56 protein-coding genes, 1 tRNA gene and 1 other RNA gene (1 of these 58 only partly in view) are annotated in these 54,633 nt (G+C 66.6%); 30 read left to right on the top strand and 28 right to left on the bottom strand.

Annotated elements, in window-relative coordinates; translation table 11 throughout:
• Nucleotides 1-139: 139 nt before the first annotated feature.
• From ATE59_RS04185 to rpsD, 3 genes are all read right to left on the bottom strand, one after another.
• Complete coding sequence (locus tag ATE59_RS04185; RefSeq protein WP_058811313.1) at nt 140-1,126, bottom strand: agmatine deiminase family protein; 987 nt, start codon at nt 1,124-1,126, stop codon at nt 140-142.
• A gap of 14 nt (nt 1,127-1,140) precedes the next feature.
• Nucleotides 1,141-2,838, bottom strand: coding sequence for a M28 family metallopeptidase (locus ATE59_RS04190; RefSeq protein ID WP_058811314.1), 1,698 nt, complete (start codon nt 2,836-2,838; stop codon nt 1,141-1,143).
• Between the two features lie 117 nt (nt 2,839-2,955).
• A complete protein-coding gene (gene rpsD / locus ATE59_RS04195) occupies nt 2,956-3,567 on the bottom strand; it encodes a 30S ribosomal protein S4 (RefSeq protein WP_058811315.1) in 612 nt (203 codons plus the stop codon).
• Nucleotides 3,568-3,765: 198 nt separating this feature from the next.
• On the opposite strand from rpsD, the gene ATE59_RS04200 reads away from it, so the two are divergent.
• The gene (locus ATE59_RS04200) at nt 3,766-4,077 is read left to right on the top strand and encodes a chorismate mutase (RefSeq protein WP_058811316.1); all 312 of its coding nucleotides are present in this window, start codon (nt 3,766-3,768) and stop codon (nt 4,075-4,077) included.
• Between the two features lie 7 nt (nt 4,078-4,084).
• Here ATE59_RS04200 and ATE59_RS04205 read toward each other — a convergent pair whose 3' ends face one another.
• From ATE59_RS04205 to rpiB, 6 genes are all read right to left on the bottom strand, one after another.
• A complete protein-coding gene (locus tag ATE59_RS04205; RefSeq protein WP_058811317.1) occupies nt 4,085-4,300 on the bottom strand; it encodes a hypothetical protein in 216 nt (71 codons plus the stop codon).
• Between the two features lie 110 nt (nt 4,301-4,410).
• On the bottom strand, nt 4,411-5,163 hold the full coding sequence (locus ATE59_RS04210; protein ID WP_062902256.1) for an RNA methyltransferase: 753 nt from the start codon (nt 5,161-5,163) through the stop codon (nt 4,411-4,413).
• 2 nt (nt 5,164-5,165) lie between these two features.
• On the bottom strand, nt 5,166-5,630 hold the full coding sequence (nrdR, locus tag ATE59_RS04215) for a transcriptional regulator NrdR (protein ID WP_003044482.1): 465 nt from the start codon (nt 5,628-5,630) through the stop codon (nt 5,166-5,168).
• A 3-nt stretch (nt 5,631-5,633) separates the two neighbouring features.
• Nucleotides 5,634-5,852: a hypothetical protein gene (locus ATE59_RS04220; protein WP_058811319.1), complete on the bottom strand. Its 219-nt coding sequence runs from the start codon at nt 5,850-5,852 to the stop codon at nt 5,634-5,636.
• A 5-nt stretch (nt 5,853-5,857) separates the two neighbouring features.
• A complete protein-coding gene (glyA, locus tag ATE59_RS04225) occupies nt 5,858-7,165 on the bottom strand; it encodes a serine hydroxymethyltransferase (protein WP_003044476.1) in 1,308 nt (435 codons plus the stop codon).
• Nucleotides 7,162-7,614 carry a ribose 5-phosphate isomerase B gene (gene rpiB, locus ATE59_RS04230; RefSeq protein WP_003044473.1) on the bottom strand — a complete coding sequence of 151 codons (453 nt, stop codon included), beginning with the start codon at nt 7,612-7,614 and terminating at the stop codon, nt 7,162-7,164. The genes glyA and rpiB overlap by 4 nt, the downstream gene beginning before the upstream one ends.
• 152 nt (nt 7,615-7,766) lie before the next feature.
• Here rpiB and ATE59_RS17970 point away from each other — a divergent pair, with 152 nt between their 5' ends.
• On the top strand, nt 7,767-7,931 hold the full coding sequence (locus ATE59_RS17970; protein WP_003044469.1) for a hypothetical protein: 165 nt from the start codon (nt 7,767-7,769) through the stop codon (nt 7,929-7,931).
• Between the two features lie 148 nt (nt 7,932-8,079).
• Here the strand turns inward: ATE59_RS17970 and ATE59_RS04235 are convergent, their stop codons facing one another.
• Nucleotides 8,080-8,736, bottom strand: a complete 657-nt coding sequence (locus tag ATE59_RS04235) for an alpha/beta hydrolase (protein WP_003044467.1) — start codon at nt 8,734-8,736, stop codon at nt 8,080-8,082.
• 211 nt (nt 8,737-8,947) lie between these two features.
• On the opposite strand from ATE59_RS04235, the gene ATE59_RS04240 reads away from it, so the two are divergent.
• From ATE59_RS04240 to ATE59_RS04295, 13 genes are all read left to right on the top strand, one after another.
• Entirely contained in the window at nt 8,948-10,033 is a 1,086-nt protein-coding gene (locus tag ATE59_RS04240; protein ID WP_058811828.1) for a cysteine desulfurase family protein, read from the top strand.
• Nucleotides 10,030-10,368 carry a 2Fe-2S iron-sulfur cluster-binding protein gene (locus ATE59_RS04245; protein WP_120694163.1) on the top strand — a complete coding sequence of 113 codons (339 nt, stop codon included), beginning with the start codon at nt 10,030-10,032 and terminating at the stop codon, nt 10,366-10,368. The genes ATE59_RS04240 and ATE59_RS04245 overlap by 4 nt, the downstream gene beginning before the upstream one ends.
• On the top strand, nt 10,368-11,276 hold the full coding sequence (gene bla / locus ATE59_RS04250) for a class A beta-lactamase (protein ID WP_058811321.1): 909 nt from the start codon (nt 10,368-10,370) through the stop codon (nt 11,274-11,276). Before ATE59_RS04245 ends, bla begins: the two co-directional genes overlap by 1 nt.
• A 41-nt stretch (nt 11,277-11,317) precedes the next feature.
• An RNA gene (ffs, locus tag ATE59_RS17470) (signal recognition particle sRNA small type) lies at nt 11,318-11,415 on the top strand.
• An 82-nt stretch (nt 11,416-11,497) separates the two neighbouring features.
• On the top strand, nt 11,498-12,544 hold the full coding sequence (locus tag ATE59_RS04255) for a hypothetical protein (protein WP_156416707.1): 1,047 nt from the start codon (nt 11,498-11,500) through the stop codon (nt 12,542-12,544).
• A 59-nt stretch (nt 12,545-12,603) separates the two neighbouring features.
• Nucleotides 12,604-14,334 (top strand): DNA polymerase III subunit gamma/tau, encoded by a 1,731-nt coding sequence (locus ATE59_RS04260; RefSeq protein WP_443029274.1) that lies wholly within the window; start codon nt 12,604-12,606, stop codon nt 14,332-14,334.
• Nucleotides 14,331-14,666 (top strand): YbaB/EbfC family nucleoid-associated protein, encoded by a 336-nt coding sequence (locus tag ATE59_RS04265; RefSeq protein WP_003044450.1) that lies wholly within the window; start codon nt 14,331-14,333, stop codon nt 14,664-14,666. The genes ATE59_RS04260 and ATE59_RS04265 overlap by 4 nt, the downstream gene beginning before the upstream one ends.
• Nucleotides 14,667-14,913: 247 nt before the next feature.
• Entirely contained in the window at nt 14,914-17,310 is a 2,397-nt protein-coding gene (lon, locus tag ATE59_RS04270; RefSeq protein ID WP_058811323.1) for an endopeptidase La, read from the top strand.
• Nucleotides 17,311-17,481: 171 nt separating this feature from the next.
• Nucleotides 17,482-17,754 (top strand): HU family DNA-binding protein, encoded by a 273-nt coding sequence (locus ATE59_RS04275; RefSeq protein ID WP_003044445.1) that lies wholly within the window; start codon nt 17,482-17,484, stop codon nt 17,752-17,754.
• A gap of 162 nt (nt 17,755-17,916) precedes the next feature.
• Nucleotides 17,917-17,991 (top strand) — tRNA-Val (locus ATE59_RS04280).
• A 97-nt stretch (nt 17,992-18,088) separates the two neighbouring features.
• Nucleotides 18,089-18,403 carry a PepSY domain-containing protein gene (locus tag ATE59_RS04285; protein ID WP_003044443.1) on the top strand — a complete coding sequence of 105 codons (315 nt, stop codon included), beginning with the start codon at nt 18,089-18,091 and terminating at the stop codon, nt 18,401-18,403.
• A gap of 100 nt (nt 18,404-18,503) precedes the next feature.
• Nucleotides 18,504-19,169, top strand: coding sequence for a response regulator transcription factor (locus ATE59_RS04290; RefSeq protein ID WP_003044440.1), 666 nt, complete (start codon nt 18,504-18,506; stop codon nt 19,167-19,169).
• A 104-nt stretch (nt 19,170-19,273) separates the two neighbouring features.
• Nucleotides 19,274-20,578: a sensor histidine kinase gene (locus tag ATE59_RS04295; RefSeq protein ID WP_040590107.1), complete on the top strand. Its 1,305-nt coding sequence runs from the start codon at nt 19,274-19,276 to the stop codon at nt 20,576-20,578.
• 108 nt (nt 20,579-20,686) lie between these two features.
• On the opposite strand, the gene ATE59_RS04300 is transcribed toward ATE59_RS04295, so the two are convergent.
• Nucleotides 20,687-20,866, bottom strand: coding sequence for a PspC domain-containing protein (locus ATE59_RS04300; protein WP_003044434.1), 180 nt, complete (start codon nt 20,864-20,866; stop codon nt 20,687-20,689).
• 61 nt (nt 20,867-20,927) lie between these two features.
• Nucleotides 20,928-21,056 (bottom strand): hypothetical protein, encoded by a 129-nt coding sequence (locus ATE59_RS18320; RefSeq protein WP_255265911.1) that lies wholly within the window; start codon nt 21,054-21,056, stop codon nt 20,928-20,930.
• Nucleotides 21,057-21,306: 250 nt separating this feature from the next.
• On the opposite strand from ATE59_RS18320, the gene recF reads away from it, so the two are divergent.
• From recF to ATE59_RS04315, 3 genes are all read left to right on the top strand, one after another.
• A complete protein-coding gene (gene recF / locus ATE59_RS04305) occupies nt 21,307-22,416 on the top strand; it encodes a DNA replication/repair protein RecF (RefSeq protein WP_058811324.1) in 1,110 nt (369 codons plus the stop codon).
• 141 nt (nt 22,417-22,557) lie between these two features.
• Nucleotides 22,558-24,291, top strand: coding sequence for a class I adenylate-forming enzyme family protein (locus tag ATE59_RS04310; RefSeq protein WP_058811832.1), 1,734 nt, complete (start codon nt 22,558-22,560; stop codon nt 24,289-24,291).
• 124 nt (nt 24,292-24,415) lie between these two features.
• Nucleotides 24,416-25,099, top strand: a complete 684-nt coding sequence (locus tag ATE59_RS04315) for a hypothetical protein (protein ID WP_058811325.1) — start codon at nt 24,416-24,418, stop codon at nt 25,097-25,099.
• Here ATE59_RS04315 and ATE59_RS04320 read toward each other — a convergent pair.
• On the bottom strand, nt 25,081-26,145 hold the full coding sequence (locus tag ATE59_RS04320; RefSeq protein WP_058811326.1) for an endonuclease/exonuclease/phosphatase family protein: 1,065 nt from the start codon (nt 26,143-26,145) through the stop codon (nt 25,081-25,083). The genes ATE59_RS04315 and ATE59_RS04320 overlap by 19 nt on opposite strands.
• 156 nt (nt 26,146-26,301) lie before the next feature.
• On the opposite strand from ATE59_RS04320, the gene ATE59_RS04325 reads away from it, so the two are divergent.
• The 3 genes from ATE59_RS04325 to ATE59_RS04335 are packed head-to-tail and all read left to right on the top strand — an operon-like array spanning nt 26,302 to nt 30,167.
• Nucleotides 26,302-26,823, top strand: a complete 522-nt coding sequence (locus tag ATE59_RS04325; protein ID WP_231737175.1) for an RNA polymerase sigma factor — start codon at nt 26,302-26,304, stop codon at nt 26,821-26,823.
• A gap of 48 nt (nt 26,824-26,871) precedes the next feature.
• Complete coding sequence (locus tag ATE59_RS04330; protein WP_197409130.1) at nt 26,872-27,795, top strand: FecR family protein; 924 nt, start codon at nt 26,872-26,874, stop codon at nt 27,793-27,795.
• A complete protein-coding gene (locus ATE59_RS04335; RefSeq protein ID WP_058811329.1) occupies nt 27,774-30,167 on the top strand; it encodes a TonB-dependent receptor domain-containing protein in 2,394 nt (797 codons plus the stop codon). Before ATE59_RS04330 ends, ATE59_RS04335 begins: the two co-directional genes overlap by 22 nt.
• Here the strand turns inward: ATE59_RS04335 and ATE59_RS17725 are convergent.
• Nucleotides 30,139-30,297, bottom strand: a complete 159-nt coding sequence (locus ATE59_RS17725) for a hypothetical protein (protein WP_156416708.1) — start codon at nt 30,295-30,297, stop codon at nt 30,139-30,141. The two genes, ATE59_RS04335 and ATE59_RS17725, sit on opposite strands and share 29 nt — an antisense overlap.
• Here ATE59_RS17725 and ATE59_RS04340 point away from each other — a divergent pair.
• Nucleotides 30,296-31,096, top strand: a complete 801-nt coding sequence (locus ATE59_RS04340) for a DUF2334 domain-containing protein (RefSeq protein WP_058811330.1) — start codon at nt 30,296-30,298, stop codon at nt 31,094-31,096. The two genes, ATE59_RS17725 and ATE59_RS04340, sit on opposite strands and share 2 nt — an antisense overlap.
• Here ATE59_RS04340 and ATE59_RS04345 read toward each other — a convergent pair.
• From ATE59_RS04345 to ATE59_RS04355, 3 genes are read right to left on the bottom strand one after another with little or no spacing between them, the layout of a single operon-like run.
• The gene (locus ATE59_RS04345; protein ID WP_058811331.1) at nt 31,051-32,232 is read right to left on the bottom strand and encodes a glycosyltransferase; all 1,182 of its coding nucleotides are present in this window, start codon (nt 32,230-32,232) and stop codon (nt 31,051-31,053) included. The genes ATE59_RS04340 and ATE59_RS04345 overlap by 46 nt on opposite strands.
• A 4-nt stretch (nt 32,233-32,236) precedes the next feature.
• Nucleotides 32,237-32,767: a DUF2141 domain-containing protein gene (locus ATE59_RS04350; RefSeq protein ID WP_058811833.1), complete on the bottom strand. Its 531-nt coding sequence runs from the start codon at nt 32,765-32,767 to the stop codon at nt 32,237-32,239.
• Nucleotides 32,764-33,687: a hypothetical protein gene (locus ATE59_RS04355; protein ID WP_231737176.1), complete on the bottom strand. Its 924-nt coding sequence runs from the start codon at nt 33,685-33,687 to the stop codon at nt 32,764-32,766. The genes ATE59_RS04350 and ATE59_RS04355 overlap by 4 nt, the downstream gene beginning before the upstream one ends.
• Before the next feature lie 169 nt (nt 33,688-33,856).
• Between ATE59_RS04355 and ATE59_RS17730 the strand changes: the two genes are divergently transcribed.
• A complete protein-coding gene (locus ATE59_RS17730) occupies nt 33,857-35,071 on the top strand; it encodes a glycosyltransferase (protein WP_058811332.1) in 1,215 nt (404 codons plus the stop codon).
• Here the strand turns inward: ATE59_RS17730 and ATE59_RS17490 are convergent.
• Entirely contained in the window at nt 34,977-35,561 is a 585-nt protein-coding gene (locus ATE59_RS17490; protein ID WP_162928236.1) for a TetR/AcrR family transcriptional regulator, read from the bottom strand. The genes ATE59_RS17730 and ATE59_RS17490 overlap by 95 nt on opposite strands.
• Nucleotides 35,562-35,708: 147 nt before the next feature.
• Here ATE59_RS17490 and ATE59_RS04370 point away from each other — a divergent pair, with 147 nt between their 5' ends.
• From ATE59_RS04370 to ATE59_RS04380, 3 genes are read left to right on the top strand one after another with little or no spacing between them, the layout of a single operon-like run.
• Nucleotides 35,709-36,899, top strand: a complete 1,191-nt coding sequence (locus ATE59_RS04370; RefSeq protein WP_231737177.1) for an efflux RND transporter periplasmic adaptor subunit — start codon at nt 35,709-35,711, stop codon at nt 36,897-36,899.
• Nucleotides 36,896-40,093 carry an efflux RND transporter permease subunit gene (locus ATE59_RS04375; protein WP_058811335.1) on the top strand — a complete coding sequence of 1,066 codons (3,198 nt, stop codon included), beginning with the start codon at nt 36,896-36,898 and terminating at the stop codon, nt 40,091-40,093. The genes ATE59_RS04370 and ATE59_RS04375 overlap by 4 nt, the downstream gene beginning before the upstream one ends.
• Nucleotides 40,090-41,505 carry a TolC family protein gene (locus ATE59_RS04380; RefSeq protein WP_331458654.1) on the top strand — a complete coding sequence of 472 codons (1,416 nt, stop codon included), beginning with the start codon at nt 40,090-40,092 and terminating at the stop codon, nt 41,503-41,505. Before ATE59_RS04375 ends, ATE59_RS04380 begins: the two co-directional genes overlap by 4 nt.
• 74 nt (nt 41,506-41,579) lie before the next feature.
• Here the strand turns inward: ATE59_RS04380 and cydX are convergent, their stop codons facing one another.
• Genes cydX through ATE59_RS04390 form a run of 3 tightly spaced genes read right to left on the bottom strand, consistent with a single transcriptional unit; the run spans nt 41,580 to nt 44,448 of the window.
• Nucleotides 41,580-41,690: a cytochrome bd-I oxidase subunit CydX gene (gene cydX / locus ATE59_RS17495; protein WP_003044383.1), complete on the bottom strand. Its 111-nt coding sequence runs from the start codon at nt 41,688-41,690 to the stop codon at nt 41,580-41,582.
• Between the two features lie 15 nt (nt 41,691-41,705).
• A complete protein-coding gene (gene cydB / locus ATE59_RS04385) occupies nt 41,706-42,854 on the bottom strand; it encodes a cytochrome d ubiquinol oxidase subunit II (protein WP_058811836.1) in 1,149 nt (382 codons plus the stop codon).
• A 13-nt stretch (nt 42,855-42,867) separates the two neighbouring features.
• The gene (locus tag ATE59_RS04390) at nt 42,868-44,448 is read right to left on the bottom strand and encodes a cytochrome ubiquinol oxidase subunit I (protein WP_058811838.1); all 1,581 of its coding nucleotides are present in this window, start codon (nt 44,446-44,448) and stop codon (nt 42,868-42,870) included.
• A gap of 91 nt (nt 44,449-44,539) precedes the next feature.
• Between ATE59_RS04390 and ATE59_RS04395 the strand changes: the two genes are divergently transcribed.
• Nucleotides 44,540-46,186, top strand: coding sequence for an ATP-binding cassette domain-containing protein (locus tag ATE59_RS04395; protein WP_231737178.1), 1,647 nt, complete (start codon nt 44,540-44,542; stop codon nt 46,184-46,186).
• Complete coding sequence (locus tag ATE59_RS04400; protein WP_058811337.1) at nt 46,183-47,778, top strand: amino acid ABC transporter ATP-binding/permease protein; 1,596 nt, start codon at nt 46,183-46,185, stop codon at nt 47,776-47,778. Before ATE59_RS04395 ends, ATE59_RS04400 begins: the two co-directional genes overlap by 4 nt.
• A 14-nt stretch (nt 47,779-47,792) precedes the next feature.
• Here ATE59_RS04400 and ATE59_RS04405 read toward each other — a convergent pair whose 3' ends face one another.
• From ATE59_RS04405 to ATE59_RS04435, 7 genes are all read right to left on the bottom strand, one after another.
• Nucleotides 47,793-48,146 carry an ArsR/SmtB family transcription factor gene (locus ATE59_RS04405; RefSeq protein ID WP_058811338.1) on the bottom strand — a complete coding sequence of 118 codons (354 nt, stop codon included), beginning with the start codon at nt 48,144-48,146 and terminating at the stop codon, nt 47,793-47,795.
• Nucleotides 48,143-48,799, bottom strand: a complete 657-nt coding sequence (locus tag ATE59_RS04410) for a peroxiredoxin (RefSeq protein ID WP_058811339.1) — start codon at nt 48,797-48,799, stop codon at nt 48,143-48,145. The genes ATE59_RS04405 and ATE59_RS04410 overlap by 4 nt, the downstream gene beginning before the upstream one ends.
• A 78-nt stretch (nt 48,800-48,877) precedes the next feature.
• Complete coding sequence (locus ATE59_RS04415) at nt 48,878-49,678, bottom strand: sulfite exporter TauE/SafE family protein (protein ID WP_082657295.1); 801 nt, start codon at nt 49,676-49,678, stop codon at nt 48,878-48,880.
• A gap of 13 nt (nt 49,679-49,691) precedes the next feature.
• On the bottom strand, nt 49,692-50,615 hold the full coding sequence (locus ATE59_RS04420; protein WP_058811340.1) for an MBL fold metallo-hydrolase: 924 nt from the start codon (nt 50,613-50,615) through the stop codon (nt 49,692-49,694).
• A gap of 78 nt (nt 50,616-50,693) precedes the next feature.
• Nucleotides 50,694-51,959 (bottom strand): TolC family protein, encoded by a 1,266-nt coding sequence (locus ATE59_RS04425; RefSeq protein WP_058811341.1) that lies wholly within the window; start codon nt 51,957-51,959, stop codon nt 50,694-50,696.
• Complete coding sequence (locus ATE59_RS04430; RefSeq protein WP_058811342.1) at nt 51,956-52,159, bottom strand: YgaP family membrane protein; 204 nt, start codon at nt 52,157-52,159, stop codon at nt 51,956-51,958. Before ATE59_RS04430 ends, ATE59_RS04425 begins: the two co-directional genes overlap by 4 nt.
• A 14-nt stretch (nt 52,160-52,173) precedes the next feature.
• On the bottom strand, nt 52,174-53,451 hold the full coding sequence (locus tag ATE59_RS04435) for an NAD(P)/FAD-dependent oxidoreductase (RefSeq protein ID WP_003044349.1): 1,278 nt from the start codon (nt 53,449-53,451) through the stop codon (nt 52,174-52,176).
• A 229-nt stretch (nt 53,452-53,680) separates the two neighbouring features.
• On the opposite strand from ATE59_RS04435, the gene ATE59_RS04440 reads away from it, so the two are divergent.
• A complete protein-coding gene (locus ATE59_RS04440) occupies nt 53,681-54,019 on the top strand; it encodes a rhodanese-like domain-containing protein (RefSeq protein ID WP_058811343.1) in 339 nt (112 codons plus the stop codon).
• Between the two features lie 2 nt (nt 54,020-54,021).
• Nucleotides 54,022-54,633 carry the 5' portion of an efflux RND transporter periplasmic adaptor subunit gene (locus tag ATE59_RS04445; RefSeq protein ID WP_058811344.1) on the top strand. It continues 453 nt past the right edge of the window, so 612 of the gene's 1,065 nt are visible here — the first part of the coding sequence; its start codon is at nt 54,022-54,024; its stop codon lies beyond the right edge, outside the window.

A 54,633-nucleotide genomic window follows, 5' to 3' on the forward strand; every position in this document is an offset into this window, starting at 1 on the left:
CTACTGAGCCTTCCGGCTACGGTTCTCACCGCAGCGCTTCTTGCTCGCCGATTTAACTAAGATCCCACGGCTGACGGACAATGTCCGCTAACCACCCCAAAACCGACGCTTGCACCACCATCTGTGCCTACGCGTCGCCTCAGGCCGGCACCTGCTGGCTCGAGCAATGGAAGCTGCCGCCGCCGGCGATGATTCCGCGCGCTGGAACGCCGACGGCGCGGCGATCGGGGAACAGCGCCGCGAGCGCCTCGACCGCCGCAGCATCGTTGGCGACGCCATAGGTCGGGACGACAACAACCGTGTTGCCGATGTAGAAGTTCATATAGCTCGCCGCGACGATCTCGCCGTCCATCTCGACCCGGCCGGGCGAGGGGAGGTCGACGATCTCGATGCCGCCGAACGCCGCGGCGCGCGCGCGCGCATCCTCGTAAATATCGGTGTTGGGATCGTCACTGCCCGCCGCCACCACGGGCAAGGCCAGCCGCCCTTCGCCCACGAAGCGGGCGAGATTGTCGACATGGCCGTCGGTATGGTCGCCGACCAGCCCCTTGCCGAGCCACAGCAGGCGGTCGATGCCGAGCGACTGGTGCAGCCTTACGGCAATGTCCGCGCGCGTCAGAGACGGGTTGCGATTGATGTTGAGCAGGCATTCCTCGGTCGTGACGCAAAGTCCGGTGCCGTCGACGTCGATCCCGCCGCCTTCGAGCACCCAATCCTGCTCATCGACGGGCAGGCCGCTTTCCGCCGCCAGCGCCGCGCCGACTTCCTGATCGCCCGGCATGACGAATTTCTCGCCCCACCAGTTGAAACGAAAGTTGCGCGCGCGCCTTTTCAGGCCCGTTCCCACAATGATCGGCCCCGTGTCGCGCAGCCAGATGTCGCCGAGCGGCTGCACCAGGATGCGCACCCCGGGATCGACGAGAGCCGCCGCAATCTGCGCCTGTCGCTCGTCATTGACGACCAGCCGCACCTCCTCGCCGCGGCCGCCGTCGTGGACAACGTTGGCAAAAGCAGCGACATCGGCACGCGCCGCATCGATTTGCCCCGCCCACTCGTCATCGAGGTGCGGAAAGCCGATCCACACTGCGGCGTGCGGCGCCCATTCGGCGGGCATATGGAGCGTCATGGGCGCCGCCTCGCTTATTTGCCTTCGCGCGATTTGTCGCGCGCGGCGCGGAACTCGTCGCCTTCGTTCCAGTTGGGCCAGCTATCGGTCGATGCGAGCATCCGGCCCGCGGCATAATAGAGGCGGAGATCGGCGAGCATGCCGTCCCAATTCTTTATCGCCGCATATTCGTCGCCGGGCGCGTGGTAGCGGTTCTTCTCATAATCCTCGGCGGCCTTCTTGCCGGCGTCCTTGCCGCCCGCGACCAGATCTTCGCCGGCGCCGAAGTTGAAGAAGGGCACGCCGCGCTTGGCGAAGCTGAAGTGATCCGAGCGATAGTAGAAGCCCTTTTCGGGGGTCGGTTCATCGACAATCGTCACCTTCGCCGCCTTGGCGATCTTTTCCAGATAGGCGTCGAGCTGCGACTTGCCGCGGCCGACGACGACGATGTCCTTCGCGGGCCCATTGGGGTTGAGCGCGTCCATATTCACGCCGCCCACCGTCTGCGCGAGCGGGAACACCGGGTTCGCGGCATAATATTCCGATCCGAGCAGACCCGATTCCTCCGCCGTCACTGCCAGGAAAACGATGCTGCGATCGGGCGCGCCCGCCTTCTGATAGGCCTGCGCCAGCGTCACCAGCGCGGCGGTGCCGGTCGCATTATCGACGGCGCCGTTGCAGATATCGTCGCCGTTCACCGGGGTGCAGCGGCCAAGATGGTCCCAATGCGCGGTGTAGAGCACATATTCGTCGGGCCGCTTCTTGCCGGGCAGAATGCCGATGATGTTATGCGACAGCTTCTTGGAAATCTGATTGTCGAAGCTGAGCGACGCCTTGACGCCGGTGAGCGGAACGGCCTTGAAACCCTTCTTGCCCGCCGCTTCGCGCAGCGCGTCGAAGTCCTGCCCGGCGCTCGCGAACAATTCCTTCGCCTTGTCGAGCTGGATCCAGCCGTTGGCGGCAGTCTGATCGGCGCCGCCATCCTTCTTTTCGGCGAGATATTGGGTGCCGGTGTTGCTGCTTTCCACGACGTTCCAGCCATAAGCGGCGGGTTCGGTGTCGTGGACGATCAGCGCGGCGGCGGCGCCCTGACGCGCCGCTTCTTCATATTTGTAGCTCCAGCGGCCGTAATAGGTCATCGCGCGGCCGTTGAATTCGCCTTTGGCTTCCGGGGTTTGCCAGTCGGGGTCGTTGACGAGGATGACCACCGTCTTGCCCTTCACATCGAGCCCGGCATAATCGTTCCAGCCCTTTTCAGGCGCGTTGATGCCATAGCCGACGAAGACGACGTCGCTGTCCTTGATTTCGGTTTTCGGCTGCACACGATAGCTGAACGCGACATAATCCTTCGCATATTGCAGCGTGACCGGCGCCTTGCCGCCGGTGAAGCGCAGCGGCGTCGCATTCTTTGCGGTGATCTCGACCAGCGGGACTTCCTGCGTCCACTGGCCGTTGTTGCCGGGCTTCAGCCCCGCCGCCGCGAACTGGCTCGTCAGATAGGCGATCGTTTTTTCCTCGCCCTTCGTTCCGGGCGCGCGGCCTTCATAGGCATCCGACGACAATTCCTTGGCCACATCCTGCAAAGTCTGGAGCGACAAGTCGGGGAACTGGACATCGGGCAAGACGGCAACCGCGTCGGCCGCCGTGGCGCCGGTCGTCGGCGCATCGGCGTTGCACCCGGCGACGCCGAGCAGAACCGCAAGAGCTGCGGTGGTTCGGGGGAAGCGAAGCATGGAATTTCCTTGGATTTTCGTGTTCGACGAGGGGGCTTTTGCCAGCCGGGCCGCCCCGATGCAAGAAGGGCGGCCCTTTCGGACCGCCCCCTTGATGTCGCTTCGGTGGAAACCGGATCAGCGCGAATAGAATTCGACGACCAGATTGGGTTCCATCTTCACCGGATAGGGCACTTCGTCGAGCGTCGGCACGCGGACGAAGGTCGCCTTGGTGCCGTCGAGCGCCAGATATTCGGGCAGGTCGCGCTCGGGCAAGCTCTGCGCTTCGGCGACCAGCGCCATTTCCTGCGCCTTCTTGCCGAGGGTGACTTCGTCGCCCGGCTTCACGAGGCGGCTCGCGATGTTGCACTTCACGCCGTTCACATAGACGTGACCGTGGCTGACGAGCTGGCGCGCCGAGAAGATCGTCGGCGCGAGCTTGGCGCGATAGACGAGCGCGTCGAGGCGGCGTTCAAGCAGGCCGATCAGATTCTGGCCGGTGTCGCCCTTCATACGCGCGGCTTCGATATAGTTCTTCTTGAACTGCTTTTCGGTGATGTCGCCGTAATAGCCCTTGAGCTTCTGCTTGGCGCGGAGCTGGATGCCGAAGTCCGACATCTTGCCCTTGCGGCGCTGACCGTGCTGGCCGGGGCCATATTCGCGGCGGTTGACCGGGCTCTTCGGGCGACCCCAGATGTTTTCGCCCATCCGGCGGTCGAGTTTATACTTGGCGCTCTGGCGCTTCGACATTTGCGTCTCCAATTTGCTGTGTGCCGAAGGATTTCGGCGGGTCCCGGATCGCACCACAGGAACGATGTCCTGTGCGACCGCCGCTTCACCGGGGTGCGGGGTCAATTTGCGAAGGCGCGCGGTTAGACGGTAGGCGCGGCCGAGTCAAGTCGTGCCGGACGCTGGACGGCGCGCAAAAAGGCGCTAAAGGCAGCGCGCATGACCTCTGCCAAACTTCCCGACCAATGCGAAACCATGGCCGACGTGCGCGCCGGCGTTGATCAGGTCGACCGCGAGCTCGTCGCGCTGCTGGTGCGCCGGTTCGGCTATATGGACGCAGCGGCGCGGATCAAGACCGAGCGCAGCGCCGTTCGCGACGAGCCGCGCAAGGCGCAGGTGCTCGACAATGTTGCGCGCGAGGCCGAAAGCGCGGGCCTCGACCCGCAGCGTATCCGCGCGGTGTGGAACGAACTGGTCGAACAGTCGATCGCCTATGAGGCCGTCCGCTGGGACCGCCTGCGCGCCGACTGACCGTCGCTCAATTGGTGGCGGCGGTACCGGGCTTGTCGCCATCGGCGTGGGCATCGTCCTTTGGCGGTGCCGATTCGACGACGGTGCGGCAGATGCGCTTCGGCACCGCGCTGCCGGTGCTTTCGACCTTTTCGCAAATCTTCTTCGGCTTGGCCGACTTTGCCGGCGGAGGGGCTTCGGCTCCCGCCGCTGCAAGGGCGAGCGAAAGCATCAGGCTCATCATCTTCAGTCTACTCCCGGGGAGAGCCGCGTCGCAATTCTGCGGCGGCGGGCCAACGATGCTGCACCGCAGCACGATGCGAAGAAATTGTCAATTCCGTTGCGGCGGACGACTTACCGCGCGCGGGGCGTGCGGCCCAATATGGTCACGATCCCGTGCATCATCCGGATGTCGTTGTGCGACCAGCCGGTCTTCGTCAGCGCGGTGCGCAGCGTCCGCAGCGTTGCCTCGGTCCGTTCCTCGGGAAAGAAATAGCCGGCCTTGTCGAGGTCGCGGACGAAATGCTGGATCAACTCCTCTAGCTCGCCGTGCGGGGCGGGGGGATCGAGCGGGACGTCCGGCGGGCTGGCGAGCGCGATGCCTCCCTTGCCCCCGCTCGGGACATGCTTCGACCATTCATAGGCGAGCAGGATCACCGCCTGCGCCAGATTGAGCGATCCGAACTGGGGGTTGATCGGCACCGTGACGATGCTGTGGGCCAACGCGACGTCGTCGGTTTCCAGTCCCGAGCGCTCGGGCCCGAAGATATAGGCCGACCGTCCGGCGCTGGCATGAACCTGACTTGCCGCCTCTTCGGGCGTGAACACGGGCTTGGAAACCCCGCGCTTGCGCACGGTGGTCGCATAGATGGTCTGGCAATCGGCGACCGCATCGGCCAGCGTATTGAATACCTGCGCCTCGGCCAGCACCACGTCGGCCCCCGATGCGGCGGGCCCCGCATCGGGGTTCGGCCAGCCATCGCGCGGCGCGACGAGGCGCAGTTCGGTCAACCCGAAATTGAGCATCGCGCGCGCTGCCTTGCCGATATTCTCGCCAAGTTGGGGGCGCACGAGGACAATGACGGGGGGAGGGGCCAGATCCGTCACGGTCAGCCCTTCTTCGCCGCCTCGGTGATCGATGAGGCGAATTCCTCGAAATCCCGGGCTTCGGTGAAGTCGCGATAGACGCTGGCGAAGCGGATATAGGCGACATTGTCGAAGCCCTTGAGCGCCTCCATCACCATCGCGCCGATCTGCGTCGCCTGAACCTCGTTATCGCCCGAGGTTTCGAGCTGGCGCTGGATGCCCGACACCAGCCGTTCGATCCGCGCGCCATCGATCGGGCGTTTGCGGCACGCGATCTGGACGCTGCGCATCAGCTTTTCGCGGTCGAAGGGTTCGCGGCGGCCGTCGGCCTTGAGGACGGCAACTTCGCGCAACTGAATCCGCTCGAAGGTGGTGAAGCGCGCCCCGCAATCTTCGCACTGACGGCGGCGACGGATGGCGGCGCCGTCCTCGGTCGGGCGGCTATCCTTCACCTGGCTGTCTTCATGTCCGCAATAGGGGCAGCGCATGGGTTAGCGTTTCACCCGGCTATAGAGCGCGATCGCAGCGCCCGCGAACAGGCCGACCGGCCACGTCACGACGGGCAGCACCGCACCCGCGATCGCGCCGACGACGCCGCCCGTGATGACCGGCCGCGTCGAGGGATGGTCGATCCCCTGCTTGCCCATCGCCTTGACCTCTTCGATCGTCAGTTCGACCAGCGTCGGTTCTTCGGGGTGCTGCCGCGCCATCGCCCTTATCCCTGATAGATGGGGAAGCGTTCGCACAGCGCACGGACGCGTCCGCGGACATTCGCTTCAACATCGGCGTCGCCATGCTCGCCCTTGTCGCGCAGTGCTTCGAGCACGTCGGCGACCATGTCGCCGATTTCCTCGAACTCGGCGATCCCGAAGCCGCGCGTCGTGCCCGCGGGCGATCCGACGCGGATGCCGCTGGTCTTGACCGGCGGCAGCGGATCGAAGGGCACGCCATTCTTGTTGCAGGTGATCGCCGAGCGTTCGAGCGCTTCGTCAGCGTCGCGGCCAGTGATGCCGAGCGGGCGCAGGTCAATGAGCGCCAGATGCGTGTCGGTGCCGCCCGCGACGACGTCGGCGCCGCGCGCCTTCAACCGGTTGGCGAGCGCCTGCGCATTGGCGATCGTCGCCTTGGCATAGTCCTTGAACTCGGGGCGCAGCGCCTCGCCAAAGGCGACCGCCTTGGCGGCGATGACGTGCATCAGCGGGCCGCCCTGCAGGCCGGGGAACACCGCCGAGTTGATGCGCTTCGCAATCGCCTCGTCATTGGTCAGGATCATGCCGCCGCGCGGGCCGCGCAGCGTCTTGTGCGTCGTCGTGGTGACGACATGGGCATGTTCCATCGGCGAGGGGTGGGCGCCGCCGGCGACGAGGCCCGCGAAATGCGCCATATCGACCATCAGCAGCGCGCCGACATCATCGGCGATAGCGCGGAAGCGCGCGAAGTCGAGCGTGCGCGGATAGGCCGAGCCGCCCGCGATGATGAGCGCGGGGCGATGTTCCTTCGCCAGTGCCTCGACCTGGTCGAAATCGACCAGATGATCGTCGGCGCGCACGCCATACTGGACGGCGTTGAACCATTTGCCCGACATGGCAGGCGCCGCACCGTGGGTGAGGTGACCGCCGGCGTCGAGGCTCATGCCGAGGATCGTCGCGCCGGGCTTGGTCAGCGCGAGCATAACCGCTCCGTTCGCCTGCGCGCCCGAGTGCGGCTGGACGTTCGCGAAGTTGCAGTCGAAAAGCTGCTTCGCGCGATCGATCGCGAGCTGTTCGACTTCATCCGACGGCGCGCAGCCCTGATAATAGCGACGCCCCGGATAGCCTTCGGCATATTTGTTGGTGAAGACCGACCCCTGCGCCTCGAGCACCGCCTTGGAGACGATGTTTTCCGAAGCGATCAGTTCGATCTGATATTGTTCGCGTTCCAGCTCATGCTTCATCGCCGCGGCGACCGCAGGATCGGTGGCGGCGACGCCGTCGGTGAAATAGCCGGCCGATTTGATGGGCTTGTCGAGCGTGTCGGTGGTCATTGGCTGTTCTCCAGGACGGGCGGATGGGAAAGCTTGTCGACGCGGCGCGCGTGGCGGTCGCCGGCGAAGTCGGTGGTCAGGAAGGCGGTGACGCAGGCCTTGGCCATGTCGATGCCGGTCAGGCGCGCGCCCATCGCGATGACGTTCGCGTCATTATGTTCGCGGGCGAGCTTAGCCGAAAGCGGCTCGGACACCAGCGCGCAGCGGCACGCGGGGTTGCGGTTGACCGAGATCGAAATGCCTATGCCCGATCCGCACAGTGCGACGCCCTTGTCGGCGCTGCCATTGGCGACGGCATCGGCGAGGCGGTAGCCATAATCGGGATAATCGACGCTCTCGGGGCCGTGGGTGCCGAGGTCGGCAACCTCATGCCCTTCGCCGCGCAGCCAGTCGGCAAGCAGCGCCTTCAGGTCGGTGGCGGCATGGTCGGATGCAATGGCGATGCGCACGGGGCGTCTCCCGCTGGGGCCTTGAGGGAATCGGATGAGCGCGCTTTAGGCGAAGCGCCGCGGATTGGCCATAAGCGGCAGCGGCTTTTTCGCCGCTATTTTGTCACAAAGCGGGTTTGACCGGCCGGCCTGCCGCCCGTAGAGCGCCGGGCATGGGCGACACGCTGCTTTCGATCGTCATGCTGGGTGCAATTGCGCTGTTGGTCGGCGCGGTCATGGTGTTTCGCAGCGGCGACCGCCGCCGCGCGCTGCTGATGATCGTCGCGGCGCTGATCATGTTCGCCAATGTCGCGATCTGGCTGGTTCCGGTGAAATGATGTCGGTCCTCCCTGTCGCGCAGCGATGGGGAGGGGGACCGCTCGCGAAGCGAGTGGTGGAGGGGCGGCGGAGTCGCGCTATTTGCCCCTCCGTCAGCCCTTCAGGCTGCCACCTCCCCATGGCTTCGCCACAGGGAGGATTTGAAGCTCAGCGGATCGGTGAATCGGGCGCAAGCCGCATGTCGAGATAATTGTCGAGAGACTTCATCAGCTGATCGAGTTCATGTTCGAAGAAATGATTGGCGCGCGGAATCTCGTCGTGGTGGATGGTGATTCCCTTTTGGGTGCGCAGCTTGTCGACGAGCTTCTGGATCGCGCCCGGCGGGACGATTTCGTCCTGGCCGCCAGCAACGATGATACCCGACGACGGGCAGGGCGCGAGGAAGCTGAAGTCGTACATGTTCGCCGGCGGCGCGACCGACAGGAAGCCGCGGATTTCAGGGCGCCGCATCAGAAGCTGCATACCGATCCAGGCGCCGAAGCTAAAGCCGGCGACCCAGGTCGTCTGCGCCTCGGGGTGGATCGACTGGACCCAGTCGAGCGCCGCGGCCGCATCGGACAATTCGCCGATGCCATTGTCGAACGTGCCCTGGCTGCGGCCGACGCCGCGGAAGTTGAAGCGCAGCACGGCGAAGCCGCGCGCGACAAAGCTCTTGTACATCGCCTGGGTGATGCGGTCGTTCATCGTGCCGCCACCCTGCGGGTGCGGGTGGAGGATCAGCGCAACCGGTGCGCGCGGACGCGGCGGGGGCGAGAAACGACCTTCGATGCGGCCCTCGGGGCCGGGGAAAATGACGTCGGGCATGGAAGCACCTCTTATCTTTTTTGAGCTCCCGGCCGAATCGCCGGTTGGCGGGGTGGCGGAGCGAAGGTGGCGCCTATATAGAAAATAGGTCTCAACTTGCAACTTTTGCGAATCGTTCGCAATAGAAGGCGATTCTTGCTCTCGTTGGTCATCCGACGAGAAAGAGAGAGCGTCGCTCGACACCAACGCGATTAGCGGGCAAATGCCGCAAATGATCTACCTCGATTATCAGGCCACGACCCCGCTCGCTCCCGAAGCGCGCGAGGCGATGCTGCGATGGCTTGGCGATGACGGCGACAGCTTTGCGAACCCCGCGAGCACGCACAAGGCCGGGCGCGCGGCGGCGGCGGCGGTCGAGGTTGCGCGCGATCAGGTGGCGGCGCTGTTGCCGCGCGGAGGGCGCGTCATCTTCACGTCGGGCGCGACCGAGGCGCTGAACTGGGCGCTCTTCTGCGGTGCGCGCGCGATGCCCGGCGGGGTTGCGGGGCTCAGCATCGAACATGCCGCATCGCTCCAGTGCCTCGAGCGGCTGGACGCGGCGATCCTGCCGGTCGATGCGGCGGGGCTGGCGCTGCCGCCCGACGCGGCGCTGATTCCCGCAGGGGGCATCGTCGCGGCGATCCTGGTCAACAACGAGGTCGGGACGATCCAGCCGGTCGCCGATTTCGCGGCGGCGGCGCACGCGAAGAACAGCCTGCTGCTGTGCGACGCGGTACAGGGGTTCGGCCGCATCGCAATTCCCGAAGGGCCCGACCTGATCGCCGTATCGGCGCACAAGATTCACGGGCCCAAGGGGATCGGCGCGCTGTGGATTCGCGACGGCGTCGATCTGCCGCCGCTGATGCTGGGCGGCGCGCAGGAACAGGGGCTGCGATCGGGGACCGTCTCGCCCGCGCTCTGTGCAGGGTTCGGTGCGGCGGCGGCGCTGGCGGCCGACCGCCTGGAGGTTGACGCTGCGCATGTCGAGCGCCTGTGGTCGCTCGCAATGGACATGCTGCCCGAGTGGACGATCAACGGCGCCGAAAGCCAGCGCTATCACGGCAATCTCAATATCCGGCGCGAAGGGGTCAACGGGCTGCGGCTGATGTCCGATGCGCGCGGCGTCGCCTTTTCGTTGGGCAGCGCCTGTGGCAGCGGATCGGGCAAGGTCAGCCATGTGCTACGCGCGATGGGCATGAGCGAAGCCGACGCGCGCGCCTCCATCCGTCTCGGTTGGGGGCGCTATACGTCCGAACAGGCGTTGCGCGACGGGCTGAATGCCATCAAGGATGCGGTCCGCTTGCAGGGAGGGAATTGATGCGCGTCACCTTCATCCATGCCGATGGCAAGGGGCGCACCGAAGTCGTCGCGGAACCGGGTTCGATCCTGCTCGACGTGGCGCAGGCGCATATGATGCCGCTGGAAGGCACGTGCGAGGGGCAGATGGCCTGTTCGACCTGCCACGTCATCGTCGCGAAGGAGGATTTCGGCCGCCTGCCGCCCGCCAGCGAGATGGAGGAGGATATGCTCGATCTTGCCGCCGGGGTGCGCCGGACCAGCCGCCTGTCGTGCCAGATCGTACTGACTGAGGATCTCGACGGTCTGACCGTTCATATCCCGTCCGAAAGCCGCAACATGCAGGGGCCGCGCTGATGCGTCGCCGGCGCGCCGCGGGCCTTGCCCTGACGCTCGCCGCCGTCGTCACGCTGGCCGGGTGCGCGTCGTCGCCTGCCGCGACCAACAGCGCCCGCGACAGCGCGCAGGCGAGCGTCGCGAACCGGATCGCGGCACTGGAGAAGAAAAGCGGCGGTCGGCTGGGCGTTGCCGTTACCGACCAGTTCGGGAAGCTGATCGTCGGCCACCGCGCCGACGAGCGTTTTGCGATGTGCTCGACCTTCAAGCTGCTGCTCGCGGCACAAACGCTGACCGCGGCGAAGAATGGCGTGTCGCTGCGCACGCCGCTGCCCTTCACGCGCGCCGATCTGCTGCCGTACTCGCCGGGCGCCGAGCGCCTGCTCGATGCGGAGGGGAAGGGCGAATATCGTATCGGCTTCGCCGCCGAGGACGCCGTGGTGCTCAGCGACAATCTCGCTGCCAATCTGCTGCTCGATCATTTCGGCGGGCCGACCGCCTTCACCGATCATGTGCAGGCGACCGGCGATCTGGTGACGCGGCTCGACCGGGTGGAGCCCGAACTCAACGCCAATATTCCGGGCGATCCGCGCGATACCACCAGCCCTGCGGCGATGGCGAAGAGCGCCGCCGCCTATATCTTCGGCGACAAGCTCGACCCCGCCTATCGCACGATGCTGCGCGACTGGCTGGTCAAGAGCGAGACCGGGCTTGCGCGCATCCGCGCCGGCCTGCCCCGAACCTGGCACGTCGGCGACAAGACCGGGACGTGCGGCACCGCCTATAATGACGTGGCGTTCGTCGAGGAGCCGGGCGGCGACAAATATATGATCGCCGTCTATCTCGACCGCCCCGCGCTGAAGGGCGATGCCGCCAATGCGATCATCGCCGATGTTGCGCGCGCGGTGGCGGGCGACCGCACCGAATAGCCGCGCCGCTTGCAATTCGCGCCCGCCGCCGCCATATGCGCGCCGGGAGTCGGGCGGACGCAGTCTTCGCCAACCCGGTCAGGTCCGGAAGGAAGCAGCCGCAACGAATTCGCTGCGGGTCGTTCCGGCTCCCACCCATTTCCACCATTTTCGACCGAGCGGCGGCTTGACCGCCCGCAATTGCCAGCACACCCTGCGCGTCGCAGCAGGGGAGGATGGGCATGAGATATTTTGTTTCGGCCGGACTGGGCATGGCGGTCATGCTTGGCATGGGGGCGGTGCAGACCTCGACGGCGTATGAGATCAAACCGAAACAGCCCAATCATGAACGGCTGACCGCGCTGGCCGAGCGGTGCCTTGCTGCCGCCGCCGGTGCCTTGCCCAGCCATTGCCCGCTGCCCCGCACCGCGGCCGAGTTCGCGGCGACCGACATTGGCGGGTCGGTCTATGCCGATGCCGTCCGCTGGCCGGACGATCCGACGCGCCAGATCAGCGCGACGGGCCTGGGCAAGATTGCGGTCAACCTGGGCGCCGAACGCTGCAAGAAGCATGTCGGGCCGGGCAAGCCCTTTGGCGGCCTGATGTGCAACAGCCATTATGGCGCGCTGCAATTCCTGCACGCCATGCGCCCGACCGCGGGCGAGGCGCCATCCGAAACTCGCGCCAAGATTCTCGGCTGGACGCGCGCCGCCTTTTCCATCGCAACAGGGCAGGGCGTCGATGCGACGACGGGCTATTGCGCCTATTTCCGAAGCCAATCTCCGGCGCTTGCGGAGGCATTTGCGCCGCCCGGCTTTCCCTATTGCGACGACCGGACCAAAGGCGGGAAAAGCTATAAGGCGTGGCGCGTGCATACGCTGTTCACGCTCGAATGCCGCAATCCCGTCGCGTCAACCAAATGCAGCGAATTGACCGGCGACGCGGCCGCCGATCTGGCACGCAAGCGCGCGGCCGGGGCTTTGCTGCATCTGATCCAGGACAGTTTCTCGCAAAGCCATACGGCGCGGGGCGGCGCTTTTCCCGCCGGCCCCTACAGCGCTCGCGTCGTGTGCCTGCCGGTGCGCGAATATTATGATTATGCCCAGAATAGCGGCGTCCATCCGGCGGCCGACAAGGCGCCGACCTTCGACCTTGCCGGCTGCGCCGACGGGCCGGTGGCCGATCCGATCACCGCGTCGGCGCAGATGCTCTGGCTGATCGAGCAGCGCGCGAATCCCGATGCGGCGGTAAAGCTGATGGCGGAGGCGGTTCTGGGCGCGGCGACCTGACGCGTAGCGGCGCGCGCATACCCTTCGACAATCGGCGCGGCGCATCCTAAAGACCGGCTATGGACGATTCCGCCGACGACACTCCGATGCTGGGCATGGACTTGCCAGAGGCGGCGCCCGCGCCGGCCTCGAACGGGCCTTACCGCGTCCTTGCCCGCAAATATCGGCCGCAGACCTTTGCCGAGCTGATCGGGCAGGATGCGATGGTCCGCACGCTCGGCAATGCGATCGCGCGCGACCGGCTGGCGCATGCCTTTCTGATGACCGGGGTGCGCGGGGTCGGCAAGACGTCGACCGCGCGGCTGATCGCCAAGGCGCTCAACTGCATCGGACCCGACGGGCAGGGCGGACCAACGATCGATCCGTGCGGCGTGTGCGAACCGTGCCGCGCGATAACCGAGGGGCGCCATATCGACGTGATCGAGATGGACGCCGCGTCGAACACCGGCGTCGACGATGTGCGCGAGATTATCGAGGCGGTGCGCTATGCTGCGGTGTCGGCGCGCTACAAGATCTATATCATCGACGAAGTGCATATGTTGTCGCGTAACGCGTTCAATGCGCTGCTGAAAACGCTGGAAGAACCGCCGCCGCACGTCAAATTCCTGTTCGCGACGACCGAGGTGAACAAGGTGCCGGTGACGGTGCTGTCGCGCTGTCAGCGGTTCGACCTGCGGCGCATCACCCCCGACATGCTGTTCGCGCATTTCAGTTCGATCCTGCAGAAAGAAGGGGTCGAGGCCGAGGCGCCTGCCATCTGGCTGATCGCCAATGCCGCTGAAGGATCGGTGCGCGACGGGCTCTCGATCCTCGACCAGGCGATCGCCCACGCCGATCTGGAGGCCGATGGTGCGGGCGGCGGGCGGATTTCGGCCGATCAGGTCCGCACGATGCTGGGCCTGTCGGATCGCACGGCGATCGCGCAACTGATGGCGACCGTGCTCGGCGGCGATGCGGGCGCCGCGATCGACCTTGCGCGCGCCCAATATGCGCTGGGGATCGAGCCGGTCGCGATGGTGCGCGGGTTGATGGACCTGACGCACGCGGTGACGCTGGCCAAGGTGGCGCGCCACGACGATCCGGCGCTGGTCGCCGCCGACCGCGAACGCATCGGCGATTGGGCCCAGAAGCTGGGCTTCGCGCCGCTCAACCGGCTGTGGCAATTGCTGCTCAAGGGGCATGACGAGGTGCTGCGCGCGAACAATCCGCTCGAGCATCTGGAAATGCTGTTGCTGCGCGTGATCTATGCTGCGTCGCTGCCCGATCCGGGCGAACTGGCGAAGCTGCTCGAATCGGGCGGCGTTCCGGCGATGCCGCTTGCAGCGCCGCAGCCTGCGCCCGGCGGCGATATGCCCGGCGCGTCGGTTGCGGTCGACACGCCGCCGCCGGTCGAGGCGGTGGAAGCACCGCCCCCTGCGGCGCTGACCATCGCGCAGATTCACCAGCTGCTCGAATCGACCGGCAATCACCGGCTTGCGGTCGACCTTTACGATCATCTGCGGCTGATCGCGCTCGAACCGGGGACGCTGACGTTCGCGCCCGTGCCGGCGCTCGGCGAAGGCTTTGCCCGCGACATGGCCGACGCATTGCTTGCGGCAACGGGAAATCGCTGGTCGGTGCGCGCGGGCGAGGGTGAAGGCCGGCCCAGCCTGGCGCAAATGCGCGCCGCGAAACTGGCCGATAATGATGCGCGAATCCGCGAACTGCCCGTGGTAAAGGCCGTTTTGGCGGCATTTCCCGACGCAAGACTTGTCGAGGATGGCGACAATCGCCATAAGTCCGCCCCATGAAATCGATCGAAGAAATGATGAAGGCGGCGCAGGAAGCGGCTGCCACGGTGCAGGCCCAGATGCAGGAGGCGCAGGCCAAGCTCGACAATGTCGAGGTCGAGGGCGTTTCGGGCGGCGGTCTGGTCAGGATTACGGCGACCGCCAAGGGCCGGATCAAGGCGATTGCGATCGACGACAGCCTGATGGTTCCCGCCGAAAAGCAGATGCTCGAAGACCTGCTTGCCGCTGCGTTCAATGACGCGCGCGAAAAGGCCGATCAGGCGAGCAACGAGGAAATGGGCAAGATGACCAGCGGCCTGCCGCTGCCGCCCGGGTTCAAGCTGCCGTTTTGATGCGGATCCCGCTGTCCCGTTCGTCCTGAGGAGGGGCTGAGCGTAGTCGAAGACTCCTCTCGAAGGACTAGTGCGGCGCCAGCATCCTTCGAGACGCCATTTCGGCAAGCTCAATGGCTCCTCAGGACAAACGGAAGTGGAGCGTTCATGCCCACCGTCATTGAATGCGCGCCAAGTTACGCCATATTAGCGATAACCACCCTATTAAAAGGGCGGCGCGCGGTCTTGCGCCCGCTCAGGAGCCCTGATGAACCAGTCTTTTCCCCTTCTGCCCCTGCGGGACATTGTCGTTTTTCCGCACATGATCGTGCCGCTGTTCGTCGGCCGCGATCGCTCGGTCGCCGCGCTCGAAGCGGCGATGGAAGCCGATAAGGAAATTTTCCTCGTCGCCCAGCTCGATCCGGGCGAGGACGATCCTGTCCGCGACGATCTGTACGATACCGGCGTGATCGCGACGGTTCTGCAATTGCTCAAACTACCCGACGGCACCGTCCGCGTGCTGGTCGAAGGCAAGCAGCGCGCCAAGCTTCAGTCGCTCGACGATGACGGCAAGGCCGTGATGGCAACGGTCGAGCCGATCGCTGATGCCGTCGACGACAGTGTCGATACCGCGGCGCTGATGCGCTCGGTCGTCGACCAGTTCGAAAGCTATGCCAAGCTCAACAAGAAGATGCCAGCCGAAACCGCGGTGCAGTTGTCGCAGATCGACGATTCGTCGCGCCTCGCCGACTCGGTTGCTGGCAACCTCAACATCAAGGTCGCCGACAAGCAGGCGCTGCTTGTCGAGAATGCGCCCGCGAAGCGGCTCGAAATGGTGTTTGCCTTCATGGAAGGCGAACTCGGCGTGCTGCAGGTCGAAAAGAAGATCCGCGGCCGCGTGAAGCGCCAGATGGAAAAGAGCCAGCGCGAATATTATCTCAACGAGCAATTGAAGGCGATCCAGCGCGAACTCGGCAACGACAATGGCGAGGGCGGCGACGATCTGGCTGAACTGCAGGCCAAGATTGACGGCCTGAAGATGTCGAAGGAAGCCAAGGCCAAGGCGAACGCCGAGCTCAAGAAGCTGCGTGCGATGGCGCCGATGTCGGCCGAGGCGACGGTGGTGCGCAACTATCTCGACACGCTGATCGGCTTGCCGTGGGGCAAGAAGTCGAAGCTGAAAAAGGACATTGCGAAGGCGCAGGACGTCCTCGACGCCGATCATTTTGCGCTCGAAAAGGTCAAGGACCGGATCGTCGAATATCTGGCGGTCCAGGCACGCACCAACAAGCTGAAGGGGCCGATCCTGTGCCTCGTCGGTCCTCCGGGCGTCGGCAAGACCTCGCTCGGCCGCAGCATCGCCAAGGCCACGGGCCGCGAATTCGTGCGCCAGTCGCTCGGCGGCGTGCGCGACGAGGCCGAAATCCGCGGCCACCGCCGCACCTATATCGGCTCGCTGCCGGGCAAGATCGTGACCAACCTCAAAAAGGCCGGCACGATGAACCCGCTGTTCCTGCTCGACGAGATCGACAAGCTGGGTCAGGATTTCCGCGGCGATCCGGCATCGGCGCTGCTCGAGGTGCTCGACCCCGAACAGAATGCGAAGTTCCAGGACCATTATCTGGAGGTCGACGTCGACCTTTCGGACATCATGTTCGTGACCACCGCCAACTCGCTCAACCTGCCGCAACCGCTGCTCGATCGCATGGAGATCATCCGGCTCGAAGGCTATACCGAGGATGAGAAGGTCGAGATCGCCAAGCGCCATCTGATCGCCAAGCAGGTCGAGGCGCACGGGCTGAAGGCCGGCGAGTTCGAGCTGACCGACGAAGGTCTGCGCGACCTGATCCGCTATTATACCCGCGAAGCCGGCGTCCGGACGCTCGAGCGCGAGATTGCGCGTCTGGCGCGCAAGGCGCTGCGCAAGATCCTCGAAGGGAAGGCGGAAAGCGTCGTGGTGAGGCCCGAAAACCTCTCCGAATTTGCGGGCGTGCGCAAATTTCGCCACGGCGTTTCGGACCGCGAGGATCAGGTGGGCGCGGTTACCGGCCTTGCCTGGACCGAGGTCGGCGGCGAACTGTTGACGATCGAAGCCGTCACTGCGGCGGGCAAGGGGCAAGTACGCACCACCGGCAAGCTGGGCGAGGTGATGACCGAGTCGGTGCAGGCCGCGCTGTCCTTCGTCAAGGCGCGGGCGCCCGCCTATGGCATCAAGCCCAGCCTGTTCGCGCGCAAGGACATCCACATCCACCTGCCCGAAGGCGCGGTGCCCAAGGACGGGCCCTCGGCCGGCGTGGGCATGGTCACGGCGATGGTGTCGACGCTGACCGGCATCGCGGTGCGCAAGGACGTTGCGATGACCGGCGAGGTTACGCTGCGTGGCCGCGTGCTGGCGATCGGGGGCCTCAAGGAAAAGCTGCTTGCGGCTCTGAGGGGCGGCATCACGACCGTTTTCATTCCCGAAGAGAATGAAAAGGACCTGGTCGAGATTCCGGCGAACATTACCGCGGCGCTGAAGATCATTCCGGTGAGTCATGTCGATCAGGTGCTCGCCGAGGCGCTGGTCAGCCCTGTCGAGCCGATCGAATGGACCGAAGCCGACGAATTGGCCGCTTCACCGCCGATTTCGGCGGGTGGAGACCCCGAATCGGCGATTCGGCACTGACCGGACCGCCGACGGGGCTTCCGCAAGGGCCTTTTCATCGCAAAATCGGCATTTTGGCCGGTTTCGCGCCGCTTTTTGCTTTGACAAGGCGGGGCGAAACATCGTTAGTGGCGCGCCATGGCTTCGGGCCATGAGAATCATTCAACAACCACACACAGGGGTTCCTTAGGCATGAACAAACAAGACCTGATCGCCGCCGTCGCTGACTCGAGCGGCCTCACCAAGGGCGATGCGAGCAAGGCTGTCGAAGCTGTGTTCGATTCGATCACCGGCGCGCTGAAGAAGGGCGGCGAAGTCCGTCTCGTCGGCTTCGGCACCTTCGCGGTCAGCAAGCGCAAGGCGTCGACCGGCCGTAACCCGCGCACCGGCGAAACGATGACCATCGCGGCGTCGAACCAGCCGAAGTTCAAGGCCGGCAAGGCCCTCAAGGACGCCGTCAACTAATCGCTGGCGCTTCTTGACGAAGAAACATCTCGGGCCGTGGCGCAAGCTGCGGCCCGATTTGCATTTCGGGGGTGCCGAGTCGCAAATCGGCGTTGCAATCGCGGCGCGAGCGGTTATGGACGGCCCGCTTTCGGACGCGGCGCAGCCGCTTCGGTCCGGGACGGGCGCGTAGCTCAGCGGTAGAGCACACCCTTCACACGGGTGGGGTCACAGGTTCAATCCCTGTCGCGCCCACCATCGCCGGGTTGACCGGTCGGTGGCCGTCGCATTGTAAAACATCGGCTGACGGGGCCATTCATCGCCTATTCAATGCATAGGGGCTAAATCTCCCGGCATGATCCGCACCCTGACCTTCTCGATTGCCTCGGCACTGCTGCTTGCTGCAGCCGGTCCTGCGGCTGCGCGCGGCGATCGCGACCGCGATCAGGACAATTTGCGCGAAGCGGCGGCGCAGGGGCAGGTAATCCCGCTCAACCGCCTGATCGCCGATGTCCGTTCGCGCGCGCCCTACAGCAATATGACCTATCTCGGCGGCCCGCAGTTCGATGCGCGCCAGATGGTCTATGCCCTCAAGTTCATGGACGGCAGCCAGGTGGTGATCGTCTATGTCGACGCGCGCACCGGCCGGATCGTCGGCCGCAGACCCTGACATTTTTCGCTGCAACGACATTTTGCGATGATCGTTGCGTCTTGGTAGAGAGGCGTTCGGCCCGCCCTGTCCGGCGGGTTCGCAGACGAAAGGTGCCTGAATGCGGATTTTGATTGTCGAAGACGAACCCACGCTGGGTCCGCAGCTCAAGGCGACGCTGGAGGGGAACGGCTATGCCGTCGACCTCGCGACCGATGGCGAAGACGGGCACTTCCTGGGCTCGACCGAAGATTATGACGCCGCGATCCTCGACCTCGGCCTGCCCGAAGTCGACGGGCTGACCGTGCTCGATCGCTGGCGCCGCGAAAAGCGCAACTTTCCCGTTCTCGTGCTGACCGCGCGCGACAGCTGGTCGGACAAGGTCGCCGGGCTCGACGCGGGTGCCGACGATTATCTCGCCAAGCCGTTCCAGACCGAGGAATTGATCGCTCGTCTGCGCGCGCTGATCCGCCGCGCCTCTGGCAATGCGTCGAGCGAGTTGATCGCGGGCAAGGTGCGGCTCGACACGCGCTCGGGCCGCGTCACGCTCGATGGCGAGCCGGTCAAGCTGACCGCGCAGGAATATAAACTCCTGTCCTATCTGCTGCACCACAAGGGCAAGGTCGTGTCGCGCACCGAACTGATCGAGCATATCTACGATCAGGATTTCGATCGCGATTCGAACACGATCGAGGTGTTCGTCACCCGCATCCGCAAGAAACTGGGCGCCGACATCATCACGACAATCCGCGGCCTCGGATATCAGCTCGACGATCCGCAGGGCTGATCATGGCCGAGGCCGACGCCGCCTCGCCGATCGCGCCCGGCCCCGAAACCCGCACGGAGCCGGCCGCGCTGGCGAGCCTCACGACAGGCTCGCTCGCGCGGCGCATGATTGCGATTGCGGCGCTGTGGATTTCGGTGCTGCTGATCGGCGGCGGCTTCGCGCTCGACCGGGTGCTGACCGGCGCGATCACGCGCAACTTCGATTCGAGCCTCGAATATGTGCTGATCGCGATGATCCGCTCGTCGGAGATCGGCCCCGATGGCGAGGTGCGGCTGATCGAGCCACTCGGCGACCAGCGCTTCCTCGAACCCTATAGCGGCCTTTATTGGCAGATCAGCGGCGGCGGGCAGGAGCCCTATCGCTCGCGCTCGCTGTGGGAGCGCACGCTCAAATCGCCCAAGCCGCACGTCGATACCGGGCTTCATACCTATGACAGCACGCAGTTTCCCGACGAACAGCTGCGCATATTGGAGCGCAACGTCATCCTTCCGGGCAGCAAGACCAACTGGCGTTTCCAGATCGCACAGTCGCGTCAGGCACTCGACGAGCAAATCCGCGCGGTGCGCGCGACGCTGATTCCCAGCCTGGGGCTGCTTGGCGTCGGGCTGATCGTTCTGGCCGCGCTGCAGACCTTTTACGGCCTCTGGCCGCTGCGCCACATCCGGCGCGCGATCGCAGCGATGCGCGGCGGTGAAAACCGCCGCGTCATCGCGCCGCTGCCGCTGGAGGTGCAGCCGATGGTCGAGGAATTGAACGCGCTGCTCGCGCATAACGAAAAGCAGGCAGAGGAGGCGCGGCTGCACGCCGGCAATCTGGCGCATGCGCTCAAGACGCCGCTGACCGTGCTGCTCAACAGCGCCGCGGGGTCGGACAGCGAACTTGCGGAAACGATCCGGCGCGAGGCGGCGACGATGCGGCGGCAGGTCGATCATCATCTGGCGCGCGCGCGGGCGGTCGGGCGCCGCGGGGCGGCGCAGGCGCGCGCCGTTGTCTGGGACAGCGTCGACAGCGTGCTGCGCGCGCTGACCCGCCTCCATCCCGACGTGCGTTTCGACGAGGCGGGCGACAAGACGCTGGTGGCGCGCGTCGAGCGGCAGGATCTGGACGAATTGATCGGAAACCTGCTCGAAAATGCGGCCAAATATGGCGGCGGGAGCGTTTTCGTGACCGTGCAGCGCGCGGGCGGCATGGCCGAGATATTGATCGAGGACGACGGCCCCGGCATTTCGCCCGCCGACCGTCAGCGTATCTTCGACCGCGGCGTCCGGCTCGACAGCGGCAAGCCGGGGACGGGGCTTGGCCTCGCCATCGTCCGCGACGTTGCTGAAATCTATGGCGGCAGCGTCGCGCTCGAAGAGAGCGAGGATCTTGGCGGGACGCTCGTACGGCTCAAACTGCCCGCCGGCTAGGTGCGCCGCGCAAAAGAAAAGGCCCACCGGCGGACCGGCGGGCCTTCGATTGTGGAAATATGCGGGGCCGGTGCGACATGCCTGAAAGGCGGCCGGCCCGTGGCTGCGTTACGGCGCGAGGATCGCGACGGTCAGATAGACCAGCAGCGGCAGGCCGAAGCCCAGCAAAGTCAGTGCCACAAAGGCGACGCGCGTCCACAAGACGTCGAAGCCGAAGTGGTCCGCCATGCCGGCGCAGACGCCGAAGACCATGCCATCGCGACGATTCTTGCGAAAACCCTGTTTCATTTCTTTCCTTTCCGTCCCGGTCCCTCCGGGACCGGCGTTGTTCGTGGGTGGGGGCGGCTGGTCAGATGACCAGCCGGCCGAGTTCCGCACCGTTCGGGCCAGCAGCGGCCAGGAACATGATCGAGCAGTAGAGCGTGGCAACCGCCGCGATGGCGTAGCTCTTGAGCGATTCGGTGTTGAAATGAGCCATGATATAATCCTTTCGTTCCTCCCACCCGGACCATCCGGTGGATGCCAGTAGCAATGCAGGAGGCGTGCCAATTTCATTCATTGGCGGTTAACCGCGGTTTTTTCGACGTTGAAACTATATTTCAGCGGGAAAAAATCAATGATGTGGTAAAAATTGCCTCAAATTGGAATTTTTTGCGTTTCACCTTTGGCGTGCAGCGATGATGCGCGGGACTCGCATCGCACACAGGGCTGGGGTAGGCGCAACGCAGATGACGCTGATCCGCCTTTCGTTGACCGATTTCCGCAATCACGCGGGGGCCGATCTGGCGGCCGGGCCGGGTCTTGTCGCGCTTCACGGCGACAATGGCGCGGGCAAGACGAATATATTGGAGGCGATATCGCTGCTCGCGCCGGGGCGCGGGCTTCGGCGCGCGGCGCTACCCGATATGGTGCGCGACGGCGCCGCCGGCGGCTTCGCGGTGTTCGGCGAGGTGCAGGGTGATCCCGCGCTCGCCCCCGTGGCGCTTGGTACCGGGGTCGAACCCTCGGCACCGGGGCGCCGGATCGTCCGGATCAACGGCAGTGCCGCGGCGGCGACGGCACTCGGCGACTGGCTCGCCATCCTCTGGCTCACCCCGGCAATGGACCGTTTGTTCGTCGAAACGGCGGGCAATCGGCGGCGCTTCCTTGACCGCCTCGTCCTCGCCCTTGACCCGCGCCATGCCCAGCATGGCAATCGTTATGAAGCGGCGATGCGCGCGCGGGGCAAATTGCTTGCCGACCTTTCCGCCGCCGATCCGCAATGGCTCGCGAGCCTCGAGGCGCAGCTTGCCGAGCATGGCGCGGCGATCGACGCGGCGCGTCAGCGGACGCTCGCGGCGTTATCGGCCGAACTGGCGGAACAGCCCGACGCGCCCTTCGCGCGCCCGCTGCTGACCCTTGTCGATGCCGAGGGCGCACCGCGCGGCGCGGTGCAAGACGCCGCGGCGCTGCGCGATCTGTTTGCGGCACGGCGCCGGATCGACGCCGCCGCCGGGCGCGCGACCGCCGGCCCGCACCGCGACGATCTTGCCGCCGTCCACGCGGCGAGCGGCCGCGCCGCGGCGCGCTGCTCGACCGGCGAGCAAAAGGCGATGCTGCTCTCGCTCGTTCTTGCGCACAGCGATTGCGTGGCGCGCGACCGTGGACAGCGGCCGATATTGCTGCTCGACGAAGTCGCCGCACATCTCGATCCGCTGCGCCGCGCCGCGCTTTATGGGCGCCTAGCCGGCCAGGGCGGGCAGGCGTGGCTTACCGGCACCGAGGCGGCGCTGTTCGATGCCATGCCCGGCCCGGTAACGCGCTTTCGGGTTGCGGGCGGGCGGATCGCGCCGGGCTAGGGCGTCGCCGCGCCGCGACGAACGCTGCGCCTTTCCATGCTTCGCCCGCTTGTGCGGCCCGTCGTTCGTCCGTAACGCTGAGGCGAATCTCCGGCGCCCGACCGGACGGATATGGGAGCAATGCGCGTGACGAGTGACGTGATGACAGAGCCGCTGGTGGCGCTCGATCCGGCCTGGCCGAAAATGTCGATGGCCGATGCAACCGCGGTGCTGACCGCGCCCGGCGCGCGCTTCGAGATGGAGACGGTGACGATCCGCGGCGTGCCGACGCGCGTCTGGAAAAATGCCCCTAACGATCTGGGCGTCCTCCTCGACCTGTCGCGCACCCATGGCGCGCGGCCGTTCACCATCCTCGACGACGACCGCATCAGCTTCGAGGCCAATTGGCGCGCGACCGCGGCGCTGGCGCATGCGCTGCAGGACATGGGCGTCGGCAAGGGCGACCGTGTCGCCTTTGCGATGCGCAACCTGCCCGAATGGCCGATGGTTTTTTTCGCGATCACGACGATCGGCGCGATCGCAGTGCCGCTCAATGCATGGTGGACCGGTGCCGAACTGGCCTATGGCATCCGCGATTCGGGCGCAAAGGTCGTGATCGTCGATGGCGAGCGGCTCGAGCGGCTGCGCGATCATCGCGAAGAGCTGGGCGGCGTATCGCGCTGGATCGTCGCACGCGGCGGCGCTGATGACGATACGACGGCGCTCGAGGATATCGTCGGCGCGCCCGCGAGCTGGGCGGCGCTTCCCGATATCGCGCGGCCCGTCGTTGCGATCGATCCCGATGACGAGGCGACGATCTTCTACACCAGCGGCACCACGGGCAATCCCAAGGGCGCGCTCGGCACCCATCGCAATCTGATGAGCAATATCCTCTCGGGCGGCTTTTCGGCGGCGCGCAGCTTTCTGCGCCGCGGCGAAGCGATCCCCGATCCGCAGCCGCGCACGACGCTGACCGTCATTCCGATGTTTCACGTCACAGCCTGTTCGGCCAGCCTGATGGGCAGCATGGCGGCGGGCAACACGACGATCTTCATGCGCAAATGGGACGCGGTGCAGGCGATGGAGATCATCGCGCGCGAAAAGGTCAATGTGACCGGCGGCGTGCCGACGATCGCCTGGCAGCTGATCGAGCATCCCGACCGCGCCAACTACGACCTCTCGTCGATCGAGGCGATCGCCTATGGCGGCGCGCCGTCGGCGCCCGAACTGGTCAAGCGCATCTACGAAGAATTCGGGGCGCTGCCGGGCAACGGCTGGGGGATGACCGAAACGATGGCGACAGTGACGTCGCATTCGTCGGAAGATTATCTCAATCGTCCGACCAGCGCCGGGCCGGCGGTTGCGGTCGCCGACCTTGAAATCCGCGACGATGATGGCGTGACGGTGCTGCCGACGGGAACGGTCGGCGAGCTGTGGGCGCGCGGCCCGATGATCGTCAAAGGCTATTGGAACAAGCCCGAGGCGACGGCCGAAACCTTTGTCGACGGCTGGGTGCGCACCGGCGATCTCGCGCGCCTTGATGACGAAGGCTTCGTCTATATCGTCGACCGGGCGAAGGACATGGTGCTGCGCGGCGGCGAGAATATCTATTCGTCGGAAGTCGAAAACGCGCTCTACGAACACCCGGCGGTCACCGATTGCGCGATCATCGGCATCCCGCATCGCACGCTGGGCGAAGAACCCGCGGCGGTCGTCCATCTGGCGCCGGGCATGACGGCAAGCGAGAGCGAATTGCAGGATTGGGTGCGCGCGCGGCTCGCCGCCTTCAAGGTGCCGGTGGCGGTGCATTTCGTCGCCGACACGCTGCCGCGCAATGCCAATGGCAAGATATTGAAGAAGGATCTGAAGGCGCTGTTCGCCGACCGCGCAAGCTGACCCGCTTTTTGGGGCAACGGGGGTGCGGCTTTGCCACCCCCGCGACGTCTTCCGGGCAAAGGATAGGCCTTTGCCAAATTTTCTACATGATTCTCGGTTCGACGTTCGCCGGCTGCGCGGCGCGATGATCCTGTCCCTCCTGACGCTGGGCGCCTGCGGGGCGCCGCATTCGCCTTCTGATCAGGCGATTGCGACCTTCTCGCTGACGACGCGCGCGGGGATTACCGATTATGCGGTCGATCCCGATCCGCTCAAACATGCCGCTGCCGGCTATTTTCGCGATGTGGCGGTGGCGGCGCCAGACGAATCGGTCGGGCAGTTTCGCGCTCGCGTCGCCACCGCCATCTATTCCGAAAAAGGCGTCCACGCGTCGCTCGGTTCGGCGGCGCAGCAGGCGATCGTGCCGCGGCTCGCCGCGCTCGATGCCGCCGCGCGGCAGGACGACCGGCAGGGTGCGGGACTCGCGGCGCTCGAAATCTATCGCGCGCTGATCGAGGATATGGCGACCGTGTCGAAGGCGACAACGGCGATGGCGCTGATCGATTATGCGCAATTGGCCGGGGCCGCGCGTCTTGCGGCGGCGCGGCCGGACTGGTCCGGGGTCGATGCGGCGATGACAATGGCGGGCCAGCATTGGGATGACATTGCGGGCGACGTCGGCGACACGGCGCTGGCGGGCCAGATGGGTGCGGCGCTGAAGGCGGCACAGGATGGCGCGGCGCGGCGCGACGATGCCGCAACCGAACAGGCGCTGCAGGCCGCAAGGCCATCGATCGATCGCCTGATCGCCTATTTCAAACGGACATAGCCGAGCGGGCCGCGTGCGGCGGTCGGCGTGAGCGGCGCAAGGCGGTAACGCGCGACATAGCCGATATGGTCGGACAGCATGCGGCCGTCGGCGCTGCGTCCGAACGGCACCGATATGGCCACGGCGGTGAGCGCGGCGATGCGGGTCGAGGCGAATAATTGCCAGTCCTTGGCGCGGTGAAAGCTTTCGAGCGCGGCGCGGGGCAGGCCGCTTGTGCTGCGCGAACAGGCGTGCATCGCATCGTCGAGCCCACCGGTGCGCGCTGCACCCCACCAGCCGCCCGTCGCCGATGCGAAGGCGCGGGCGCGCGGCGCGATCTTGCCGACGTTGAAGTCGCCGGCAAAGATGATCGGATAGCGATGCCATGGGCTTTGCGCCATGAACCGTCCGGCTGCGTCGAGCTGGCGGCGATAGGCATAGTCGGCGCGTTCGTCGGAAACCCCCGACGCCCCCCGCGAATTGAAATGCGCGGTGGTCACGACGACCGGCGTCGCCGCGCCCGGAACCGCGACGAGCGCCATCAATATGCCCTTGTTGGCAAGGCAGTCATAACCGGCACAGGCATAGGCCGGAAAGGGCGCGCGGCGTACCGCGAGGATCGGATAGTCCGACAGCAGTTGCAGCCCGCTGCCGAGCAGCTTGCCCGACCGCTCGCCCTTGAACCACGATGCCGCGGCAGCGAAGCGGCGGTCGGCGTCGGTGGCGGGCAGGCTGCTGCGATCGGTGGCGGCCGGGCCGTCCACGACATAGCGATAGCCGCTTTCTGCGCCGATCCGCTGGGCGGAGCGGGTGAAGGCTTCCTGCAGCACGACGATATGCGGCTGGGTTCCCGCCTGCCGCATCGCGCGCAGCCGCGCCGCGATCTGTCCGAAATCATCGCTGCGCCCCCAGGCAAGCGGCCAGGGAAGACCATGGATATTGTAGGTGAGGACACTGATCGGCGTTGCGGGGGCTGGGGGAGGCGCGGCAGTTGCGGTGCAACTCGCGGCCATCGCCCCCGCCAACGCGGCGGTCCGGAGCGGGCGGCGGGACAGGGCTTGGGACATGGGGCAAGGCTCCCGCTACGCAATTCGACCATCGCCCCTGTCAAATGGACGGCACCGCGCGCGCTTTTCCGCATCCGCACGAGAAAAGCGTCGCATTGCCGATCGATGGGCGCGATCCGATTGCGACTTGGGCGCGGCATTGGTATGGGGCGGCGCATGATCGCCGACGGTCTGGAAGGGGCGTTCCTGGCCCACCGCGCAGCGCTGGAACGTTTCGTGCGGGCCCGCTGCGGCGACGCGTCGGATGCCGAGGATATTCTGCAGGATCTGTGGATCAAGATCGGCGGTATCGCGGCGGTTCCCGATGACCCGCTGTCCTATCTCTATCGCGTCGCCGACAATCTGGTGATCGACCGCCGCCGCTCGGCACAGCGCCGCGAGCGGCGCGACGATGCGTGGAACGCGCTGGCAACGGACGATGCGGGCGAGGCATCGCCAGCGCCCTCGGCCGAGCGCGCGGCGATCGCGAAGAGCGAGCTGGCGTGCGTCGCGGCGCTGTTCGACGAACTGGGCGAGCCGACCACCGGCATCTTCCGCAGCTACCGCATCGACGGCACGCCGCAGCGCGACATAGCCGCGCATTTCGGCCTCAGCCTGAGCGCTGTCGAAAAACATCTACAAAAGGCCTACAAGGCCGTATTGCAATTACGTGACAAACTCGATGCGGAAAATGACTGACCAGACCGTCCTAGCTGCGAAGGGACGGTTTTAGGCATGGTAAACGGCATGACAGAGCAGGAGGCGGTGGGCTGGTTCGTCCGGCAGCGCGACCCTGCGCATGCCGATTGGCCTGCCTTCACCGCGTGGCTGGAGGCCGATCCTGCGCACGCCGCGGCCTATGACCGGGTGGCGATCGCCGATGCGGCGATGACCGAGGCCCTCGCCGCGCGCCCCTTGGCTGCGGATCGCCCCGACGCCGCGCCTGCCAACGACAATGCCCCCGGATTCTTCCGCCGCTATGGTGCCGTTGCCGCCGCGCTGCTTGTCGCGGTGAGCGCATGGCCGGTCTACCGCATCGCGGTGCCGACCTATGCGGTCGAGACCGCGCTCGGCGAGCAGCGCAGCGTGACGCTGGACGACGGGACGGTGATCGACCTCAACGGCGGAACGCGCGTGACGCTCGACCGCCGCAATCCGCGCATCGCCACGCTCGAAAGCGGCGAGGCGGTGTTCCGCGTCACCCACGATCCGGCCGATCCCTTCACCGTCGTATCGGGCGATATGCGACTGCGCGATGTCGGCACGGTCTTCAACGTCGCGCGCGAGGACGGACGTGCCGAAGTGAGCGTTGCCGAAGGCGCGGTGATGTTCGATCCCGATCGCGCGGCCCTGCTGCTGCGCGCCGGGCAGCGGCTGCACATCGCGCATAGCGGCGCCGCACCGGTCGTCACCCGCGTCGATCCCGCCACGGTGGCAGGGTGGAAGACGGGCCGCCTCGATTTCACCGCGACGCCGCTGTCGGACATCGCGCCCGACCTGTCGCGCGCGCTTGGCGCCCCGATCGCGGTCGATCCCGCCATCGCCGATCGCACCTTTACGGGCACGATCCTGATCGACGGCAAGGATAAGGCCGCTATAGAAAAGATCGCGATCCTGATGGGCGTTTCGGCCCGCAAGGTCGGCGAGGAGTGGCGACTGACCGCGAACTGATGGTGCAGCGTTACAGGCAATGGGCAGCGGCCAGCCTCGTGGCGGCTCTGGCCCCCGCGTCGGTCCATGCCGCCGAGACGCATCGCTTTGCCATCGCTGCCGGCCGGCTCGACCAGGCGATCCTCGACCTCGGGCGCCAGGGCGGCGTCAGCGTCGCGCTTGCCGATCCTGCTATGGGCGAGATCCGCGTGCGCCGCGTCGCCGGCACGATGGATGCCGAAACCGCGCTCGCGCGGCTGCTGCGCGGCACCGGGCTGGGCGTGACCATCATCGACGCGCGCAGCTTTCGCATCGTGCGCGTCCCCGTGCGGGCGCGCCCGGCACCGCCGCCGCGCCGCCCGGCGCCGCGCCCCGCGATCCCGCGCCCGGGCGACCCCGCGCCGCCCGAAGAGATTATCGTCACGGCCAGCAAGCGCGACACCGCGCTCGCCGACTATCCCGCAGCGGTTACGGTGATGCGCCTCGATGACAGTTTCGCGGGCGCGCCCGGGCAGCATGGTTCGGACGTCATCGTGCGCCAGCTTCCCTCGGTCAATTCGACCAACCTAGGCCCCGGCCGCAACAAGCTGTTCATTCGCGGCGTCGCCGATTCGAGCTTCACCGGCCCGACACAGGCGACGGTGGGGCAATATTTCGGCTATGCGCGGCTCAACTATAATGCGCCCGATCCCGACATCGCGCTCTATGACATCGACAAGATCGAGGTGCTGGAAGGGCCGCAGGGGACGCTTTACGGCGCCGGGTCGCTCGGCGGCATCATCCGCATCGATCCGGCAAAGCCCGACAGCGGCGGTTTCGCGGCGCGGATGCAAGCGGGCTATGCGCTGACCCAGCACGGCGCCGACAGCCACGATGCGGCAGCGACGCTCAACCTGCCGCTCCTGACCGATCGTGCTGCGCTGCGCGTCGTCGGCTATCACCGCATCGACGGCGGCTATATCGACGACAGCGCCCGCGGGCTCAGCGACGTCAACCGCAGCCGCATCTTCGGCGGGCGCGCGGCGCTGCGTGTGACACCGGGCGACGGCTGGACGATCGATGCGGGCTGGGTGCGGCAGGACATCCAGACGCGCGACGGCCAATATTCGGAGGCCGGGCTGCCCGACCTGACGCGGCAGAGCCTGATCGCGCAGCCCTTCGACAATGATTATTCGCTACTCTACGCCACGGTCGAAAAAAGCTGGGGTCCGCTGGTGCTGCGATCGACCGGTGCGATCGTGTCGCACGATCTGGCGAACCGCTTCGATGCGTCGGCGCTCGGCGGCGGGAGCCCCTTGGCCTTTACGCAGGATATTGCGATCCGCCAGCACGCCAATGAAACGACACTGTCGCGGCAGGGCGCGCACGGGCATGGCTGGATCGCGGGGATCAGCATCACCGACGGGAAGGACCGGACCCGGCGCGCGCTCGGCGACCCCGCCGCGCCCGCCCCGATCGCCGATATTCTGAACGAGCGCAGCGAGGTTGCGCTGTTCGGCGAATGGACCTTCGGCCTTGCGCCACGGCTCAGCGCGAGCCTTGGTGGCCGCTATGCCCATACGCGCTTTTCGGGCGAACTGATCGATCCTGCAAACCCGAACCCGCCCGAACCGCGCCGCGCCGTCGACTATTTCGTGCCCGCCGTGGCGCTGCGCTGGAAACCGGGGGGCGGCTGGCTGATCTACGGGCGCTATCAGGAGGGATTCCGGCCCGGCGGATTGTCTGTGAGCAGTCCGGGAAGCGCGGTCGCCTTCCAGTCGGATACCATCGCGACGTTCGAACTCGGCGCGCGGCGCGGGTCGCCCGATCATGATCCGCTCAGCGTGGCGCTTTCGGGCTCCTACGCGCGCTGGGAATCGATTCAGGCCGATCTCGTCGATGCGCAGGGTTTCCCCTACACGGACAATATCGGCAATGGTTCGATTCTCGGATTCAGCGCGTCTGCGACGTGGAACGCCACCCCGTCGCTGCGCCTCGACGGCAGCGCCTTTCTCAACCACAGCAGCCTGACCCAAGCCGCACCGGCCTATGCGCGGGCGGAGGACAATGATCTGCCCAATATCGCGCAGTGGGGCGCGCGGGTGGGCGCGCGCTGGGTGCAGATCGTCGGCGCCGATGCCCGCCTGTCGATTGCCGCCGATGCGCGCTATGTCGGCAAATCCTATCTCGGCGTCGGCAATCTGCTCGACATCAGCCAGGGCCGCTATGTCGACACGGCTCTGAACCTGCGTCTTGAGCGCGGGCGTTTCGGCTTTGCGCTAGGTGTCACGAACCTGTTCAACGCCGATCGTAACCGCTTTTCCTATGGGAACCCCTTCACCGTGGTCGCCGGTCGGCAGGAAACGCCGCTGCGGCCCCGCACCGTCAGGATTGGCCTGGATGCAGCCTTTTGAACGGCGGTTCAGCCGCGCGCGGCGGCGGCGCCTTTGCGGGCGCGGCGCGGGTGCGAGGCGCCTTGTCCGCGTTGCGGCTGCCCCAGACGAGCAAGCGATAGACCATCGCCATCAAGGACATGTCAGTCATGCGGCCCTCCGATAAATCCTCGCGCAAATTCCTCGCCTCGATCCACGACGTCAGCCCGCGCTTCGCCGACGAGGTCGATCGCCTGCTCGACCAACTCGTCCGCCACCTTGGCGGGCCGAAGCTGGCGATGCTGGTCGTTCCCGATCATTGGGACAGCGCGCCGATCGCCGAGGACCGGGGCTTTCAGAGCCGCCTGCGCGGCTGGGCCGACGCGGGCGTTGAAATGTTCGTCCACGGCTGGGCGCATCGCGACGACAGCCGGCACAGCGGCGCGCTCGACGGTTTCCGCGCGCGCCACATGACGGCGGGCGAGGGCGAGTTCCTCGGCCTTGACCACGCCACCGCGCTGGCGCGGATGACGGCGGCCAAGAAACTGGTTGAGGACGTGACAGGGGTTGCCGCAACCGGTTTCATCGCGCCCGCGTGGCTCTACGGAGCTGGGGCTCTGTCCGCTTTGCCACAGGCCGGATTTGCGATGGCCGAGGATCATATGAAGGTGTGGAATCCGCAAACCGGCGCAGTGCTCGCGCGCGGTCCGGTCATCACCTGGGCAAGCCGCAGCAGGGCGCGGATCGCCAGTTCCTTGTTGTTTTCTGCGCTCGCGCGGCATGCACTGAAACCGATGCGCGACGTGCGCGTCGCGGTGCATCCGGGCGATGCGCATGTGCCCAGCCTTGTGACCAGCATCGACAAATGCTGTGCCGCGCTGCTCGCGGGGCGCCGGGTCGCGCGCTATGCGGATCTCGCGGCCGATCATGCCGCCACCCGCGACGAACGCGCGGTGATCAGCGCGTCATAATGGCGGAGCAGGTCCGCGACATGGTCGCGGTCCGATCGGACGGCGATGGCGGCACGGCGCGCCGCCTGACGGACCGCCGCGCGATCGCGCGCGCAGAAACGGGCGATGGCCTGCGTCGCCGCCGCGGCATCGCGTGCGGCATAGGTTTCGGCAAATTCTGGGCGCGCGATCTCGGCACAGCCGCCTTCGTCGGGGACGATCAGCGGCAGGCCCGACGCCAGAGCTTCCGACGCCACCAGGCCGAAGGTTTCGCCTTCGCACCCGTGGATCAGCGCGTCGCAGCTCGCCATCAATGTCGCCAGTTGCGGCCGGTCGTAGATTGGCTGGAACATGCGGATATGGGGATTGCCGCCGACCTGCTTGCGCAGCGCGGCGCTCGCCGGTCCCTTGCCGATCAGGATCAGGCCGACGGGTTCGCGGGCGGCGGCGGCCTGCACCGCGTCGATCACCATGTCCCACCGCTTTTCGCCATGGTGCCGCCCGATGCCGAGCAGCAGGGTGGCGCTTTCGGGCAGGTCGCATTGCGCCAGCAGGTCGGCGCGCAGGCTGGCGTCGCGCAGGGTCGGTGAAAAGGCGGCGCGGTCGATGCCCAGCGCGACGCAATGCGCCGGACCGATGTGGCGGTCGCTTAGCCGCTTGCCCAGCGAATCGCCGCAGACCACCAGACTGTCGAACAGCGGCATCGCGCGGCGCAGATAACGATTGAACCATTCGAAGGCCGCGTCGATCTTTTCGCGCGAGGCGATTCGTCCGAACCAGCGCTGTGGATAGGATACGACCGGGTCGCTGTGCAGGAAAAAGACCTTCGCGGCGTCGCCGGCCCATTTTCCGACGATCCACGCGGGGCGCCAGGGCGAAGAGGCTTCGACGACATCGGGGTGCAACCGGTCGAGCCAGGCATGGATCGGCGCCGCATCCCAGAACATGCGATAATTGGCGTCGAACGGCAGCGGCGGCGCCTTGACCCAGATGATCCGGCCGCCGGTCGCGCGCACTTCCTCGCGATCCTCGGCGCCGGGCGCGAGGACGATCAGTTCGTGGCCGGCTTCGGCAAGCAACTGCATCTTGCGGTCGACATAGGAGCGGATGCCGCCGCCGGTGGGGGAATAGAATTCGCAGACGTCGACGATCCGCATCGTCTTAATCCTTCTTGACCGGCGAAAAGCCCAGGCCGTGGAAATAATTCATCATCACGTGCATTTCCGTGACGCCGTTGCCCAGCGTCACCGCGGCCTTCGCCGATTTGGGTTTGCTCCACCCCAATTTGGGATTGCCGGGAAAGCCGACGCCGTCGGAGGAAAAGCTGAACTTGTGCTTGCCGTCGCGGTCGTGGATCATCGCGAAGCTGTAGCGGCCAGGCCGCGGCGCCCGGATGCACACCGCGACCGGACCGGCGGCGGGGGCGGCAAATTCGATGCGGCGAAAATCCTTGCCCGCTTTCTGAAGGACGAAATCATCCTCCAGAAAATCCTTGTCGTTGCTCGGGAAAAGCTCGACCCGGATGCGTCCCTTGCGGTCCTTCAGCCCGTCGAGCCAGACGAGCAGCGCCGGCGTCGTCGAACCTGCGGCGCAGGCCGGCGCGTCGCCATAAACCGCGGCGCGTGCGGACGGCATCATCGCGGCTGAAGCCAGCATGGCGGCGGCGACGGCGGGGAAGCGGAAACGGGTCATGCGGCCGCTCCCTTGCGCAGCGGCAGCCATGTCAGGGCAAAAACGATGACGTGGCAGAGCAGGGTCAGCGCGACCGTCAGTGCGACGAGCCGCGTCACCGCGGCGTCGTTGCCGACCAGAAAGACCGCCAGATTGGCAAAGACGATGTCCTTGTTGGGGACGAGCGGCAGGCGCGCGACGAGCTGGCGTCCCGTCACGAGCAACATCCAGAGCGCAAGCGGTACGAGCGGCAGCGCAAGATGCCAGCACAGCGCGAGCAGCGCGGTGTAGGCGATAGTGCGGACGAGGTGGACGAGGAACACCCAGCGCAGCTCGCTTGCGGGAAGCGAGAACAGGCGGCCGCGGAACAGCAGGATGGCGAGCGACAGGGCAAGCATGACCCCTACCGACCCCAGGATCGGGCGGATATGCTCGGCGGGCAGCAGCGAATAGGCGAAGGGCGTGGCGATGGCGAGCAGTGCCAGCGTGAAGATGTTGCCGACGACCGCCGACAGGATGCTGACATCCTTGATCGCCGCAAAGGGCGCCGCGATCATGTTGAGCCGGGTCCGCGCCCAGGCGTAGAAATAGGCTTCGCCCGAATAGCCGAGCAATATCTCGTTCGCGACCAGCTTGCGCAGGATCGGCACGATGCCCGACAGCGGCAGGCCCCACAGCCGCCGGAAAATCACCAGATCGGACAGCGGCTGCACCGCATAGATGGCAAGGAAGACCAGATAGAAAAGCGGGTTGGTCGGTAGCGCCTCATGCAGCGCGGCCAGTCCGCCGCCCAGAAGCTCGCGCATCAGTCCGGCGAGCAGCGCCAGGCTGAGCAGGCCGCTGAGCAGCGCCGGCCAGCGACTGCGGATCGGTGTCAGCGGCTCGAGCGCGGCAAGAGGCGGCGTCGATGTGGGGGCTGCGGCAACCGTCAATCCGTTCACGCTTTTATCCCGTTTGTGTCGTACCAGCGATTTTTCGCTTCTTCAGCTTCAGACGCCGCGGCGCGGCCGATCCCGCATCGGCGCGTGCGGAAAATCGGCGCGCGCGGCGTCTTGTCGATGGAAGGGCGTCCGATGCGGGCGCCGGTGTGGCATCGGGAAGGCCAGCGGCGTGGCGCGAGCGCAGCACATCGTCATCATTTTCCATGATTTTTCGTTCGGAGGGACCGAGGTGATCGCGCTGCGGCTGGCGCGCGAATGGGTGGCGCAGGGGCGCCGCGTCACCTTGCTCTGCGGCACATTCGATGGTCCGCTGCGCTCCGCCGTGCCGCGCGGCGTCCACACCGAGCGTCTCGAACCCGAAATTCCCAGAAGCCCGCTTTCGCGCCTGCGCCTGCGGCGTGCGCTGTCGGCGGCGATCGCTCGCCTGCGGCCGGACGTCGTCTTTCTGCCGGGCAATTTTCATCATGTGCTGGCGGGCGCCGTGCGCGATTTGCCGCGGCGGCCGAAGGTCGTGGCGAAGATCAGCAATCCGCTGGCGCCTTCGGCGATCCCGGCGCTACGCGCGCTGCTTGCGCGGGCCTTTCGTTGGGCGGCGCGCGATGTCGACTGGTTCGCCGCCATGTCGACCGGGCTCGCGGACGATGTGCGTGCGCTGACGGGACGCGCGGACGTCAGCGTGATCTTCGATCCCAATATCGACACGATCATAAATTTGCCGGACGCGAGGAAGGTGCCGGGCACCGGGCCGCTGCATCTGCTGGCGGCGGGGCGACTCGTCGAGCAGAAGGATTTCGGTCTCGCGGTTCGAATCGTCGCCGAACTGGCCAAGCGCCGCGACGTGCGGCTGACGATTGCGGGCGATGGGCCCGACGCGCCGCGGCTGGCGCGGCTGGCGCGGCGCTTGGGCGTTGCGGACCGGATCGCGCTTCCGGGGCGCCTCGCATCAATCGGGCCGGCGCTCGACCACGCCGACCTGCTTCTGATTACCTCGCGCTACGAAGGTGGGCCTGCGGTTGCGGTCGAAGCCCTCGAACGCGGCGTTCCGGTTGTCGCCACCGATTGTTCGCATTTTCTGCGCGATTTGCTCGCGGACGGTGATTGCGGCGCGATCGTCGCCAGCCGCGACCCGGCGGTGATCGCCAAGGCCATGCTCGAATGGATCGACCGGCAGGATCGTCGGCCCTTTTCTCCGGCGGTCGTTACCGAGCCTTTCGGCACGGCTTTCGCTGCGCGCCGCTATCTCGACCTCTTCGATCGTCTGGCCGGGGAGGGCAGTTGCGCTGCGCCGGTCAGCAGGTCAACGCCGCCGCAAACAGGCAGCGAAAACGCTCAACGCACTCGGCCCCTTCTTCGGCATCGAGCTCGAAATTATCGACCTTCATGATCGTCCGCAGGACGCCGACGCCCATCAGGATCGCCAGCAGCATATTGGCGCGCATCTCGCCCTGATCGCCGCCGATCGTTCCCGCGAGCGGCTCCAGAACGTCGCGGTTGACCAGTTCGCGGATGATATCGCCCGCCTTGGGAGACGAGGCCGAGCGCAGCATGATGACGAACATCTCCATGCGATGATGGCGGTCGGCGTCATCGTCTTCGGCGACGAGTTGCGCCAGAAAACCGGGCAATTCGTCGATGCTTTTGGGCTCGCGGAACAGATGCGGCTTTGCTTCGTCGCTGACGACTTCGCGGAACAGGCCTTCCTTGCCGCCGAAATAGCGGCTGATCAGCGCGACATCGACCCCGGCATCGCCCGCAATGTCGCGCAGTCCGACATTCTCATACGCCTCACGCAGAAAGCGTTGGTGCGCGGCCGCCAATATAGACGCGCGGGTTGCAACGGCATCGCGCCGTTTAATGGTTGAGGTCCTCTCCATTTTTCCGTCCATAATGGTGAATGAGAATAAATCAACAACTGTTGACTTAGGATGAACGGCCGACTAGTGGACAGCGACCGTCATCGCGCAACTTCCCCCCCTCCCTGTGGCGCGATGGCGGAACGCTTCAACAGAAAAGACAAGATCATGCAAAAGCGCTTTCTCCTCGCGCCCGTCCTGTGCCTTTCGCTAGCGCTGGCCGCCTGTTCGGGCGGCGGCGACCAAGGACAGGGCGGTCCGCCGTCGCTTCCCGTCACCGTGTCCCAGCCGCTCGTTCGCGACGTGACGGAGTGGGATGATTTTGTCGGCCGTTTCGAAGCGATCGACAGTGTCGAAGTGCGGCCGCGCGCGTCGGGATATTTGCAGCGCGTGCATTTTGCCGACGGCCAATATGTGCGGGCCGGGCAGCTTCTTTTCTCGATCGATGCGCGCCCGAACCAGGCGGCGCTCGATCAGGCGCGCGCGCAGTTGGCGCGCGCCAACGCGACCTTGGCGAACGCAAAAACCGAATTCGCGCGCTCGGCGACATTGGCCGCATCGCAAGCGGCGAGTACCGAGGAGGTTGAGCAGCGCCGTGCCGCCGTGCGCGCGGGCGAAGCCGATGTGGCGGCGGCGCAGGCCGCGGTGCGATCGGCGCAGCTAAACGTCGGTTTCACGCGCGTCACCGCGCCGATTTCGGGGCGTATTTCGCAACGGTTGGTCGATCCGGGCAATGCGGTCAGCGCCGATCAGACGGTGCTGACGACGATCGTGTCGACGAGCCCCATTCATTTCAGCTTCCAGGGGTCCGAGGCGAGCCTGCTCGGCTATGAACGCCGCGGCGACAAGCTCGACGGCGCGCCGGTGCGTATCCGCCTGCAAGGACAGCAGGATTATGCGATTTCGGGGCGGATCGACTTTGTCGACAACGCACTGTCGAACGGATCGGGGACGATCACCGTCCGCGCCGTCGTGCCCAACCCCGATGGCAAGCTGCGCCCGGGCATGTTCGGCCAGCTTCAGCTTGCCGCGTCAGCGCCGCACGCCGCCATCATGGTCCCCGACACCGCCATCGTTACTGATGCGGCGCGGCGCCTGGTCTATGTGATCGGCGACAAGGATGTGGTGCAGGCGCGCCCGGTCGAGCTTGGACCCGTCATCGACGGGCTGCGCGTGATCCGCTCGGGCATCACCGCCAAGGATCGCGTCGTCGTCGGCGGCATCCAGCGCGCGATGCCGGGCAAGCCCGCGAAGATCGAGGCGGGCCGGATCGGTGCCGACGGCAAGGTCGTGCCCGCGAAGGCGGCCGCGAAGCCTGCCTCAGCTGGCGCAGCAGCGGGCAAGGGCGGCGCACAGTGAATTTCAGCCGATTTTTCGTCGACCGCCCGATCTTCGCGGCGGTCATCGCGATCTTCATCACGCTGATCGGCGCCTTTGCCTATCCGCAGCTTCCGCTCGCCCAATATCCGGAGATCGCGCCGCCGACGATCAGCATCACCGCATCCTATCCCGGCGCCTCGCCCGACACGATCGCCGAAACGGTGTCGTCGACCATCGAGCAGGAGGTCAACGGCGTCGAGAATATGCTCTATATCCAGTCGTCCTCGACGCAGGGTCTGGCGCAGATAACGGTGACATTCCAGCCGGGCACCGACCTCGATGCGGCGCAGGTGCTCGTCCAGAACCGCGTTGCGCTCGCCGAACCGCGCCTGCCCGAACAGGTGCGCCAGATCGGCGTGCAGGTGAACAAGCAGGAAACCGGCTTCCTGATGATCGTCGCGCTGACGACGACCGATCCGGCGATCGACCTCGATTATGTCGGCAACTATGCCAATTCGACGCTGCGCGACCGGCTGCTGCGCCTGAAGGGCGTCGGCGGGGTGCAGATTTTCGGCGGCGGCTATTATTCGATGCGCGTGTGGATCGACCCCGACAAGGCCGCCGCGCGAAACCTGACCGCGACCGAGATTGTCGCGGCGCTGCAGAGCCAGAATGTCCAGGTTGCCGGCGGCTCGGTCGGCGCGCCGCCCTATGGCAAGGGCAATCCGGCGTTCGAGCTTCCGGTCGAAGTGCCGGGACGCCTCGTGACGCCCGAACAATTCGCCAATGTCGTGATCAAGACCGATACGCAGAATGGTGCGATCACGCGGCTGAAGGACGTCGCGCGGGTCGAGCTGGGCAGTCAGGATTATGGCGTGCGCGGCGTTTTCAACGGCCAGCCGGGCGTCGGCATGGCGGTGATCCAGCAGCCGGGCGCCAACGCGCTCGATGCCGCGAAGCTGGTGCTTGACGAGGTCAAGGCGGCGTCGAAGGATTTTCCGCCGGGGCTGGAATATCAAATCCCCTTCAACCCGACCGAATATGTGCAGGCGTCCGTAAGCGCGGTGCAGGAAACGCTGATCGAGGCGATCATCCTCGTCGTCATCGTCGTGCTTGTGTTCCTGCAGACCTGGCGCGCGGCGATCATCCCGATCATCGCGATTCCGGTGGCGCTCATCGGCACCTTTGCGGTGCAGCTGGCGCTCGGCTTTTCGATCAACTCGCTGTCGCTGTTCGCGCTGGTGCTCGCGGTCGGGATCGTCGTCGATGACGCGATCGTGGTCGTCGAGGCGGTCGAGAAGCATATTCGTCAGGGCCTCACCCCGCGCGAAGCCGCGCACCGGACGATGAGCGAAGTGTCGGGCGCGCTGATCGCAATCGGCCTCGTCCTTGTCGCGGTGTTCGTGCCCACCGCCTTCATTCCCGGCATCCCCGGCATCTTCTATCAGCAATTCGCGGTGACGATCGCGGCGGCGACAGTCTTTTCGCTGCTGACGTCGCTCACCCTGTCGCCCGCGATGGCGGCGCTGCTGCTGAAGCCGCACGAGGAGCATCATGCCGAACCGAAGAACCGGGTCATGCGCGTGGTCCGCCGCGCCGCGGACAGGTTCAACGACGGGTTCGACCGGCTGTCCGAACGCTATGGCACCACCACCGCGTCGCTGATCCGCAAGACGGCGCTGATGCTGGGCATCTATGCGGTACTGCTCGCCGCGACCGGCTGGCGCCTCGCAGATACGCCGACGGGCTTCATCCCCGATCAGGATCAGGGCGTGCTGATCGGCGTGGTTCAGCTTCCGCCCGGCGCGTCGCTCGATCGCACGAGCGAGGTGCTGGCGCGCGCGCAGAAGACGGTGTCGCAGATCGACGGCGTCGAGAGCATCGCGACCTTTTCGGGGCTCGACGGCGCGAGCTTTTCGACCGCATCGAACGCGGGCACGATGTTCATCCGTCTGAAGGACTGGAGTGAGCGCGGCAGCGATCTGAGCGCCAGCGCATTGTCGGGCAAGCTGTCGGGCGTCCTCGCGATGGCGCTCCCTGAAGCAAACGCCTTCGTCATCGCGCCGCCCGCGGTGCAGGGCCTTGGCAACGGCAACGGCTTCACCATGATGCTGCAGGCGCGCGAGGGGCAAAGCTATCGCGACCTTGAAAAGGTGACGCAGGCGATGATGGGCGGGGCGCAGCAGGTGCCCGACGTCACGCAGGTCTTTTCGCTGTTCAACACCGGAAGCCCGCGCATCTTCGCCGATGTCGATCGTGACAAGGCGCAGATATTGGGCGTCGACCCGAGCCAGGTCTACGCCGCGCTCGGCACCTATCTTGCCTCGACCTATGTCAACGACTTCAACTTCCTTGGCCGCACCTTCCGCGTCACGGCTCAGGCCGAACCAAGCGCGCGCAGCCGGATCGAGGATGTGGGCCGATTGCAGGTGCGGTCCTCGTCGGGCGAGATGGTTCCGCTCTCGTCGGTCGCGACCTTCCGCGACGACAGCGGTCCGACCCGCGTCGTGCGTTACAATCTGTTCCCCGCGGTCGAACTGCAGGGACAGGCGGCGCCGGGCGTCTCGTCGGGTGCGGCGTTGACCGCGATGGAGGGACTGGCCGCGAAGACGATGCCGCAGGGCTTTTCCTATGAATGGACGGGCCTTGCCTATCAGGAAAAGCAGGCGGGGAGCAGCGCGGTGCTGATCTTCCTGCTCGCGGTGGTCTTCGTCTTCCTGGTGCTGGCGGCGCAATATGAATCGCTGCCGCTGCCGCTCGCGGTGATCCTGATCGTGCCGATGTGCATATTGGCGGCGATGCTGGGCGTGAACCTGCGCGGGATGGACAATAATATCCTGACGCAAGTCGGGCTGGTCGTGCTGATTGCGCTCGCGGCGAAGAACGCGATCCTGATCGTCGAATTCGCCAAGCAGGCGGAAGAAGAGGAGGGGATGGCCCCGCTCGACGCCGCGCTTCACGCCGCGCAGTCGCGCCTGCGTCCGATCCTGATGACCAGCTTTGCGTTCATCTTCGGCGTCATCCCGCTCGCGGTGGCAAGCGGGCCGGGGCAGGAAATGCGCCAGGCACTCGGCACGGCGGTGACGTTCGGCATGCTCGGCGTCACCATATTCGGGCTGATCTTCACGCCGATCTTCTACGTCGTGTCGCGCAAGCTGGGCTATCGCGTCCAGCAATGGTTCGCGCGCGGCCGCACCAACAAGGGCGGCGATGCGCCGCTGGAGATGCCATGATGAGCCGTAATGTCCTGCTGGCCGGTGCCGCCGCGCTTGCACTGTCGGGCTGTGCCGTCGGTCCGGCCTATGTGTCGCCGACCCCCGCCGCTCCCGGACAGACGCCTTTCCTCGAGGCAGGCAAATCGCCCGCCTTCACCGGCGAGCAGCCGGCGGGGCATTGGTGGAGCCTGTTCGGCGACCCGACGCTCGACGCGCTCGTCGAAGAGGCGCTCGCCGCCAATACCGATCTGCGCGTCGCCGCCGCCAATCTGGCACAGGCGCGCGCGGTGTTGAAGGAATCGCGAGCGGGGCGCCTGCCGACCACCGGAATAAGCGCCAGCGGCACCTACGCCCGCCAGCCGGGCAGTGTCACCGGCATCGGCCCGGTCGAGGGCGAAAGCTATGATGTCGGGCTCGACATCGGTTATCAGGTCGATCTGTTCGGGCGCGTCGAAAGTGCGATCCGCGCGAGCCGCGCAGATGCCGACGCGGTGCAGGCGGCCTTCGACCTGACGCGCATCACGGTCGCGGCGGAAACGACGCGCGCCTATGCCGACGTCTGCGCCTACAACCGCCAGCTTGCGGTGGCGGAGGAAACGCTGCGCATTCAGGAACAGACCTTCGACCTGACGCGCCGGCTGTTCGAAGGCGGACGCGCGACGCGGCTCGACACAGGGCAGGCGGGGGCGCTGCTGGAACAGACGCGCGCGACCCTGCCGACCTTGAAGGCGCAGCGCGCCGGGGCGCTCTATCGCCTTGCACTGCTGACCGGCAAGCCGCCTGCCGAAGCGCCGCAGGCCGCGCTGCAATGCCAGGCGCCGCCCGAACTCGACCGTCCGATTCCGGTCGGTGACGGCGCCGCGCTGCTCGCCCGCCGCCCGGATATTCGCCGGGCCGAGCGCCAGCTCGCCGCCGCCGCGGCGCGCGTCAATGTCGCGACCGCCGATCTTTATCCCAGCATCAGCATCGGCGGGTCGGTCGGATCGACCGCCGACGCGGTTTCGGGGCTGGGCAAGTCCGACAGCTTCCGCTTTTCGATCGGGCCGCTGATTTCGTGGAGCTTTCCGAACATCGCGGTCGCGCGTTCGCGGCTGAAGCAGGCGGAGGCCGGCGCCGACGCGGCGCTCGCGATCTTCGACGGCACCTGGCTCGGCGCGCTTCAGGAAACCGAAAGCGCGCTCGCCAACTATGCCGGCGAACTCGACCGGCTTGCCGCGCTACGCCGTGCAGCGGACGAAGCGGGCGAGGCGGCGCGGATCGCGCGGCTTCGCTATCAGGCGGGGCGCGAGAATTTTCAGGTCGTACTCGATGCCGAGCGCTCGCTGGCGCAGATCCAGGCGAGCATCGCCCAGTCCGAACAGCAGCGCGCGACCTATCTGGTCGCGCTGTTCCTGGCGCTGGGCGGCGGCTGGCAGGACGGCGCCGCCTAAGGCGCCGATCTCGTGAAAGAAAAAGGCCGGTGCAGCATGGGCTGCGCCGGCCTTTTTCATGGCTGCTTTGCCGGTCAGAGCGTCGCGTCGTCGTCGGCGGGCGAGTGGAATTCGTGCCACAAGCCGTTCAATATGCCGAAGCCGACCGCGAGGCCGAGCCCGAGTACCCAGGTAAAATACCACATGGCGTGTTCCTCCGGTCAGTAGAAATCGGGGTTGGTGCGAACGTCGTCGAGCGTGACGCGGCCGAACAATATCTTGAGCACCCACGCCGTGTAGGCGAGGACGATGGGCAGGAAGATCAGGGTCACGACGAGCATGATCCACAAGGTGAGGTGGCTCGACGATGCATTCCAGACCATCAGGCTCGAATGCGGGTCGATCGAGCTGGGCAGGATGAAAGGGAACATCGACAGGCCGACCGTTGAAATGATGCCGACCACCGCGAGCGCCGAGCCGACGAAGAGCAGGCTCTGCTTGCGCCCGGCGATCGCGACATAGGCGAGGATAGGGCCAAGGAAGCCGAGGATGGGCGCGAGCAGCATCCACGGGTGGCGGCCATAATTGTCGAGCCATGCGCCCGCCGCCGGGACCGACGTTGCCCACAGCGGGTTCGAGGGGCCGGCGGGATCGAGTTCGCCCTCCAGCCGGTAGCCGATATTCATCGTGGCGACCATCACCCCGCCGATCGCGAACAGCGCGATGACGAGCAGCGCGGCGATCTTGCCCCAGCGGCGCGCCCGGTCCATCACGACGCCATCCTCGGCCTTGAGCGCGAGCCAGCCGGCGCCGTGCAGCACGACCATCGCCACCGACAGCAGGCCGGTGAGCAAGGTGAAGGGTGAGAAGAGGCCGAGCAGCGAGCCTTCGTAAAAGGCGCGCAGGTCGCTATTGAGGCGGAAGGGTGCGCCCAGAAGGACGTTGCCGACCGCAACCCCGAACACCAGTGCGGGGACGAAACCGCCAACGAACAGCGCCCAATCCCAGCGGCTGCGCCAGGCAGGATCGTCGTGTTTCGAGCGATATTTGAACGCAACGGGGCGCAGGATCAGCGCCGCGAGGACAAGGAATATCGCGAGATAGAAGCCCGAAAAGCTGATCGCATACACAAAGGGCCATGCGGCGAAGATCGCGCCGCCGCCGAGGATCAGCCAAACCTGATGCCCCTCCCACGTCGGGGCGATGCTGTTGATCGCCAGCCGCCGTTCCTCGTCGGTCCGCGCGATGAAGGGCAGCAGTGTGGCGACGCCGAGATCGTAGCCGTCGGTGAGCGTGAAGCCGATCAGCAGCACGCCGAGAAGCAGCCACCAGATCAGGCGGAGCGTTTCATAGTCGAAGGGAATCGCCATCGTCTGATCCTCCTTATTCGGCCGGCAGCGGGGCATAGCCCGCGTCGGTGGGTTCGATGCCCGAGGCAAGGTCGCGGCCGCGCTTGGACTCGGGGCCCTTGCGGATCGCCGCGAGCATCAGCCGCACCTCGATGAAAGCGAGCGCGCTGTAGAGCAGGGTGAAGGCCGCGATGGTCGTCCAGACCTGCGCCACCGTCAGGCTCGATGCGCCGAGGAAGGTCGGCAGCACGCCCTCGATCGCCCATGGCTGGCGGCCATATTCGGCGAGCACCCAGCCCATTTCGGCGGCCAGCCACGGCAGCGGCATGATGATCACCGCGGCGCGCAGGAACCACTTCACATCGAAGCGTCGCACCGTCGCATAATAGAAGGCGAGGGCGAAGAAGCCGATGAAGAAGAAGCCGAGCCCCGCCATGAGGCGGAACAGCCAGAAGGTGACCGGGACGTTGGGCACCGTGTCCCACGCCGCCTGCATGACCTGGTCGGCGGTCGCGTTGCGCGGATCGGGGACATAACGCTTGAGCAGCATCGCATAGCCAAGGTTGCTGCGGTTCGCCTCGAAGGTCGCGCGCGCGGTGGCGTTGGTGCGATCGGCCTTCAGATCCTCGAGCGCACCATAGGCGAGCTTGCCGCTTTCGATGCGTTCCTGCGCGTGGAGGACCAGTTCGTTGATCCCCTGAACCTGCCCGGTCAAGCTGCGCGTCGAAATCAGGCCGAGGACATAGGGTATCTTGATTTCATAGCGCGTCTCGCGGTCCTTGACCGACGGCAGGCCGAAGAGGGTGAGCCCGGCGGGCGCCTTTTCGGTGTGCCACATCGCCTCGATCGCGGCGAGTTTCATCTTCTGATGATCGGTGAGCGCATAGCCCGATTCGTCGCCGAGGACGACCACCGACAGCGAGGAGGCGAGGCCGAAGGCCGCGGCAACGGTCAGCGAGCGCTTCGCGAGCGCGGTGTAGCGGCCGCGGAGCAGATACCAGGCCGAAATGCCGAGAACGAAGACCGAGGCGGTGACATAGCCGGCGCTGACCGTGTGGACGAACTTCGCCTGCGCGACGGGGTTGAACAGCACCGAATAAAAGTCGACGACTTCCATGCGCATCGTGTCGGGATTGAAGCGCGACCCGACCGGATTCTGCATCCAGCCATTGGCGATCAGGATCCAGAGCGCCGACAGGTTGGACCCCAGCGCGACGAGGAAGGTGACGAGCAGATGGAGTTGCTTGGACAATTTGTCCCAGCCGAAGAACATCAGCCCGACGAAGGTCGCCTCGAGGAAAAAGGCCATGAGCCCTTCGATCGCGAGCGGCGCGCCGAAGATGTCGCCGACATAGTGCGAATAATAGGACCAGTTCATCCCGAATTCGAACTCCATCGTCAAGCCGGTCGCGACCCCGAGGACGAAGTTGATCCCGAACAGTCGGGCCCAGAAACGCGTGATGGTACGCCAGATTTCCCTTTCGGTGATGACATAGATGCTCTCCATGATCACCAGCATGAAGGAAAGCCCCAGCGTCAGCGGAACGAAGAGGAAATGGTACATCGCCGTAAGGGCGAATTGCAGGCGGGATAATTCGACTACGGCCAGGTCCATGGCGCCACTCCTGAACAGCGACTCGGCGGGGTGCCGCACGGCTTGCGGCATCGTCATTTAATGAATATGGGAATGTGTGAATATTAGAAAAATGTCAAGTAGAGATAACGCCACATCTGCAGCACCCGCCGCCAGCCGCGGTGCCCTGGCCGCTTGGCTTGGCGATGCCGTGGCCGCGGTGCTCTTCGCGCTCGCGCTCGCGCAATTGCTGGCGCTCGACGTCGCGCGTGACCTTCGCGGCGGCGGAGGGGGCGACGCGGGCTTCGGCATTGCGGGCTGGGCGTGGATGCTGCTGCTGGTTGGCGCGGCGCTGGCACGCGGCGCTTTGCAGGGCGGCGCCTTTGCGATCGGCCTACGCCACGCCGCGCGCTTTGCCGCCGAGCTGCGCGCGCGCGTCGCGCCGGCGCTGATGGTGAGCGCGGCGGGGCGCGGACGCCTGATCGGTGAAGATGCCGAACTGGCGGTGACCGCGATCGACCGCATCGAGCCCTATGTTGCGCGTTTCCTGCCGCTGCGCCGTGCCGCGATGCTTTCCCCGTTGCTGATCGCGCTGGCGGCGCTGCCTGCGAGCGGCGTCGCCGCGGCGATCCTGTTCGGCACGCTGTTACCCTTCGCGATCGGCATGGCGCTCGCCGGCAGCGCCGCGGCGCGGGCGAGCGAGGCGCAGCTGGGGGCGCTGTCGCGGCTCGGCGGCTTGTTCGTCGACCGGGTGCGCGCGCTGCCGCTGATCCTCTCCTATGGCGCCGAGGATCGTGTCACACGTCAGATCGGCGGGGCGGCGCGCGATCTGGCGGAGCGGACCCTGGGCGTGCTGCGCATCGCCTTTGCATCCAGCGCGATCCTCGAATTCTTCAGCGCGCTCGCGGTCGCGCTCGTCGCGGTCTATTGCGGCTTTTCGCTGCTCGGCCTGCTGCCCTTTCGCGCGCCCGAAAGCCTCGACTTCGCCGAGGCCTTTTACGTCCTCGCGCTTGCGCCCGAATTTTATCTCGGCATGCGCCGTTTGGCCGCCGCCTATCACGACAAGCAGCAAGGCGAAGCGGCGCTGGCGGCGCTTGCCGCCGCAGAGGCGCCGACGGGGGTTCCCACGGTTGCTCCGCCGGCGAAAAGCGCGCCGGAGGTGCTCGTCGTCGACGCGCTGGTCGTCCGGCATCCCGAAGGCGCGGCGATCGGGCCGATCAGCGCGCGCTGGACCGGACCCGGTCTTCACCTGATCGTCGGGCCGAGCGGATCGGGCAAGACCAGCCTCCTCCGCGCGTTGATCGGGCAGGTGCCCGTGGAGTCGGGCCGCCTTTACGCCGACGATGCCGCGATCGACCCGCGCGCGCTTGCTCCGCTGTGTGGCTGGGCAGGGCAGCGGCCCTTGCTGTTGCCCGGCAGCCTGCGCACCAACCTGCTCGTTGGAGGGTCGAATGTGGGCGACGCCGCGATCATCGCCGAGCTCGACGCGCTTGGCCTTGCATCGCTGATCGCCGCACGCGGCGGTGGGATCGACTGGGTTGTCGACGACCGCGGCAGCGGCCTGTCGGGTGGCGAGCGGCGGCGGATCGGTCTGGCGCGCGCGCTCCTGTCGGCGCGCCCGCTGTTGCTGCTCGACGAGCCGACCGCCGACCTCGACGCCGCGAGCGCTGCGCGCGTCGTCGCGGTGTTGCGCGCCGCTGCGATGACCCGGACGGTCATTGCCGCAACGCATGATCCGGCGCTGATCGCCTTGGCGGACAGCGTGGTCGAAATCGGATGATCGAGGCGCTGCTCCGATCCGCGCGCGCGGGCCAGCGCCGCGCGGTGCTGCTCGGCATGGCGGGCGCTGCGGTCGCTGCGCTGTCGGCGATCGGCCTGCTCGCAGTGTCGGGCTGGTTCCTGACCGGCGCGGCAATTGCCGGCCTGACCGGCGCCGCGGCGGTCAAGGCGTTCAATTATCTGGTGCCCAGCGCCGCCATCCGCGGGCTGGCGATCCTGCGGACGCTGTCGCGCTATGGCGAGCGGCTGTTCAGCCATCAGGCGATGCTATTCGCTCTCGCCGAGGTGCGCGCCGCCCTGTTCGCGCGGCTGATCGCGGCGCCGCCGGCGACGGCGCTGCTCCACAATCGCGGCGATGTCGCGGCGCGGCTTGGCGGCGACGTCGAAACGCTGGAGGAGGCGCTGCTACGCACCACGCTGGTGCCGTCGGGTATCGCAACACTCGCGGGGACGATGCTGTTGATGGCACTCGCGGGCTGGGTAGCTGCGGCGGCGTTGCTGCTCGCCGCCGCGGCGAGTTTTGCGGTGGCGCGCCGGATCGGGCGCGATCGGATCGCCCCGGCGCTCGACGCCGAAAGCGCAGCGCTCGGTGCGCTCAAGCGATGCTATGTCGAACTCGCCGCCGGGGGCGACGATATTGCGGTCTATGGGCTGGCTGCCGAGGTGCGCGCCGCGATCGCCGCGGCCGAAGCGCCGCTGCATCGCGCCCGCGCGGTGATGGCCGACGCCGACACGATCCTGTCGATCGTCCATTGGGGGCTGACCGGCGCGGCGGTTGCCGCGATTGTCGCGCTGTCGCCCGCGAGTGCGCCGGTTATTGCGCTCGCTGCGCTTGCGGCGACCGCCGCGATGGAGATCGTCGGCGGCCTCGCCCGGCTCGACATTCAACGCTGGAAGAGCCGCGGCGCGCGCGCGCGGCTCGATGCGATGTTTCCGGACGCCGCCGCCCCGGCGAGCGACGGCGCGCCGGCGCAGCCGATCGTCGAACTGGCGGTCGCGGGCGCCCTGCACCGCATTGTTCCGGGCGACCGCGTTCTGCTCGCCGGGCGGTCGGGGAGCGGGAAGACGCGGCTGCTCGAAACGCTGACGGGGCTGCGCGACGATGCGCCCGAAGATGTGCGGATCGGCGGATTGCATGCGGCAGGCTTGCCGCTCGCGGCGCGGCGGTCGCTGTTCGCGCTCGCGGCGCAGGATGCGGCGATGATTGCGGGCAGTGTGGCCGACAATCTGTCGCTCGCACGGCCGGGCATCACGCGCGACGAGATGCAGGCGGCGCTGACCGTTGCCTGCCTTGACGATGTCGTTGCGCAATTGCCCGGTGGGCTCGACTGCTGGCTGGGCGACGACGGCGCGCGGCTGTCGGGCGGACAGCGCAAACGGCTGTCGCTGGCGCGAGCGCTGCTGGCGCAGCGGCCGTTCCTGCTGCTCGACGAACCGAGCGAAGGGCTCGACGGGGCGACCGAGGCGCGGCTGATCGTGCGGCTGGGCGAGTGGTTTGCGGAGACGGGAAGCGGGTTGATCCTCGTCAGCCACCGCCCCGCGATGCGGGCGCTTGCCACGCGGCAGATCGAGATCGACGGCGATCGGGGCTAGCTAGCACCAGGATTCTAGCGCAAAATTCTCGCGAAATGGGCGGCGCTGGCGGAGGCGTCGCGGGTGCTTGTCGTCGCGGCGGGACTGGCGCCGAACTGGTCGGCGAGCGCGCGGACGGGCGCGAGCGCTTCGGGTTTCAGGCGGTAGAAAATCTGCTTCGCCTCGCGCCGCGTTTCGACGATCCGCGCGTTGCGCAGCACGCCGAGTTGCTGGCTGAGCAGCGGCTGGCCGATGCCGGTCGCACTTTCGATCTGCCCCACAGCAAGCTCCTGATCGCGCACGGCGAAGATCAGCTTGAGCCGCACCGGATGCGCCAGGACGCGCAGCAGTTCGACCAGATCGTCGTCGATGAGCGCCTCACCGGTCATTGCGCCCTGGCATCCTTCGCGAGCGTGTAGAACCAGCCGGTCGGATTGTCGGCCGCGAGCACGCCTTCGGTGGCGAGTTCGGGCGGGACGAGAAGGTCGTCGCCGGGCTGCCAACCCGCGGGCGTCATCGCCGACCCGTCGCTCGTGCGCTGGAGCGCCGCGACGGTGCGCACCATCTCGTCGATCGAGCGGCCGACGGTCAGCGGATAGATGGTCAGCGCACGGACGACGCCGTCGGGATCGATGAAAAAGGCCGCGCGCACCGTCGCGGCGCTGAAGGACTGGGCGTCGACCATGCCGAAAGCGTGCGCGATTTCGAGCGAGGGATCCTCGACGATCGGGAAGGGGATGGCAACGCCCAAGTCGTCGCGCAGCGCGCGGATCCATGCAAGGTGCGAAAAAAGACTGTCGATCGAATGGGCGAGTAGCGCGCAATCGAGTTCGGCAAAGCGATCGGCTGCGCGTGCGATGGCCAGAAATTCGCTGGTGCAGACAGGGGTGAAATCGCCGGGGTGCGAAAAGAAGAGCAGCCACCGGCCGCGATAATCGCTGAGCCGCACCGGTCCGGCGGTGCTGCGCGCGATGAAATCGGGCGCGGTGTCGCCGATGCGGATCGGGCGCGCAGCGGGCCGGTTGTCGCTGTTGTCGGGCATCGGGATTCCTCTGGGAGCTTCCTCTCGCTCGACAGCGATCATATATAATTCATAATATCGTGTAAATGTGATATGCGCTCAGCCGAGCATGGCCCCCGCGCTGTGGTAGAGCATATAGGCGGCCACGACGAGAACGAGCAGCGCGAACAGCGTGTTGAGCCGCCCGGTTCTGGCCGACAGGCGCTGCGCACCCTTGAGCCCCAGCCAGCTTCCCAGCGCGCCGCCCGCGATGAACAGCCCCGCAAGCTGCCAATCGACGAGGCCCGACCAGGCATAGTTGGCGGCGGTGGTGAGCCCGAAGGCGGTTACCGCGACGAGCGAGGTGCCGACCGCGTTGATCATCGGCATTCCCGTCGCGGCGACGATGCCGGGGACGATCAGAAAGCCGCCGCCGATGCCGAAAAAGCCGCTGAACGCTCCGCTGCCAAGGCCGTAGCCGAGCAGGCGCGGCGCATTTTCCCGGCTGATCCGCACCGCGGGATCGCCGACCTGGCCGCGCTTGCGCAGCATGATGACCGCGATGACGACCATCAGCAGCGCGAAGAGAAAGAGCAGCTTGGCGCCGTCGAAACTCTTGCCGAGGGTCGATCCGGCGAAGGCGCCGACGATCCCGGCGCCGGCGAAGGTCAGCCCGCACGGCCAGCGCACATTGCCGGCGCGCGCGTGGTTGGTCAGCCCGACTGCTGCATTGGCGGCGACGGCGAGTGCGGCGGTCCCGATCGCGACATGCGGCTGCGGCACTCCGACGAGATAGACCATCAGAGGCACCGCCAGGATCGACCCGCCGCCGCCGACCAGCCCGAGCGTGAAGCCGACAAGCACCCCGGAGAGGGCGCCGAGGATCATCTGGGCGAGGCTGAGCGTCATGGGGTCGGTCATTGCGTGCGCGATCCTAGAGTGTGTCGAGCGGCAGCTTCAGATAGCGGGTGCCGTTCGCTTCGGGTTCGGGGAAATGACCGGCGCGCATATTGACCTGGATCGACGGCAGGATCAGCCGCGGCATCGACAGCGTCTTGTCGCGCGCCTCGCGCATCGCGACGAACTGATCTTCGTCCACGCCTTCGTGGACATGGACATTCGCGGTGCGCTCGGCCGCGATCGTCGTTTCCCAGGCAAAACTGTCGCGACCCGGCGCCTTGTAATCGTGGCAGAGGAACAGCCGCGTTTCGCCGGGAAGCGACAGCAAGCGCTGGATCGAGCGATAGAGGGTGCGCGCATCGCCGCCGGGAAAGTCGGCGCGCGCGGTGCCATAGTCGGGCATGAACAAGGTATCGCCGGTGAACAGCGCATCGCCGATGATCCACACCATGCACGCCGGCGTGTGGCCGGGGGTGTGGAGCACCATTCCCTCGATCTCGCCGAGCATGAAGCGCTCGCCGTCGGCCATCAGCCGGTCGAACTGCGAGCCGTCGCGCGCGAAGCGCTCATCTTCGTTGAAAATGGCGCCGAACACCGTCTGCACCGTTTCGATATGCCGACCGATGACGATCTGGCCGCCGAGCTTCGCCTGCAGATAGGGGGCAGCGGAGAGATGGTCGGCATGGGCGTGGGTTTCGATCTGCCATTCGACGGTCAGCGCTTCGCGGCGGACATAATCGACGATCGCGTCGGCCGAGGCGTGGCTGGTGCGGCCCGAAGGCTGGTCGAAATCGAGCACCGAATCGATGATCGCCGCCCTGCGCGTCGCCGGGTCGTGGACGACGTGCGTCGCGGTGAAGGTCGGTTCGTCGAAGAAGCTTTTGACGACGGGAATATGGCCGGTCGCGCGCGCCTTGGCGATCAGCGCGGCGGCGGAATCACGGTGAAGGTCGTCCATGCGATCATTCCTTCGTTCAAAATATTAGATAAAACTAATATAGTGAGGCGGCGCCGTTTGTCCAGTGGAGGAGGAGGCCTATTCGATACCGCAGAGCAGGCGGAGGCGCCACGCCGCGGTCTGCACCGATGCCTGCGCTTCGGCGAGCCGTGCGGTCGCGGCGATCGCTTCGCGTTCGGCATCGAGCTCGGCGAGCGGCGGGCGGGCGCCCGAGCGCACTTCGAGGCGGGTGCCGCGCAGCGCTTCGCGCGCCGCGGCGTCGCCATCGCGCGCGGCATCGAGCGCGCGTTCGGCGCTGTCGAGCCCGCTCCACGCCTCGATCACCGCCTGGGTGACGTCGTCGCGCGCCTGACGCAGCCGCGCTTCGCTGGCCGAGAGTTTCGATTGCGCCTCGCGGACGCGCGCGCTGCCCGCGCCGCTGTCGAAGAAGGTCCAGCGCCCGCGCAGCCCGACGGTGACGCTGTCGGCGCGATAGTCGGGGAAAAATTGGTCGCGGATCCGCGCGCCCTCGGCAAAGACGCCGAGCTGCGGGCGGTTGGTCGCCTTGGCGGCGCGTACCCCCGCGGCAGCGCCGTCGACCCCGGCATCGGCCTGCGCGAGCAGGACATTCGCGGCGACGGCGGCCTCGACGGCTTCGCCGAGCGTCGCGGGAACCTCGGGGCGCGGGGGCAGGGGGGCGAGATCGCCGACAGGCTTGCCGGTCAGCCGCTCGAGGCGGGCGAGTGCGGCGGTGAGGCGGCCCTGGGCCTGGACGAGACCGGCCTGTCCCTCGGCGCGGCGTGCTTTCGCCTGTGCGACCTCGCTGCTCGTCGCATCGCCGACGTCGTAGCGCAGGCCGGTATGACGAACGATCTCGCCCAGCGCATCGACGAGCTTGCCATAGCTCGCGACAAGATCGCGCGCGGTGAGCACTTCGGCGTAGGCGCCGACAGTCGCGAGGGTCAGATTCTGGCGCGCCATATCCTTGCCAAGCGTCGCGGCGCGGCTGCCCGCTGCGGCCTGATCGATCGCGGCGCTGATCCGTCCACCGGCGTAGAGCGGGTATTCGCCGACCAGTTGCACGGCGCTGGGGGTCACGCTTTGCGCGGTCAGACCGAAATAGCCGCCGGGGTCGAGCCGGCCGGTGCCGACGCTGCCCTCGACACTGGCGGTGGGACCGGCGGCGGCGCGCGCCTGTGCAAGCCGCGCGGCGGCGGCATCGGCATCGGCAGCCGCCGCTTCGAGCGCGGGCGAGTGCGCGCGCGCGTCGGCGATGGCGGTCGCCAGATCCTGCGCCGCCGCAGGATGCGGCAGCGCGAGCGCGGCAAGGCATGCCGCCGTCAGCAGGGTCGCGGCGCGTTTCACTTAAAGGCGGCTCCCTGCCGCACGCCGAGCCGCTTGAAAATGGCCGCCGCGGGACAGAAGCCGGTGAAGCTTGCCTGGATCATGTTGAGCCCGGCAAAGGCGGCGAGTCCGATCCACCAGGGATGGACGAACCAGGCGAGCAGCACGCTCGTCAGCACGACGAGGCCCGCGAAGCGCAAAACGGCACGATCGAGGTTCATGGGTCTTCCTTTCGTCAGAAGCGGAGTTTCTTGATCCCCAGCGCATGCATCGCGAGCTTTTCGTAGAAGGGCTCGCTCTCGCCCTTGCGGACCTTGCGCAGGAAATATTTTTCGAAGCCGATCTTGGCGAGATGGACCCATTTGCCCGACGACGACCAGTTGAGGTTGCGCGGCGGGATCTGCGGCTGCGCGACGAAGGCGACGCCGCCGTCGCCGAAGTCGGCCAGACAGACGGCGTTCCACGTCGCCTCATGCTTCGGCGGCTGACCGGCGAGCTCCAGCTTCAGATTCTGCGCGATCGCGGTGACCATCGATTCGATCATGAAGCCCGTCTTGGGCACGCCCACCGGGACGGGGGTCGGGCCGACCGGCGGGATGGCAACGCAGACGCCGAGCGAATAGATGTTGGCGAAGGTCGGATTGCGCTGATGCTTGTCGGCGATGATGAAGCCGCGCGGATTGGTCAGTCCTTCGATGCCGAAGACGGCATCGACGCCGCGAAAGGCGGGCAGCAGCATCGAATAGCCGAAGGGCAGGTCGTGCTTGGCCTTGACGCTGCCGTCCTCGGCGACTTCCTCGACATGCGCCATGCCGGCCTCGAAGCTGGTGACGCGCGCATTTGTGATCCATTTGATGTGGCGGTTGCGCAGCTCGCTTTCGAGCAGGCTCTTGGTATCGCCGACGCCGTCGAGGCCGAGATGGCCGATATAGGGTTCGGCGGTGACGAAGGTCATCGGCACCCGGTCGCGCAGCTTGCGGCGCTTGAGTTCGGTGTCGAGGATCAACGCGAATTCATAGGCCGGCCCATAACAGGAGGCGCCCTGTGCGGCGCCGACGACGATCGGCCCCGGATTTTCGCAGAAGCGGTCGAAGGCATCGGCCGCGGCGGCGGCATGATCGGTCGCGCATACCGATACGGTGTTCGCCTCCGGCCCGAAGCCCTCGATCTCGTCGAAGGCGAGTTTCGGTCCGGTCGCGATGACCAGATAATCATAATCGACGAAGGCGCCGTCGTTCAGCTCGACCTGATTTTCCTTGGGGTGGACGCGCTTTGCGCCGACCGCGGTGAAATCGATCCCCTTGCGCTTCATGACGGGGGGCAGGTGAACGCAGATCGCTTCGGGTTCGCGCCAGCGGACCGCGACCCAGGGGTTGGAGGGGACGAACCAGTAATTTTCCTGATCGGAAATCACCATCACCTCGGCCTTGCCCTTGGAGGCCTCCCGTATTTCGTAAGCGGCGATGGTGCCACCGAGTCCGGCACCCAGAACGACGATCCGCGGTAACGACATCTTCTCTCTCCTTGCTCCGGCGCGCGTGGGGCGCCGCCGGCTTTCCCTGGGGGTGGCCGCGATGCGGGGCGGACGGTGTGCCTCCGCATCGCGGCCGCACTCGATTTGGGGCGACCCAGAAGGCTCGAGTGCAATATCTGTTGACCTTCATATTAGATTTAAATAATATTAGCAATAGCTGAATTAATCAACCCGCCATCGGCCGGGTCCGCGCAAGGAGTTTTTGACCATGCTGAACCTGTTCCGCCGTCCGGCGCACAAGGAAATCGCGCCGCATGCGCTTGCCGAGATGTTGGCGGCAGGCGAGGCGATTCTGGTCGATGTCCGCGAATCGGACGAATTCGCGAGCGGCCATGTCGCAGGCGCGCTGTCGATGCCGCTGTCGCGCTTTCAGGCAAGCGCGCTTCCGGCGGGTGACAAGCCGGTCATCCTGACCTGCGCCGCGGGTCGCCGTTCGGCGATGGCGCTCGACAAGGCGGCGGCGGGGCGGCCCGACATCGACACCCATCTTGCGGGCGGCATGGGCGCCTGGCGCGCGGCCGGCCTGCCGGTCGTGACGGGGAATTGACGATGCGCCCATCATCCCTGCACACCTCTGCGCTGCTCACCGGCGCCCTGTTCGCCGTATCGCTGTCGCTCGGTGGTTGTGGCGGCGAGACGAGCGCGCCCGCCGAAAAGAGCGCGGCCGTCGCGGGCGAAAGGCTGGCGTTGCAGCCGGTGACGATCACCGACTGGAAGGATGTTGGCGCGCTGGTAACGAGCGTCGACATGGCCGACGCCCGCGCGCGCATTCCCGGCATCCTCGACAGTCTGAGTGTCCGCGAAGGCGACATGGTGCGCAAGGGACAGGTGATCGGCCGCGTCGTCGACAGCCGGCTCGGCTATGAAGGCGCGGCCTATGGCGCGCAGGCGGCGGCGGCGCAGGCGCAGGCCGCACAGGCCGATGCCGAACTGGAGCGCGTGCGCTACCTCCATGCCAATGGCGTCTATGCGCAGGCCCGGCTCGATCAGGCCGAGGCGCAGGCGCGCGCGGCGCGGGCACAAGTTTCGGCGGCGCGGGCGCAGCAATCGGCGGTCGGTGCGGTCGCCGGGCAGGGCACGGTGATCGCTCCCTCGGCCGGACGCGTGCTGATCGCGCAGGTTCCGGCGGGTTCGGCGGTGGCGCCCGGCACGTCGATCGCG

Source organism: Sphingopyxis sp. A083 (assembly GCF_001468495.1).
In the GTDB taxonomy this organism is placed as follows: Bacteria; Pseudomonadota; Alphaproteobacteria; order Sphingomonadales; family Sphingomonadaceae; genus Sphingopyxis; species Sphingopyxis terrae.

What these genes read in the sequence shown, in the direction of transcription:
- ATE59_RS17490 (WP_162928236.1), bottom strand. Translation starts at nt 35,561, where the DNA reads ATGGAGAGGACCTCAACCATTAAACGGCGCGATGCCGTTGCAACCCGC.
- ATE59_RS04345 (WP_058811331.1), bottom strand. Translation starts at nt 32,232, where the DNA reads ATGCGGATCGTCGACGTCTGCGAATTCTATTCCCCCACCGGCGGCGGC.
- ATE59_RS04315 (WP_058811325.1), top strand. Translation starts at nt 24,416, where the DNA reads ATGATCCTGTCCCTCCTGACGCTGGGCGCCTGCGGGGCGCCGCATTCG.
- ATE59_RS04310 (WP_058811832.1), top strand. Translation starts at nt 22,558, where the DNA reads ATGACAGAGCCGCTGGTGGCGCTCGATCCGGCCTGGCCGAAAATGTCG.
- ATE59_RS04255 (WP_156416707.1), top strand. Translation starts at nt 11,498, where the DNA reads ATGAGATATTTTGTTTCGGCCGGACTGGGCATGGCGGTCATGCTTGGC.
- ATE59_RS04430 (WP_058811342.1), bottom strand. Translation starts at nt 52,159, where the DNA reads ATGAACCTCGATCGTGCCGTTTTGCGCTTCGCGGGCCTCGTCGTGCTG.
- ATE59_RS04350 (WP_058811833.1), bottom strand. Translation starts at nt 32,767, where the DNA reads ATGACCCGTTTCCGCTTCCCCGCCGTCGCCGCCGCCATGCTGGCTTCA.
- ATE59_RS04275 (WP_003044445.1), top strand. Translation starts at nt 17,482, where the DNA reads ATGAACAAACAAGACCTGATCGCCGCCGTCGCTGACTCGAGCGGCCTC.
- ATE59_RS04415 (WP_082657295.1), bottom strand. Translation starts at nt 49,678, where the DNA reads ATGACCGACCCCATGACGCTCAGCCTCGCCCAGATGATCCTCGGCGCC.
- ATE59_RS04390 (WP_058811838.1), bottom strand. Translation starts at nt 44,448, where the DNA reads ATGGACCTGGCCGTAGTCGAATTATCCCGCCTGCAATTCGCCCTTACG.
- ATE59_RS04325 (WP_231737175.1), top strand. Translation starts at nt 26,302, where the DNA reads ATGATCGCCGACGGTCTGGAAGGGGCGTTCCTGGCCCACCGCGCAGCG.
- ATE59_RS04205 (WP_058811317.1), bottom strand. Translation starts at nt 4,300, where the DNA reads ATGATGAGCCTGATGCTTTCGCTCGCCCTTGCAGCGGCGGGAGCCGAA.
- ATE59_RS04330 (WP_197409130.1), top strand. Translation starts at nt 26,872, where the DNA reads ATGACAGAGCAGGAGGCGGTGGGCTGGTTCGTCCGGCAGCGCGACCCT.
- ATE59_RS04190 (WP_058811314.1), bottom strand. Translation starts at nt 2,838, where the DNA reads ATGCTTCGCTTCCCCCGAACCACCGCAGCTCTTGCGGTTCTGCTCGGC.
- ATE59_RS04380 (WP_331458654.1), top strand. Translation starts at nt 40,090, where the DNA reads ATGATGAGCCGTAATGTCCTGCTGGCCGGTGCCGCCGCGCTTGCACTG.
- bla (WP_058811321.1), top strand. Translation starts at nt 10,368, where the DNA reads ATGCGTCGCCGGCGCGCCGCGGGCCTTGCCCTGACGCTCGCCGCCGTC.
- ATE59_RS04440 (WP_058811343.1), top strand. Translation starts at nt 53,681, where the DNA reads ATGCTGAACCTGTTCCGCCGTCCGGCGCACAAGGAAATCGCGCCGCAT.
- recF (WP_058811324.1), top strand. Translation starts at nt 21,307, where the DNA reads ATGACGCTGATCCGCCTTTCGTTGACCGATTTCCGCAATCACGCGGGG.
- ATE59_RS04420 (WP_058811340.1), bottom strand. Translation starts at nt 50,615, where the DNA reads ATGGACGACCTTCACCGTGATTCCGCCGCCGCGCTGATCGCCAAGGCG.
- ATE59_RS04240 (WP_058811828.1), top strand. Translation starts at nt 8,948, where the DNA reads ATGATCTACCTCGATTATCAGGCCACGACCCCGCTCGCTCCCGAAGCG.
- ATE59_RS04340 (WP_058811330.1), top strand. Translation starts at nt 30,296, where the DNA reads ATGCGGCCCTCCGATAAATCCTCGCGCAAATTCCTCGCCTCGATCCAC.
- ATE59_RS04265 (WP_003044450.1), top strand. Translation starts at nt 14,331, where the DNA reads ATGAAATCGATCGAAGAAATGATGAAGGCGGCGCAGGAAGCGGCTGCC.
- ATE59_RS04300 (WP_003044434.1), bottom strand. Translation starts at nt 20,866, where the DNA reads ATGAAACAGGGTTTTCGCAAGAATCGTCGCGATGGCATGGTCTTCGGC.
- ATE59_RS04220 (WP_058811319.1), bottom strand. Translation starts at nt 5,852, where the DNA reads ATGGCGCGGCAGCACCCCGAAGAACCGACGCTGGTCGAACTGACGATC.
- cydB (WP_058811836.1), bottom strand. Translation starts at nt 42,854, where the DNA reads ATGGCGATTCCCTTCGACTATGAAACGCTCCGCCTGATCTGGTGGCTG.
- glyA (WP_003044476.1), bottom strand. Translation starts at nt 7,165, where the DNA reads ATGACCACCGACACGCTCGACAAGCCCATCAAATCGGCCGGCTATTTC.
- ATE59_RS04320 (WP_058811326.1), bottom strand. Translation starts at nt 26,145, where the DNA reads ATGTCCCAAGCCCTGTCCCGCCGCCCGCTCCGGACCGCCGCGTTGGCG.
- ATE59_RS04370 (WP_231737177.1), top strand. Translation starts at nt 35,709, where the DNA reads ATGCAAAAGCGCTTTCTCCTCGCGCCCGTCCTGTGCCTTTCGCTAGCG.
- cydX (WP_003044383.1), bottom strand. Translation starts at nt 41,690, where the DNA reads ATGTGGTATTTTACCTGGGTACTCGGGCTCGGCCTCGCGGTCGGCTTC.
- ATE59_RS04200 (WP_058811316.1), top strand. Translation starts at nt 3,766, where the DNA reads ATGACCTCTGCCAAACTTCCCGACCAATGCGAAACCATGGCCGACGTG.
- ATE59_RS04400 (WP_058811337.1), top strand. Translation starts at nt 46,183, where the DNA reads ATGATCGAGGCGCTGCTCCGATCCGCGCGCGCGGGCCAGCGCCGCGCG.
- ATE59_RS04185 (WP_058811313.1), bottom strand. Translation starts at nt 1,126, where the DNA reads ATGACGCTCCATATGCCCGCCGAATGGGCGCCGCACGCCGCAGTGTGG.
- ATE59_RS18320 (WP_255265911.1), bottom strand. Translation starts at nt 21,056, where the DNA reads ATGGCTCATTTCAACACCGAATCGCTCAAGAGCTACGCCATCGCGGCG.
- ATE59_RS04395 (WP_231737178.1), top strand. Translation starts at nt 44,540, where the DNA reads ATGTCAAGTAGAGATAACGCCACATCTGCAGCACCCGCCGCCAGCCGC.
- rpsD (WP_058811315.1), bottom strand. Translation starts at nt 3,567, where the DNA reads ATGTCGAAGCGCCAGAGCGCCAAGTATAAACTCGACCGCCGGATGGGC.
- ATE59_RS04260 (WP_443029274.1), top strand. Translation starts at nt 12,604, where the DNA reads ATGGACGATTCCGCCGACGACACTCCGATGCTGGGCATGGACTTGCCA.
- lon (WP_058811323.1), top strand. Translation starts at nt 14,914, where the DNA reads ATGAACCAGTCTTTTCCCCTTCTGCCCCTGCGGGACATTGTCGTTTTT.
- ATE59_RS04295 (WP_040590107.1), top strand. Translation starts at nt 19,274, where the DNA reads ATGATTGCGATTGCGGCGCTGTGGATTTCGGTGCTGCTGATCGGCGGC.
- ATE59_RS17970 (WP_003044469.1), top strand. Translation starts at nt 7,767, where the DNA reads ATGGGCGACACGCTGCTTTCGATCGTCATGCTGGGTGCAATTGCGCTG.
- ATE59_RS04290 (WP_003044440.1), top strand. Translation starts at nt 18,504, where the DNA reads ATGCGGATTTTGATTGTCGAAGACGAACCCACGCTGGGTCCGCAGCTC.
- ATE59_RS04235 (WP_003044467.1), bottom strand. Translation starts at nt 8,736, where the DNA reads ATGCCCGACGTCATTTTCCCCGGCCCCGAGGGCCGCATCGAAGGTCGT.
- ATE59_RS04435 (WP_003044349.1), bottom strand. Translation starts at nt 53,451, where the DNA reads ATGTCGTTACCGCGGATCGTCGTTCTGGGTGCCGGACTCGGTGGCACC.
- ATE59_RS04285 (WP_003044443.1), top strand. Translation starts at nt 18,089, where the DNA reads ATGATCCGCACCCTGACCTTCTCGATTGCCTCGGCACTGCTGCTTGCT.
- ATE59_RS04410 (WP_058811339.1), bottom strand. Translation starts at nt 48,799, where the DNA reads ATGCCCGACAACAGCGACAACCGGCCCGCTGCGCGCCCGATCCGCATC.
- nrdR (WP_003044482.1), bottom strand. Translation starts at nt 5,630, where the DNA reads ATGCGCTGCCCCTATTGCGGACATGAAGACAGCCAGGTGAAGGATAGC.
- ATE59_RS17725 (WP_156416708.1), bottom strand. Translation starts at nt 30,297, where the DNA reads ATGACTGACATGTCCTTGATGGCGATGGTCTATCGCTTGCTCGTCTGG.
- ATE59_RS04405 (WP_058811338.1), bottom strand. Translation starts at nt 48,146, where the DNA reads ATGACCGGTGAGGCGCTCATCGACGACGATCTGGTCGAACTGCTGCGC.